Here is a 57,479-nt window from a genome sequence, read left to right on the forward strand (position 1 = left end):
CGCCGAGCACTTCGAGTAGCAACACGGGTTTGGGTAATGTGGCGAGATTACGCATGCGATGGTTCCTTGATTGTTCTTTCAGCGTTAGCCGCATTTTACCCAATGTATAGGCGGTAAGTATTAGAGTAACAGGTATATTCTTCTTCCTTTAAGCAGGATGGGCGGGCATGATGTGACGCATTATTCACGCTGTGATGTGATTCTAGTCACAAAACAGCAGCGGAAGGAGAGAAGCAATGATTGCAGTGATTTTTGGCCGTTCTGGCTGCCCTTACTGCGTACGTGCGAAAGAGTTGGCGGCTAAGCTGACCAGCGAGCGCGACGATTTTAACTATCAGTACGTGGATATTCAGGCCACCGGCATTACTAAAGCCGATCTGGAAGCCCGTGCCGGCAAGCCGGTGACAACCGTGCCGCAGATTTTCCTCGACGATCAGCACATCGGTGGTTACACCGAATTCGCTGCCTGGACCAAAGAAAACCTGGGTATCGAAGCCTAAGAGAACGGGCCTGCGGGCCCGTTTTTGCAGGTACTATTCGGCTCGCATCGCCAGCATAATCCGCAGCAAGCGCACCAGCAGCGCACCACAGCCCGCCCAAAACAGCGCACTCAAACTCCAGGCCACAATCAACAAGCCGCTGTGCGTCATTGGCACCGCCAGCATTAACCACATCATACCCAGCAGCGTACCGCCTAGCGCGACCCACAAGGTGCTGATAAGCGGACTTTGCGGCTGCAGTAGCGCCATCAAACATCCCGGCAGTAAAAACAGCAGTAATTCTGGCTGTCCGCGTACGGCTTGTTCACTGGCAGCGGACCAGAAATGATGTGCATAAATAAACACCAGCGTATAAAGCATCACGCCCAGAATGGATGCTGGCCAGCGATTATTGCGCTGCAACATAATTATCCTCAACTTTGACGTTAACAATTATGAAACTTTTACTGCCCTGATGCGCACGACTGGAAATAAAAAGAAACAGCTGGAGGCGAAAGGAATGAAAACTGCCGATAGCTGAGGGTGTTAATTATGATTAGAATGACGCCGCTTTAGATTTCGGCTTGAACGCTTTTGTTGCAGGAACCTTAACGTTCGGCACAAGATAGCGAAAAAAGTCCCTCTCATCAACTGGTTACAGGTTAAGAAGAAGTTAAACCGTGAACATTAACGTCGCAGAATTGTTAAGCGGAAATGACGTTCTGTTATTATTTGTCGTTTTAGCCCTCGGACTCTGCTTAGGTAAATTACGCCTCGGTTCGGTCCAACTCGGTAATTCCATTGGAGTCCTGGTGGTTTCGTTGATTTTAGGTCAACAGCATTTCGCCATTAATACTGACGCATTAAGTCTTGGCTTTATGTTGTTTATTTTTTGTGTTGGCGTGGAAGCCGGGCCTAACTTTTTCTCGATATTTTTCCGCGACGGTAAAAACTACTTCTTTCTGGCGATTGTCATGGTGGTCAGCGCGCTGTTAATCGCCCTGACGCTCGGCAAAGTATTCGGCTGGGATATTGGTTTAACCGCGGGCATGTTGGCCGGTTCAATGACCTCAACGCCGGTGCTGGTAGGTGCTGGCGATACGTTGCGGCAAAGCATTAGCGACAGCCATCAGCTCACTTTGATGCAGGATAACCTCAGCCTCGGATATGCCCTCACCTATCTGGTAGGTTTAGTCAGCCTGATTTTTGGCGCCCGCTATCTGCCGCGCCTGCAGCATCAGGATCTGCCGACCTGCGCGCAGCAAATCGCGCGCGAGCGCGGCCTCGACGCCGATAGCCAGCGCAAAGTGTTTCTGCCGGTGATCCGCGCGTATCGCGTGGGTCCGGAACTGGTGGAGTGGAGCGGCGGTAAAAACCTGCGCGAGCTGGGTATTCATCGCCAGACCGGCTGCTACATCGAGCGTTTGCGCCGTAACGGTATTCTCGCTAGCCCGGACGGTGACGCGATGCTGCAGCTGGGCGACGATATCTCGCTGGTGGGCTATCCCGATGCGCACGCGCGTCTTGATCCCAGCTTCCGTAACGGCAAAGAGGTGTTCGACCGTGACCTGCTGGATATGCGCATCGTCACCGAAGAGATTGTGGTGAAAAATCACAACGCGGTGAACAAGCGCCTGAGTCATCTCAAACTGACCGATCACGGCTGCTTCCTCAACCGGGTGATTCGCAGCCAAATCGAAATGCCGATCGATGACAGCATTATGCTAAACAAAGGCGATGTGCTGCAGGTAAGCGGCGAAGCGCGTCGCGTGAAAAGCCTGGCTGATCGCATTGGCTTTATCGCCATTCACAGCCAAATCACCGATCTGCTGGCCTTCTGCGCCTTTTTTATCGTCGGCTTGATGGTCGGGATGATCACCTTCCAGTTCAGCAATTTCAGCTTCGGCATCGGTAACGCCGCTGGACTGTTGTTCGCAGGCATCATGCTGGGCTTTATGCGCGCTAACCATCCTACGTTTGGCTATATCCCGCAGGGTGCGCTAACGATGGTGAAAGAGTTTGGCCTGATGGTGTTTATGGCGGGCGTAGGTCTGAGCGCGGGCAGCGGCTTGCAGCACGGTTTCGGCAGCGCCGGCGCGTTGATGCTGCTGAGTGGCTTGCTGGTGAGTTTGCTGCCGGTGGTGATTTGCTATCTGTTCGGCGCTTACGTGCTGCGTATGAACCGCGCGCTGCTGTTTGGTGCCATCATGGGCGCGCGTACCTGTGCGCCAGCGATGGAGATCATCAGCGATACCGCGCGCAGCAGCATTCCAGCCTTGGGCTATGCAGGAACGTATGCGATCGCGAATGTTTTGCTGACGCTGGCCGGTACCCTGATCGTGATAATCTGGCCGCTTTTGCCTTTATAAAAATATTTTTGCGCTGTCCAGAACTTTCTTCTGGGGTCGCAGTCTGAATAAGTGCCACTGCTTTTCTTTGAAATCCCCAAATTGTGGAGCCCGCCGGTCACTGACTTGCGGGTTTTTTTATGGCTGCCATTCTGCCGCTTAAGGTTCTTCTCAGACAAAAATTCCATCCTGCCACTCTGACGTCGATTTTTTAAATCTTCATGCAACTTTCATCAAAGTTAAACACTCCAACAACCCGCGATAAGATTAAGAGCGCGACTATTTATTACTGGTTCGGACGCTTCTAGGCTATCAGCTTTATTTTGCAGGCAATTTTGCTCTGCTGTTTTTCGGGTAAACAAGACGAGGACAAGGAATCGTGATGGAAGCATTGAACCACACGCTCTTTTTATGGATCAACGCCACAGAGGATTCACCGCAGTGGCTGATCACTCTGGCGACCTTTATCGCCAAAGATGTGATAGCCATCGTACCGTTGCTGATTGTGGCGCTGTGGCTGTGGGGACCGCGCGATCAGGTGCAGTCTCAACGCGAGCTGGTGCTAAAAACCGGCATGGCGCTGTTGTATGCGCTGAGCATTTCGTGGTGCGTCGGGCAGCTGCTGCCGCATCCGCGTCCGTTCGCTATTGGTTTTGGCCATCAGTTACTGTCACACCGACCTGATGATTCCTATCCGAGCGATCACGGCACCACCATTTTCACCTTTGCGCTGGCATTTATCTTCTGGCATCGACTTTGGTCAGGTGTGGTGTTGCTGGTGATAGGCAGCGCCATCGCCTGGTCACGCGTCTATCTTGGCGTGCACTGGCCGCTGGATATGCTGGGCGGATTCCTGGTTGGCTTGCTGGGTTGTCTGGCGTCGCACATGGCGTGGCAGCTGTATGGCGAACGCATGCTGGCGTTTACGCATCAGGTGTATCGCGCGCTGTTCGCCATGCCGATTAAGAAAGGGTGGATTCGTGAGTAAGAGATGGGGTCGCCATTAATGACGAGCCTGTAAAAAACGGTGCGCATCAAGCGCACCGTTTTTGTCTCAACTAAACCACTTCCCGAACCAGCCGTGGAATTTCATCATGATGAAATCCCAAATGCGGCCAACAAAGCCACCTTCCGGCACCGCTTCCATCGTCACCAGCGGACGTTGCTCAATGGTTTTGCCATCCAGCTGGAAATCGATAGTGCCCACCACCTGATTCTTCTCCAGCGGCGCTTCCAGCTGCGGTGAATTCAGGGTAAAGCTGGCCTTGAGGTTTTTCATCTGCCCTTTTGGCACGGTGATCGCGGCGTCTTTTGCGACGCCAAGATTGACCTGGCTGCGATCGCCAAACCAAACGCGCTGCTGCGCAAACGGTTTATCGGCCTTAATCGGCGTCACGGTTTCATAGAAGCGGAAGCCCCACGTCAGCAACTTCTCACTTTCGCGGAAACGCGTGGCATCGGTCGCCGCACCGAGCACCACGGAAATCAGCCGCATATCGCCTTCGGTTGCCGACGCCACCAGATTGTTACCCGCGCCGGAGGTATGACCGGTTTTAATGCCATCCACCTTGAGATTGGTGCTCCACAGCAGACGGTTGCGGTTCATCTGCTTAATCTTATTGAAGGTGAACTCTTTTTCACTGTTGATCGCATACTCTTCCGGCACATCGCTAATCAGGCGCTGGCCGATAATCGCCATATCACGCGCGGTGCTGTACTGCCCTTCGGCGTCCAGGCCGTGTACCGTCATAAAGTGGGTGTTTTGCAGGCCAAAGGCTTTGACGTAGTTGTTCATCAACCCGATAAACGAATCCTGGCTGCCCGCGACATAATCAGCCAGCGCGATACAGGCATCGTTGCCGGATTGAATCACCACACCTTTATTCAGCTCAGAGACCGGAATGCGATCGCCGGGTTTAAGGAACATCAGCGATGAGCCGCGCAGCTTGGGATTGCCGGTTGCCCACGCATCCTGGCCAATGGTAACCATGTCATCGTTGTGAATCTTGCCCGATTTCAGCGCCTGGCCGACCACATAGCTGGTCATCATTTTGGTCAAACTGGCGGGATCGAGGCGTTGATCGGCATTGGATTCCGCCAACACTTTGCCGCTGTTGTAGTCCATTAAAATCCAGGCTTTGGCGTCAATTTGCGGTGCCGCAGGTGCCTGTTCAGCCAGGGTAGCTGCGGGGATAAAGAGTAAAAGAAGTGAAGACGCAGCCAACGGCCGCCAGACAGAAGCGAAGGTGTTTTTTCTCATGAGCGTGACCAGATTGTCCTTGTTAAATCTCGGTTTTCTTGCAGGCAAGACATGTCTTGCCTCACGCTAACGGTTCAGGCCAGCGAAAAAAACCGTCCAATCGTAAAGTTTTATAGAGTTTATTAGAGTAACCCTGGCACCAAGCGTGCAGCGCCGCCACTTTTGCCCATCTGACTCCCGAAAAAATTTGCGTGTAATTCCGATTTTTCGCAGAACGGTTAAGCCAGTCACAAATTTCCGCTAACCTGAACTCAGTCAGCCTGAGGAGAGCCGCGATGGACTTAGCCATTTTCGATTTGGACGAAACCCTGATTTGTGAAGACAGCACCAGCCTTTGGCTGCACTGGTTGGTTTCACAGGGCTTTGCCCCCGAAGAGATCATCCAGCAGGAGAAAATCCTGATGGAGCAATATCACACCGGTACGTTATCCATTGAAGAGTATATGAACACCACGCTGGCGCCACTCGCCGGCATGGCTACGATGACCGTTGAAGGCTGGGTACGCCGCTTTATCCATCGCGACATCATGCCGCGCGTGTTCCCTGCCGCCCGCGAGCGTATTAAGTGGCACCAGCAGCGCGGCGACACGGTAATGATCATCACCGCCAGCGGCGATCATCTTGCGGTGCCCATCGCCGAACGCCTTGGTGTACACGGCGCGCTGGCGATAGGCGTGGAAGTGGTGGATGAACGCTACAGCGGACAAACCTACGGCACCATGACCTATCGCGAAGGTAAAGTGACACGCCTCAGTGACTGGAAAGCGTTACAGCAAGATCAACGCTTTGAACGCACCTGGGCTTACAGCGATTCGATGAATGATTTACCGCTGCTGGCACATGCCGATCATGCGTGGGTGGTCAATCCCAATCCGCTGCTGCTGCAGGAAGCACAACAGCGCGGATGGGAAGTGTGTAACTGGGCACGCTAATTTAACCGCGTGGGGCGCTGGCTGTGTCTGGCAGCCCCACTTTCAGCAGCTTGCCGTTGGATTCATCGGTTAGCACGTACAGATAACCATCCGGGCCTTGCCGCACATCTCGAATACGCTCACCACGATTTTCCAGCAATCTCTGCTCCTCCACCACTTTCTCGCCGTTAACCTGCAAGCGAATCAAACTCTTCTCTTTCAGCGCACCAATAAACAGTGAATTTTTCCACTGCGGGAAACGCGCGCTGTTATAGAACGCCATGCCGCTGATGGCCGGCGAGACTTTCCAGAAATGCAGCGGTTGCTCGGTGCCTTCGACTTCACTGCCCTTCGCTTCCGGCACTTTCTGCCCGCTGTAATCAATGCCGTGCGTCGCCAGCGGCCAGCCGTAATTTTTGCCCTTCTCGGGGATGTTGACCTCATCACCACCGCGCGGGCCGTGTTCGCTTTCCCACATTTGCTGCGTCCACGGATTGAGCGCCAGCCCTTGTGGATTGCGCATGCCGTAGGACCAGATTTCCGCGCGCGCGCCTTGACGATCGACAAACGGATTGTCCGGTGGAATTTCACCGTCTTTGGTCAGACGCACGATTTTTCCGGAGAGTTTATCCAGCTGTTGCGCGCTGCTGCTGGCGAAGTTGTCACCGAAGGCGATATAGAGAAAGCCCTGACGATCAAATGCCAGTCGCGTGCCGATATTGGCGCCGCCCGACAGCTTCGGCGTTTGCTCCAGCACCACTTTAAAGTCACTCAGCTGACGGTTGTCATTGCTCAGGCGACCATAACCCACCACGCCACCCGCCCGACCGCTGGCATCGGCGGTGGTGTAGCTGAGCCACACGCGGCGGCTTTCGGCGAAGTCCGGTGCCAGCACCACATCCAGCAAGCCACCCTGACGATTCGCCCACACCTTCGGCACCCCGCCGATCGGTGGCGACAAGCCTTTACCCGGCTGCCAACTGCGCAGCTGGCCGGATCGTTCAGTGATCAACAACGTTTGATTGTCGGGCAGAAAAGCCACGGACCACGGATGGTCGATCTTGTCCTGAAGCACCTGAACCTGCACATCGGCAGCGAATAACGGTAAGGACGTGCTTAAAGCGCCAAACAGCAGCGCGGCGGGCAGTAAACGCATGGCATTCTCCTTTATCACGGTCTGCCGTAAAGCGTAGTCAGCGCGTGACAAAGGATGTGCAGGATTTACAAAACATTAAGCCCGGCACGCGGCCGGGCACAGGTTCACGGCGCGGAGAACGCCACCGCATCGCGCACCATCTCATCAATCCCTGGGCGCAGATCGGTGAGGGTAATTGGCGTGCTGTTGTTCGGTAAGGTTTTACCAAAGGCTTTGCGCACCACTTTGATCAGCGGCTTGCCGGTTTGCGCATCCACCGCTTCCACTTCGAGGAACAGCGCGCTCTCTTGCGTACGATGTCCGGTCGCCGCCATGGTGCTGGCGACGACGGCGGCAATTGGCACCACTTCGTAGAACTGCACGCCTTCGTTTTCTGCGGAGACCGCGGTAATCGCCGCCTTCACCAGCAGCGTATGCGGGCCTTTGGTGGTCACCAGCGGTTTGCGTTCAGATATTGCCCGCTTCAGCTGGCTATCGGTGTAGCTGCGCACCTCATCCAGCGTTTGTTGCGTAATACGCGCGGTTGGATGCGCTGCCGGATAGTAGACCAGCGGCGTGTAAACCACGCTTCGATAATCGGCATCATGATAGTCAGGAGAAATCCAGCGCAGCGTTGGTTTGCCGCTGGGTGATTGGGCCGATTGCAGCTGGCTGTAATCACCGAGAAAACCGGAATATTGTTTTTTGTCGGCCACATGAGAGGTACAACCCGCGGCCAGCAGCGCCAGCGTTAACACGGGAACACAAAGGGGAAATCGCATGAGAGAGCCCTTATCAGAGGTAATTGCTTCTCAAGTGTAGAAGTTGGTTATCAGCGCGGAGAGAAATATTCGTGAAATGCGAGGAAAAACCACCTGCAATGCAGGTGGTTAGGCGGAATTACTCAAAGCAGGTTTCCGGGTTTTCCGACAGCGAAATAAAGGATTCACCGCCTTTGGTCAGGGCAATGATTCCGCCACTCTCAATATCATAAACCCATCCATGCAGGCGAATTTTGCCTTTACGCAGCGCTACCGCTACGGAAGGGTGTGTTTTGATATTGTTCAGCTGCGCAATCACGTTCTCTTTCACCATTTCGTTGAGACGCTTCTCAACGGAATCGTAGTTACGCTCTTCCACCACCGCTTTCGCCGCGTTGGCGTAGTGCAACCAGTGATCGACCGCGGGCATGGTTTCGAGATCGGCATTGGAAGCAATGGCGTTCATGGCACCGCAGTTAGAGTGACCACAAATAATAATTTCGGTCACGCCCAAAGCGACAACCGCGTACTCAATGGTTGCGGACACGCCGCCCGGCTCTGGACCAAACGGTGGCACGATATTACCGGCGTTTCGGATCACGAACAGCTGACCCGGCTCCGACTGCGTCACCAGCTCTGGCACCAGACGGCTGTCTGAGCAGGAGATAAACAGGGCTTTGGGATTTTGGTTGGATGCCAAACTTTTGAAAAGATCCTTCCTTTCAGGGAACACATTCTGTTGAAAATTCAGAAAACCTTTGACGATCTCTTGCATATGTCTGCTCTCACATTATCCACTTCTGCCCTGGCAGTGAGGATTCACTATCAGTGCGATTTGAAATTTTCAGCGAAGATAACAACTTACCTTCACCGACCCAACATTTAAGCAAAAGGCGCCAGCTTACACAACTCGGATCGCCACAGAGGGCCATTGCGCCAGCGAGTGAGCCGCACCGCCAACAGAGTTAAGCACAATCATCATGCATTAGTTACCCCATAAGGAGATTCTTACACAGCCTATACATTTTCCCCGGCAACCTCTGTACAATCGCCCCCCTATCCACACTAATTATGATGAATTTTTATCCTTATGAGCCATGTCAAAAATCCACCGCGCGTGGGGTTCGTCTCCCTCGGCTGTCCGAAAAACCTCGTCGACTCTGAACGCATCCTGACGGAGCTGCGTACTGAAGGCTATGACGTGGTGCCACGCTACGATGATGCGGAGATCGTCATCGTTAACACCTGTGGATTTATTGACAGCGCCGTACAGGAATCTCTGGAAGCGATTGGTGAAGCGCTGAATGAAAACGGCAAAGTGATTGTCACCGGTTGCCTCGGTGCCAAAGTGGATCAGATCCGCGAAGTGCATCCGAAAGTGCTGGAGATCACTGGCCCGCACAGCTACGAGCAGGTGCTGTCGCACGTGCACACTTATGTGCCTAAGCCAGAACACAATCCGTTCCTGAGTTTAGTGCCAGAGCAAGGCGTCAAACTGACGCCGCGCCATTACGCTTACCTGAAAATTTCCGAAGGCTGCAACCATCGCTGCACCTTCTGCATCATTCCATCGATGCGTGGCGATCTTGATAGCCGCCCAATCGGTTCGGTGCTCGACGAAGCTAAACGTCTGGTCGAAGCGGGCGTGAAAGAGCTGCTGGTAATCTCACAAGACACCTCCGCTTACGGCGTGGATGTTAAACATCGCACCGGTTTCTGGAACGGATCGCCGGTGAAAACCAGCATGGTGAGCCTGTGCGAGCAGTTAGCCAAACTCGGTGTGTGGGTGCGTCTGCACTACGTTTATCCTTATCCGCATGTGGATGATGTGATCCCGCTGATGGCCGAAGGCAAGATTCTGCCGTACCTCGATATTCCGCTGCAGCACGCCAGCCCGCGCATCCTCAAGCTGATGAAGCGTCCCGGCGCGGTAGAGCGTACGCTGGAGCGCATTAAGCGCTGGCGTGAAATCTGTCCCGAGCTGACGCTGCGTTCAACCTTTATCGTCGGTTTCCCCGGTGAAACCGAAGAAGATTTCCAGATGCTGCTCGACTTCCTGCGGGAAGCGCGCCTCGATCGCGTTGGCTGCTTCCAGTACAGCCCGGTAGATGGCGCAACTGCTAACCAGCTGCCGGATCAGGTACCGGACGACGTGAAGCAGGATCGGTTTGATCGCTTCATGCAGCTGCAGCAGAAGATCTCCAGCGAACGTCTGCAGGAGAAAATCGGCCGCGAAGTGCTGGTGCTGATTGATGAAGTGGACGAAGAAGGCGCGGTGGGACGCAGCATGGCTGACGCCCCGGAAATCGATGGCGCGGTTTATCTGAACGGCGATCGTCAGGTGAAAGTCGGCGACGTGGTCCGCGTTAAAGTGGAACACGCCGATGAATACGATCTGTGGGGCACGCGCGTTTAACCATACTTCTGCTGGTGCGCACGCTTGCGCGCCAGATAGTCAGTATCCGCGCGCAGTTTATCCCAGCACGCTTTGAAAACGGCCGCCGCAGCGGCCTTTTCTTTTTCTGTGGTACGCGGCAGTTCGTTGCCTGCCTCGTCATATTTACGCCCGCCCTGATGATTACTGTAGCGGCGTGCACGCGTATAACCCATCTGAATATATTTGCGCGCCATATCCATACCGACAAAATCGTCCTGCGCGCGATATGCCTCAAACAGCTGCATAATCTGCTGTGAAGATTCTTTTGCCAGCTCGACGGTGCGAAAACGCCAGTGCGGCAGAATCTCACTTTTATAGGGCTCGACCATCAGCACGCCCTGCTCGCCGCGCCCCACCTGATACAGCTCAGGCTGCTGGCGAAAATTGATGTGCTTGAAATCCTGCTCGTAGTTAAACGCTTTCATCTGTTTTTCCCGCCTCTCATCGTCCCGTGACGTAATTATTTCCTGCTGGCACTTAAGCGATTTGCTTTTATACCGATAACCTGGATATCAGCCTACTTCCTCAGAGACGCACCTATGTTTAAACGAATGAAAATTGTGACAGCCATCATGATGATATTGGTGGTTTTCACCGCGATGCAGGCGATTTCCGGCTCGCTGTTTTTATCATCACTGATTACCGGACAGCATAATTTCACCACCAGTAATCAGCTTTCACATCAGCAGCGTGAGCTGGCCGACGGTTGGCAAACGCTGGTGAAAACGCGCGTAATCATTAACCGCGTCGCCATTCGTATCCTGAAAAAACAAACGGATGAAGCGTCCGTCGCCGCCATCAACAAACTGCTGATCAGCGCGGGTGCGTCACTGGATGAAGCAAAGCAACATTATGACCTCTACCAGAGCATGCCGCGCATTGCCGGACAAAGCGCTGATTCAGCCAGTGTAGTCGACGCTAAATTTGCTGCCTTCGCAGAATTACTGAAACAGTCGGCAGCGTTCCTGAAAGCCAATGATTACGCCGCCTATGGCAACCTTGACGCCCAGCAGGCGCAGGACGATCTGGAAGTCGCGTACAAGCAATGGCGCGAGCACAACGTGCAGCTGCTGGCCGAGCGCAATGCGGAATATGATAATAACTATCAGCACATGCTGGTGTTGGTCGCCGTGATGGCGATAGTTGTGGTGCTGTTGCTGGTTGCGGTGTGGATTCTGGTGCGTCGCATCCTGCTGGCACCGATGAAGCAGGTGCAGCAGCAGATGGAGCGCTTCGCCGACGGCGATCTCTCCGCCCGTTTGCAGGTGGAAGGCCGCAGTGAAATGGCATCGATTGCCGCCAGCCTCAACCATATGCAGCAGTCGCTGCTCAGCACCATCAACAATGTGCGTGATAGTGCGGATGCGATTTTTGGTAGCGCCAGCGAGATTGCCAGCGGCAATAACGATCTCTCTTCACGCACCGAGCAGCAAGCGGCATCGCTGGAAGAGACCGCCGCCAGTATGGAACAGCTGACCGCCACGGTGAAACAGAACGCCGATAACGCGCGTCAGGCCACGCAGCTGGCGAAAACCGCTTCGGAAACCGCTGATAAAGGCGGCAATGTGGTGGATGGTGTGGTGAAAACCATGCGCGATATCGCCGACAGCTCGAAGAAAATCGCCGATATCACCAGCGTGATTGATGGCATCGCCTTCCAGACCAACATCCTCGCGCTCAACGCGGCAGTTGAAGCGGCGCGCGCCGGTGAACAAGGACGCGGTTTTGCCGTGGTAGCGGGTGAAGTGCGCAATCTGGCACAGCGCAGCGCTCAGGCGGCGAAAGAGATCAAACTGCTGATTGAGAATTCCGTGCAGCGTGTCAACACCGGTTCGCAGCAGGTGAGCAGCGCCGGTGAAACCATGCAGGAAATCGTCAGCGCTGTTACCCGCGTCACCGATATCATGGGCGAGATTGCTTCAGCGTCCGATGAGCAGAGCCGCGGCATCGACCAGATTGGTCAGGCGGTGAACGAGATGGATCGCGTCACGCAGCAGAACGCCACGCTGGTGCAGGAATCGGCTAACGCCTCAGCGTCGCTGGAGCAGCAGGCCAGCAGCCTCTCTTCTGCGGTAGCCCGCTTCAAAACCGGCACGCGCCAGGCCGCTGCGCCGGTGGCGAAAGTGGTGAAACCGGTGATGAGGCCAACCCGCGCGCAGCCTGCCGCCGCGCACAGTAATGACAATTGGGAAACGTTTTAAGGGCGGGATGGTGCGGTTATTGGAAAGGTCGCCATGAATGGCGACCCTACGAATGATCGAGAGCGCGTTTTTGTAGGGTCGCCATTTATGGCGACCGGACCAGCATCAGGTCTTCAATTTCGGATCAAGCGCATCACGCAAACCATCACCCAGCAGGTTAAACGCCAGCACGGTGAGGAAAATCGCCAGGCTAGGGAAGATGGCGACATGCGGCGCAATTACCATATCGGCGCGCGCTTCATTGAGCATCGCGCCCCACTCCGGCGTTGGCGGCTGCGCGCCCAGGCCAAGAAAGGACAAACTCGCCGCCGTGATAATCGAGGTACCAATACGCATGGTGAAATAGACCACAATCGACGACACCGTGCCGGGCAGGATGTGACGCATAATAATGGTCCAGTCCGACGCACCAATACTGCGTGCCGACTCAATATAGGTTTGATGTTTCAGCACCAGCGTATTGCCACGCACCAAACGGGCAAACGCTGGAATGCTAAAGATCGCCACCGCGACAATCACGTTGCTCATACCGCTGCCCATGATCGCCACCACCGCAATCGCCAGCAGAATGCCGGGGAACGCGAACAGCACATCGCAGATACGCATGGTGATGCGATCCCACCAGCCTTCGTAATAGCCCGCGAGCAGACCTAAAACCGTGCCGATCAGTGCGCCAATCGCCACCGAGAAGAAACCCGCAATCAGCGAGATGCGCGTGCCCACCAGCACACGGCTGAAGATATCGCGCCCCAGCGAGTCAACGCCAAACCAGTGCATCAGCGACGGCCCTTCGTTTAGCCGGTCGTAATCGAAATAGTTTTCCGCATCAAATGGCGCAATCAGCGGCGCGATAAACGCCACCACAATCAGCAGCAGCACAAACAGTCCGGCCAGCAGCGCCACATGCTGACGGCGAAAGCGCCGCCAGAATTCGCGCCACGGCGTGCGTACCCGGTTTTCCGTGATAGTCGGCAGGGTTTTCAATGCCGTGGCTCGTCGCCAGTTCTTCAATTGCAACTCCTTACTTGTAGCGAATTGCCGGGTTGATTGCCGCGTACAGCACATCAACAATCAGGTTAATCAGGATGAATTCCAGCGAGAACAGCAGCACTTCGGCCTGAATCACCGGGTAATCGCGCATCTCCACCGAATCCACCAGCAAGCGGCCTAAGCCTGGCCAGTTGAACACCACTTCCACCACAATCGAGCCGCCGAGCAGGAAACCAAACTGCAATCCCATCATGGTGACCACCGGGATCATCGCGTTACGCAGACCGTGTTTCACCACCACCAGCGATTCGCGCACCCCTTTGGCGCGCGCGGTGCGCATGTAATCTTCCTGCATCACCTCCACGAACGACGCGCGGGTGAAGCGCGCCATCACCGCCGCCACCGCCGCACCCAAGGTGATCGATGGCAAAATGTAGTGTTTCCAGCTATCCGCGCCAACGGTCGGCAACCAGCCGAGCTCGACAGAAAACACCTGCATCAGCAACATGCCAAGCGCAAACGCCGGGAACGAGATGCCCGACACCGCCAGCGTCATGCCGATGCGATCCGGCCAGCGATTGCGCCACACCGCTGAGGTGATGCCAATCGCCATACCGAAAATCACCGCCCACACCATGCTGCTGAGTGTCAGCCACAGCGTCGGGAAAAAGCGCGCGGCAATTTCATCAATCACCGGACGTTTCGAGACCAGCGAATGGCCGAAATCGCCCTGCACCGCATTAATCATAAAGTGCCAGAACTGCTTGATCAGCGGCTGATCCAGGCCGAGATCCTGACGCACCAGCGCCACCACCGAGGCATCCGCTTCCGGGCCGGCAATCAGGCGCGCCGGATCGCCTGGCAGCAAATGGACGAAGAGGAACACCAGCACCGCCACAATCAGCAGCGTGGGAATCAGTCCCAGTAATCGTTTGAGAAAATAGTTGAGCATGCGAAGTCCTGCGCAGCATCGGCCAGCCCGCTAAGGCTGGCCGCGTCTGTTACTTCAGATCGGCCTCATCAAAATTGAATGAGGTATCGGGCATGACATAAAAACCGCTGAGGTTTTTATTGTTGGCTGACAGCAGTTGTTCCACCACCAGCGGGATCCACGGATGGTCGTTCCAGATGCGATCCTGCGCGTCTTTGTACAGTTTGGCTTTCTGGTCGCGATCGGTGGTTTTCAGCGCATCGGCGAGATCTTTATCCACCTGCGGATTGCTGTAGAACGCGGTGTTGAAGATTGCAGGCGGCCATGAAGTGGTGGCGAACAGCGGCGTCAGCGCCCAATCAGCTTCACCGGTCGAGGCGGACCAGCCGGTGTAGAACATGCGTACACCGCTCTCTTTCTGCCCTTTGCTCTCTACTTCAGCCGCACGCTGACCGGCATCCATCGCCGTCACTTTCACCTTCACGCCCACCTGCGCCAGCTGCTGCTGGGTGAACTGCAGCACTTTCTGCGCGGTGCTGTGGTTGTGCGAAGACCACAACGTGGTTTCGAAACCGTTCGGTAAGCCCGCTTCTTTCAGCAGTTCGCGCGCTTTGGCCGGATCATATTTGATTGCCGGATAGCTCTGCGCAAAGTCGATGCTTGGCGGCACGATGCCGGTGGCTGGCGTGGCATAACCGGCAAAGGCGACTTTCGCCAGTGCCTGACGGTTGATGGCGTATTCCAGCGCTTCACGCACCTTCGGGTTATCAAACGGCTTTTGCGTCACGTTGAGGCTGATGTAGCGCTGCATGATTGACGGCGTGGTGACCACATCGAGCTTGCTGTTGCCTTCCAGCAGTTTGGCCTGCTCGAACGGCACCGGGAACGCAAAGCTCGCTTCGCCCGTTTGCAGCATCGCCGCGCGGGTGTTGTTGTCCACCACCGGACGCCAGGTAATGCTATCCAGCTTCGGATAGCCTTTTTTCCAGTAGCCATCCCACTTCTTCACTTTCACAAAGTCGGTCTGGTTCCAGGTATCAAAGGCAAACGGGCCGGTTCCCACCGGATGGAAGCCGATATCCTTGCCATATTTCTTCAGCGCGGTCGGCGAGATCATCACCGCCGCCGGATGCGCGAGGTTGTTGATGAAGGCCGAGAACGGCTGCTTCAGGGTGATTTTCACTGTGCTCGGATCGACCACTTCGGTGGTGGCGATATATTTGAACAGGTTATAGCGTTTGAGATGGTTATCCGGATTGCTGGCACGATCAAGGTTCACCTTCACCGCTTCGGCATTGAAGTCGGTGCCATCCTGGAATTTCACGCCGGCGCGCAGCTTGATGGTGTACGTCAGGCCGTCGCTGCTCGCCTGATAACTTTCCGCCAGCACGTTGGTCAGCTTCATGTCTTTATCGAAGCCGAACAAGCCCTGATAGAAGGACTTCGCCACCGCCTGCGACAGCGTATCGTTAGCGTCATACGGATCGAGTGTAGTAAAAGTCGAGGCCACCGCAATCACCGCATCTTTCGCCGCCCACGCGGGCAGCGCCAGCGCCGAACTCAACAAACCGGCAGTGATAACCCCTTTTCGCATAATATGGTGCATCGTTATCGTTCTCCTGTAATCCCTGTCATGCGCGACATCCAAAGATGTGCGGTTGTTTGCTGCTCAGGCGCCGCTAATTGCGTGCCGGGCGACAAAATGGCCCGGTGCCACTTCCAGTAAAGGCGCCACTTCTGGCTCATCGCCCAGCGGGCGAATCGGGCTGGGGATCTCATCCACCATCAGCGCCCGCTCACGATGCCGATGGGCCGGATCGGCCACCGGCACCGCGGCCATCAGTTTTTTGGTGTAGGGATGGCGCGGCTGCTCAAATACCGCCTGACGCGGCCCCATTTCCACAATTTGTCCGAGATACATCACCGCCACGCGATGGCTGATGCGTTCCACCACCGCCATATCGTGCGAGATAAATAAGAAAGCGATACCAAATTCACGCTGCAAATCGAGCATCAGGTTGATGATTTGCGCCTGAATCGACACATCCAGCGCCGACACCGATTCATCGGCGATCACCACTTTGGGATTGAGCGCCAGCGCGCGCGCAATGCAGATGCGCTGGCGCTGGCCGCCGGAAAATTCGTGCGGATAACGCTGCGCATGTTCCGGTAGCAGGCCGACGCGCTCAAGCAGCCAGGCAACGCGCTTCTCCGCCTGACGGCGATCCAGCGTTTTGTGCACCAGCAGCGGTTCCATGATCGAAAAACCCACGGTCAAACGCGGATCGAGCGAGGCGTAGGGATCCTGGAAGATAAACTGGATATCGCGACGCAGCGACGCCAGCGCATTGCCCTGCAGCGCATCGATGCGTTGGCCGTCAAAAGTAATGGTGCCGCCCTGGCTGGCTACCAGCCGCAGCAGCGAACGCCCGGTAGTGGATTTTCCGCAGCCGGATTCCCCCACAAGCGCCAGCGTTTCACCGGCATGGAGATCGAAACTGACTTTCTCGACCGCGTGCACGCGGCGTTTAACGCGATTGAGCAAACCGCCGCGAATATCAAAGCGCGTGACTAAATCGCGCACCTGCAAAATCGGCGGTCGATCGTGACGTACCGTGTCCTGCGGTGCGGCCAGTTCTTCACGTCCGTTGCTATGCAATAAGGGAAATTTAGCCGGTAGCGGCTGGCCGTGCATCGCCCCCAGTTTGGGCACCGCCGCCAGCAACGCGCGGGTATAGGGCTGCTGCGGGTCGGCAAACAGCTGCTGCACCGACGCGCGCTCTACCACATCGCCGCGATACATCACCTGCACGCGATCGGCCATCTCCGCCACTACGCCCATATCATGGGTGATGAAAATCACCCCCATCTGCATCTCTTTTTGCAGCACGCGGATCAACTGCAGAATTTGCGCCTGAATAGTGACGTCGAGTGCGGTGGTAGGTTCGTCGGCAATCAGCAGCGCCGGTTTGCACGACAGCGCCATGGCAATCATTACGCGCTGTCGCATGCCGCCCGAGAGTTGATGCGGATAGCGTGATAACACATTTTGCGCTTCGGGAATGCGCACCAGATCGAGCATGCGCCGCGCTTCCGCCAGCGCCTGTTGGTGACTTTTGCCCTGATGCAGACGGATGGATTCCGCAATCTGCTCGCCGACGGTGAACACCGGGTTGAGCGAGGTCATCGGCTCCTGAAAGATCATCGCCATATCGGCGCCGCGCACTTTGCGCATCTGACCGTTCGACGCGCGCATCACATCCAGCACCTCGCCATTGCGACGCCGCAGCTGGATATCTCCGCTCACTTCGCCGCCGGCCTGCTGAATCAAGCGCATCAGCGCCAGCGAGGTGACGGATTTGCCCGAGCCCGATTCGCCCACCAGCGCCAGGGTTTCACCGCGATGCAGGTCGAGCGACAGGTTGCGTACCGCTTCGGTAATGCGACCTTCATGCTCAAAGCGCACGTTAAGATCGCGCACCGCCAGAACCTGCTCCGGCGCAAACTGCAGCTGTTGGTCCGTCATGCCTGCTCCTTAGCTGTCGCGGTAAATCGCTACCTCAACATCGCCATTCACATAGGCGAATCCGCGATACATGCCTTCGCTGTTAAACGGCAGCGCCACATTGCCTGCGGCGTCAATGGCAATCAGCCCGCCGCTGCCTTCCAGCTCCTGCACTTTGTCATGAATGACGTTGGCGGTGGCCTGTTGCAGCGAGCGTCCGGCGTAATGCATCTGTGCCGCCACGTCGTAAGCGGCGAGCGTACGGATAAACACTTCGCCGGTACCGGTACAGGAGACCGCTACGGTGTCGTTGCTGGCGTAGCAGCCTGCGCCGACCAAAGGCGAATCGCCCACGCGACCGGCCTGTTTGTTGGTCATGCCGCCGGTTGAGGTGGCGGCCGCCAGATTACCCTGAAGATCGAGCGCGACCGCACCGACGGTGCCGAATTTGCGATCCGGGTCCAGCGGATCGTCGCTGTGACTGTTTGCTTCGCCGTCGTGATCCAGCACCATCTGCTGGCTGTGCAGCGCGCGCTGCAGCTGCTCCCAGCGCTCCGGCGTGGAGAAGAAATCGGCGTCGACTGGCGCTAAACCTTGCTCAGCGGCGAAAGCTTCTGCGCCCGCACCGATAAACAGTACGTGCGGGCTGTTCTCCAGCACCTTACGCGCCGCCAGAATCGGATTGCGGATGTGGCTGACGCCCGCGACCGCGCCGACGTCCAGCGTGCGACCATCCATAATGCTGGCATCGAGTTCATGCGTGCCCTGATGGGTGAACACCGCGCCCTTGCCCGCGTTAAACAGCGGACACTCTTCCAGCAGGCGTACGGCTTCGGTAACGGCATCTAACGCGCTGCCGCCCGCCGCAAGAATTTGCTGGCCTGCGGTAACGATTGCGGTGAGTTGCTGACGATAGTGCTGCTCTTTTTCGGCGCTCATTGCAGCACGCGTAATCGCGCCTGCACCGCCGTGAATTGCGATAACTGCTTTAGCCATAACCGGTACCCTGTTAAGGAATCAGAACCAAAAACACTGATTTAGAATGGTTTTCATCTTTTTTTGGCAATTTTCGACTATAGAAAGGCACCCTCATCTTGTAAAGCAGAAACTGCCTGCGCGGTCATAACCTTTTATTGTGGATTATGCTTTTTTGGTTGTGAGCGGTTTTCCTGGTCGCCATAAATGGCGACCCTACAAAAAGCCATTCATGGTGACCAACTCTCGCTTAACGGCCACGCATTACCCATAATAGACCGCATCTGAAATTAACCAGACAGAGATGGACATGGAACCTTTTACCGCAGGATTAATCTCCCTCGAAGACGCGCAGCAAAAGATGCTGCAACAACTGACGCCGATTAGCGATTCGATCAACGTCTCGCTGTTTGAGGCCGCCGGACGCATCACCGCCAGGCCGATCAACTCGCCGCTCGATGTCCCCTCGTTTGATAACTCGGCGATGGATGGTTACGCGCTGCGTCTGGCCGACATCGCACCCGATCGCGTGTTCCCGGTGGCCGGTAAAGCCTTCGCCGGTGCGCCGTTTAACGGTGCGTGGCCCGCGGGCAGCGTGATCCGCATCATGACCGGCGCGCCGATTCCCGCCGGTTGTGATGCCGTGGTGATGCAGGAGCAAACGGAGCAACGCGACGGCGGCATTGTCATTACCGCGCCGGTGCAGGCTGCGCAAAATATTCGTCGCATCGGTGAAGACATTCAGGCGGGCAAACAGGTGCTGGACGCCGGAGTGCGCCTTGGTGCGGCCGAACTGCCGCTGCTGGCGTCGCTGGGGATTGCTGAAGTCAGCGTGCTGCGCAAACTGCGCGTGGCAATCTTCTCCACCGGCGATGAACTGCAGGCGGTCGGCCAGCCGCTGGCGGAAGGTCAGATTTACGATACCAACCGATTTACCGTGGCGTTAATGCTTAACAAGCTGGGCTGCGAAGTGATCGATCTCGGCGTGATTGCCGACGATCAGGCGGCGTTGCGTACCGCCTTTACCGAAGCCGATCGCCAGGCCGATGTGGTGATCAGCACCGGCGGCGTGTCAGTTGGCGAAGCCGATTTCACCCGTGCGATACTGGAAGAGCTCGGCGCTATCACCTTCTGGAAACTGGCGATCAAACCGGGCAAACCCTTTGCTTTTGGTCGCCTGGCCAACAGCTGGTTCTGCGGTTTACCGGGCAATCCGGTTTCTGCGGCGGTAACCTTCTATCAATTAGTTCAGCCGCTGCTGGCCACCTTAACCGGCCAAACCACGCGCATCATGCCGTTACGCCAACGTGCGCGCGCCACCCAGCGTTTGAAGAAATCGCCGGGTCGTCTCGACTTCCAACGTGCGATTCTTAGCCGCGGTGACGATGGCGTGCTGGAAGTGCGCAGCACCGGTGCGCAAGGTTCGCATGTGTTCAGCTCGTTCGCGCTGGCCAACTGCTTTGTGGTACTGGAGCGCGAGCGCGGCGATGTGGAACCGGGCGAATGGGTGGAGATCGAAGCCTTTAATAGCCTGCTGGAGGGCTAATGAGCGTTGAGTTGAGCGATGAAGAGATGCTGCGCTATAACCGTCAGATTGTCCTGCGCGGTTTTGATTTTGATGGCCAGGAGAAGTTAAAGGCGGCACAGGTGTTGGTGATCGGCCTCGGCGGACTCGGCTGTGCGGCGGCGCCCTATCTGGCATCGGCGGGTGTGGGACATCTCACGTTGCTCGATTTCGACAGCGTTAGCCTCAGTAATCTCCAGCGTCAGATCCTGCACAGTGATGCGAAAATTGGCGTAGCGAAAGTCGCCTCGGCGCAGCAGCAGTTGGCGGCAATTAATCCGCATTGCCAGCTGGAGCCGATTGATGCGCAGCTGGATGACGCGCAGCTCAGCACGTTAATTGCGCGCCATGATGCGGTGGTGGATTGCACCGATAACGTCGATACCCGCGAGCAGATCAACCGCCTCTGTTTTCAGCACAAGGTGCCGCTGATTTCCGGCGCAGCGATTCGCATGGAAGGCCAGCTCAGCGTGTTTACCTGGCAGCCCGGCGAGCCGTGTTATCGCTGCATCAGCCGCTTGTTTGGCGATCAGGTATTAAGTTGCGTGGAAGCCGGCGTGATGGCGCCGTTGGTGGGTGTGGTCGGTGCAATTCAGGCGATGGAAACCTTAAAAGTGCTGACGGCGTTCGGTCAACCCGCTAGCGCACGCTTATTGATGTACGACGCGATGAGCGCGGAGTTCCGCAGCATGAAGGTGGCGCAGGATGCGCATTGTGAAGTGTGTGGTTAATAAGGTCGCCATGAATGACGACCTTACGCGAGGTATAACGCTGGCAGCTGACGTGAATAAAGACGTGAATGCCGGGTCCGGAGTAAAGCCTCCGCCGCAGGGATGCGGCGGACGAGGTTACGGGGAAGTATTTACACCGTCGTTACGCAGCGACCCGGCATTTTCGCCTGATCGGCGCCGAAACCTCACAAACCTTAAACAATGCCCTGACTGCGCAGGTAATCTTCATAATTACCCGTGAAGTCGATAATACGATCGGCTTTCATCTCCATCACGCGGGTAGCCAGCGAGCTCACAAACTCACGGTCGTGCGAGACGAAAATCAGGGTGCCTTCGTACATCTCCAGCGCCATGTTGAGCGACTCGATCGATTCCATATCCAGGTGGTTAGTCGGTTCATCCATGATCAGGATGTTTGGCTTTTGCATCATCAGCTTGCCAAACAGCATGCGACCCTTCTCACCACCGGACAGCACCTTAGCGGGCTTGTTGATCTCGTCGTGACCAAACAGCAGACGACCAAGAATACTGCGCACCGCCTGTTCGTCATCGCCTTCCTGCTTCCACTGGCTCATCCAGTCGAATACCGTCAGATCGTCAGCGAAGTCTTCCGCGTGATCCTGGCCGTAATAACCAATGCGCGCATTCTCAGACCATTTCACTGTGCCGCTATCCGGCGTATGTTCACCGACCAGCGTTTTCAGCAACGTAGTTTTACCGATACCGTTGGCACCGAGAATCGCCAATTTCTCGCCGACTTCTAACATCAGGTTGAGTTTATTAAACAGCGGACCGTTATCAAAACCTTTGGTCAGCGCTTCAACTTCCAGCGCATTACGGAACAGCTTCTTATCCTGATCAAAACGGATAAACGGGTTTTGACGGCTGGAGGCTTTAACTTCTTCCAGCTTAATTTTATCAATCTGTTTGGCACGCGAAGTCGCCTGACGCGATTTAGAGGCGTTGGCGCTAAAACGGCTAACAAACGATTGCAGATCGGCAATTTGCGCTTTCTTCTTGGCGTTATCCGATAATAAACGTTCGCGTGACTGGGTAGCCGCGGTCATATATTCGTCATAATTACCCGGATAAACGCGCAGTTCACCGTAATCCAGATCCGCCATGTGCGTGCACACCATATTCAGGAAGTGACGGTCATGCGAAATGATGATCATGGTGCTGTTACGTTCGTTGAGCACTTGCTCCAACCAACGAATGGTATCGATATCCAGGTTGTTGGTCGGTTCATCGAGCAACAAAATATCAGGATTGGCAAATAATGCCTGCGCTAAAAGGACACGCAATTTCCAACCCGGCGCAATTTCGCTCATCGGGCCGTAATGCTGCTCCACAGGAATGCCAACGCCCAGTAATAATTCACCGGCACGTGATTCTGAACTGTAACCGTCCATCTCGCCGTATTCGACTTCAAGGTCGGCCACTTTATAGCCTTCCTCTTCGCTCATTTCTGGCAATGCATATATACGGTCACGCTCTTGCTTCACTGCCCACAATTCATTGTGGCCCATGATCACGGTGTCCAGCACACTATATTGCTCGAAGGCAAATTGGTCCTGACGTAACTTACCGATACGCTCATTTGGGTCGAGGGAAACATTTCCACCCGTTGGCGCCAAATCGCCGCCCAGTATTTTCATAAAGGTAGATTTACCGCTGCCGTTCGCACCGATTAAACCGTAACGATTACCGCCGCCAAATTTAACGGAGATATTTTCGAACAGCGGCTTACTGCCGAACTGCATGGTGATATTGCTGGAAACTAACACGGCATTGACCTTTGTTACGCAGTGGAGGAAAAAACAGCGGGCATTATGCCAGAAGCGGGCACCCGGACGCCACCTCTGCGCCAGAGGCAGACGTTACGTTGGGCTAAAGGTGTTGTTGCTCATAAAGAAATAAAAACAACAAAAAAGCCGGGGGCATTTGCCCCCGGCTCCCACTTACAAGGATTGTGCGGATTATTTGATCAGGAAAGTGTCGAGGCTTTTACCTGAATCCAGCGCTTTTTTAATCGCTGCTGGTGTACGGCCCTGACCGGTCCATGATTTTACTTCACCGTTTTCGTCGGTGTAGGAATATTTTGCCGGGCGTGGTGCACGCTTAGCGCGTTTTTTACCAACTTCCAGAGCGCCCAGTAATTCGTTCGGGTCAATACCATCAGCCAGCAGCATTTCGCGATATTTAGACAGCTTCTCTTCTTTTTCGCGGTTCTGCGCTTCTTCAGCGTTTACTTCGTCACGACGTTCAGTCACGACAACCGTTAATTTTTCCAGAATTTCTTCCAGATCGCTCAATGGCAGTTCACGAGCCTGTGCACGTAATGTGCGAATGTTGTTCAGAACTTTAAATGCGTCACTCATCACAATGTCCTTGCTTAAGGGGGTTAAATAAACTGTAGTGGCAAGATTACCTAATTCAAATAAAAAAATAAATTAATTTTATTGCCCGGATTAATCTGAAGTTGCTTACATATTTCTTACGTTAGGGTTTAAAACGCGGATAACCGCTTTAATTAACCCTGAATTAACAACCGTAATGTGTTCCATATGTAGCAACTGGAATCGATTTCAAAGCAATATTCCCAGGTAATAAACAATCATTTAGCGGCTATTACGCGCTGCAGCATTAGTGAGCATAATGGTAAGCAAGGATTAATGGTGTAACGTAAAACCTGTTTTCATCACGGATTATTATATTGCCCGGGATGAGAGAAGAATCTCATTTTTTCATATCATGCCGATAAAAAAAGCCGGTGTTTAACCGGCTGCTAAGGGAAATTAATGCACTTCCGTTGCGGGACCAAACACAGAATAGTCTGGCAAAGTGACGTTTTGATAAGGTTCCCAGCCACCGCCCAGCGCTTTATATAACGCCACTAAATCAAGTGCACTTTGCATGCGCGCCTGCGTCGATTGCGCTTTAGCTTGCGCCAGTTGTCGCTGCGCATCTAATACATCGAGGAAGGTGGAAATACCCTGACGATAACTGTCGCTGGCCAAATCAAATGCGCGTTGCAGTGCGCCGGTGGTTTCATCCAGCGCTATAACCTGCTGCTGATCGGCGCGATAGCTTACCAACGCGTTCTCCACATCCTGCAGCGCAGTTAATACCGTTTGCCGATAATCAAGCGCCGCGCTGGCTTGCTGCGCGCGCGCCAATTTTACGCTGGAGACTAAACGGCCGCCCTGAAAAATTGGAATCGACAGCGACGGACCAACGCTAAAGAAGTGGCTGCTCCAGTCATCCAGATAGCTGGCATCGGTATTTCGCACACCCAGTTGCCCGGTGAGCGACAAGCTGGGGAACAGCTCGGCAACGGATACGCCAATATTCGCGGTCTGCGCATGCAGCGTGGCTTCAGCCTGACGAATATCTGGACGTCGCCGCGCCAGCGTCGACGGAATGCCCACCGGCACCAATTTCGGCAAATCAGGCAGCGGTTTTTTGTTCATCAGTTCGTTATCCAGCGCGCCCGGTGTTTTACCCAGTAGCACCGCCAAACCGTTCATTGCCTGCAACTGCTGCGCCTGATATTGCGGCAGCTGCGCATTCAGCGAGGCTAATTGCGCGCGGGCATTTTCCACATCCGTGGTCGGCGCTAAGCCGTTTTGCTGCTGGCTCTTTGTCAGTTCCCAGGTTTGCTGCGCGACCTCAATTTGCTGCTGCAAGGTGGCCAACACCGCCTGCGAACCGCGCAGTTGCAGATAGGCGCGCGCCACTTCGGCTTCCAGCGAGACCAGCGCATCGTTGCGTTGCTCAATGGCCGCCTGCTGCTGAGCATCCGCGGCTTCCATCTGGCGGCGTACTTTGCCCCATAGATCCAGCTCCCAGCTGGCGTCAAAGCTGCCCTGATACAGGGTGACGGAATGGTCTAAACCGTTGAGCTGGCTGGCGACATCGCTATCAACCTGGTCATAAACGCCGTTGGATTTCAGCAAGCCTTTTAAACCGAGCTGCTGACGGGTCACTTTTGCCGAGCCGTTAAGCGAAGGGAATAACCCACCGCGCGCCTGCGCCAGCTGCTCACGCGCCCCGGCAATACGCAGCACCGATTGTTGCAGCGTTAAGTTGCCGGCAATAGCGCGCTCAATCAGGCTATCAAGCTGCGGATCGTTAAAGCTTTTCCACCACAGCGGATTGGTCGCTGCCGCCAGCGGCTTAGACGCTTGCTGTGAAGGCAAATCATGGTAACCGCCCGGCGTGTGCGCCTGCGGCGGCTGATAATCAGGTCCTACGGCGCATCCGGCCAGCAACAGTGACAGCGCCAGCAACGTCAGTGACGGCGTAGAGCGCGAAAACTTACTCATTTTAATGTGCTCCTGCACTGCCTTCGCTCTTGATCGGCGAAAGCAACCAACAAAATGGAATCAATAGCAACGCCACGATACTCAGGCCCGTAAATACGTCGATGTACGCCAGAATACGGGCCTGCGCGATCATCTCCTGGTAGAGCTGCCCGCTCGCCAGCACCAGCGGATCGCCCACTGCGGTGGTGAAATTACGGATCGAATCAGCCCAATGCTGCAGCGTGAGATTGTAAGGCTCATTGAGCGGCGACATGTTGTGCACCATGTTGGCCGATCGCGTCTGCATGCGTTCGGTAATGCCCGCCGTCGACAGCGAAATTCCGATCGAACCCGCGACGTTACGGAACATGGTGAACAGCGCCGACGCATCGGCGTTTAATCGCTGCGGCACGGTGATGAACGCAATGGTGGTCAGCGGCACAAACAGGAAGCCAAGGCCGATCGACTGCGCGCTGCGCATTAACACCAGCGTGGTGAAATCAACGTTGGGCGTAAGCCGAGTGGAATAGAAGAAGGCGCTGGCAAGGCAGGTGAAGCCGAACGCGATGATATAGCGCGTTTGCACAATCGGCATCAGCTTCAGCACGATGGGTATCGTCAGCACAATCAATATCGCGCCGGGCGACAGCACCAGCCCCGACCAGGTTGCGGTGTAACCGAGATCCTGTTGTGCCAGTTGGGGAAGTACCACCGAACTGCCGTACAAAATCATCGCCATGCCCGCCATCAGTAAGCCCGCCACCCAGAAGTTACGATCCTTCATAACGCTAAGATCGACCACCGGTTTGCGTGCATACAGCAGCCAATAAATGGCGCCGATAATGCCGATCACCGCCAACATGGCGAACAGGCGAATGAAGTGGGAGGCAAACCAATCTTCATCTTCGCCACGATCGAGGAACACCTGCAAACAGCCAAGTCCCAGCGTGATCAGGCTGATGCCAATGTAGTCGATCTTCAGGCGGCCTTTATCCCACTTGCGCTCCCACGGCGGATCTTCCAGCAGCTGGTAAATTGCCATTACCGTCAAAATACCGACTGGAATATTAATGAAGAACACCCAGCGCCAGCTGTAGTTGTCGGTGATCCAGCCGCCGAGCGTCGGACCAATCACCGGCGCGACGATAATCGCAATCGACGATAGACCAAAGGCTTTGCCGCGATCTTCCGCTTTGAAGTAATCGAGCAGCACCGATTGCTGTACCGGCTGCAATCCGCCGCCAAAAAAGCCCTGCAGGATGCGGAACAGAATGATCTGCCACAGCTCCGTTGCGATGCCGCACAGGAAGGAGCAGATGGTGAACATCACGATGCAAATCAGGAAGAACTGCTTGCGGCCAAAAAGGCGGCTGAAGAACGCCGAAATGGGCAACACGATGCCATTCGCCACCAGATAAGAGGTTAAAACCCAGGTCGATTCGTCGTAGCTGGAGGAGAGCGAACCGGCAATGTGCGGCAGCGCGACGTTGACGATGGTGGTGTCGAGGATCTCCATAAACACCGCCAGCGTCACCGTAATGGCGACCAGCCACGGATTGCTGGCCGGACGCCAGCTTTCGCTCGCACTCATTCCACTGTGACCTTCGGCTCAACCGACAAGCCCAGCGGCAGCGGATGATTGGGATCCAATCCTTTATCGATGACGATTTTCACCGGCACGCGCTGAACGATTTTCACGTAGTTGCCGGTGGCGTTTTCCGCCGGGAAGGTGGAGAAGCGGGAACCGGATCCCATCTGCACGCTATCAACATGCCCTTCCAGCTTCATATCCGGCCAGGCATCGACGCTGATTTCCACTTTATTACCCGGCTTCATGCGCGCCAGCTGCGATTCTTTGAAGTTGGCGTTAATCCAGATTTCAGGTGAAACCAGCGAAAACAGCGCGCTGCCAGCCTGCACCAGCGTGCCGAGTTGCACGTTACGCTTGGTGACGAAGCCATCGTAAGGCGCACGAACCTGGGTATAAGAGAGATTCAATTCGGCGGTGTTGAGCTGCGCCTGCGCCTGCTCGACCTGCTGCTCACGCGCTTCCACATTGGTTTCCTGCTGGCGGATTTGCAGCTTCACCTGAGAAGCCACTTCAACCTGCGCCTTAGCGCTTTGCAGTTGCGCTTCAGCCGAACGCAGCTGCGCGGCGGCGGTATCAATATTGCGCTGTGAGGTGGCACGCGGATCAACGCCGCGCTGGCGACGATAATCGGCCTGGGCGTTAAGCAAATTGGCCTGCGCTTTGGCCTGATCGGCGAGAGCTTGATCGCGCTGTGCCGGATACTGCACGCGGGACAAGGCTAACTGCGCCTGCGCCTGATGCAGCTGCGCCTGGGCCAGACCAAGCTGGGCTTTGGCCTGATCGCGCTGCGCTTCACTGTCGCGCGCATCGATCTCCACCAGCAAATCGCCCTGCTTCACGCGCTGGTTATCGCGTACCAGCAGCTTGACCACATATCCGGCCGCTTTCGGCGCGATGGTCACCGCATTGCCTTCGGTAAAGGCATCATCCGTGCTTTCGATATTGCGCGTGGTGAGCCAAAACCATAATCCCACCACGATCATAATCACCACCACAATGGCGAGAAAAATCAGAGGTTTCTTTCCGGGACGTTTACGTTCTGGTTCGTTGTTATCTTGATGGGTATTGGCGGTTTTTTGCGGATCCTGCTGATCGCGTTCAGACGGTTGATTCTGGTTTTCCATAATTTTTCATCGTAGGCAGTTGTCCCGATTCCCGGGCAAAAACGGTCAACATAACCTTAGATGGGAAATTGACAAATGCCAATGCAACTTTACACAAGCCGACATTGGCACGGTGCTAACGCATGAGGTGTAACAGCAGCCATCCGCCTAACATCGACCAGGCCAGCATCGGGATGGAAAACAAGTGGAAACGCCACCAAACGCGCGCGTCCTGCGCCATCCGCAAGGCAATCAGGTTGGCGAGCGAACCCGGCAATAAGCCAAATCCGCCGATATTCACCGCCCACGCCAGCACCTCCGACGGTGGCACTTTCTGCAAAAGCAGAATGGTGGCGGGAACGTTACTAATGAATTGCGACAAGCCAATCGCCAGCAAATAGATTCCGCCCTCGCCTAGCTGACCGATAGCGGCAAAGTGAGGCTGCAGCCAGGACAAATGCATCAACAGGAAGACATCGATAAACATCGCCACGAACACCAGCAGCAAACTCCAGTCGATGCTGATCAACACGCTGCGCGCCATGATCAGGAAACAGGCCGCCACCAGCAGCAGCGCCCAGCCGGTCATTTTTAGCTCGAGCGCGACGATAAATACGATATACAGCAGCACGCTAATCGTGAACAACGGTTTGCGCCACGCCTGAGTTTCACTCTGCTCATGCTTTTGGATCGCGCGCGCCGGGAAACTCCACCAGGTTAACGCCATCAGCGAAAGCAGTAAAAATGCCGCCAGCGGCGCCATCTGCGCAATGAAACCGGGCACGCTAAGCGTGCCGTGACTCCACAGCAGAATGTTTTGCGGGTTACCAACCGGCGTCAGTAAGGAACCCGCGTTCACTGCCAACGCTTCGAAAATGATCAGGCGCGAAATGGGCAGCCGCGAGAATTTACGCAGCGTCAGCGTGAGCGGCACCAGAATAAACAGCGCAACATCGTTGGTGAGAAAAGTTGAGAGCAACGCGGCGGCGCACACCATGAATAACGCCAATGCGCGTTCATGCTGGAAACGCTGAATCAGACGTGCGCCGAGCACATCAAAATAGCCGCTGTTTTCCAGCCCTTTGGTCAGCATCAGTAAGCCGGTGAGCGTCATGATGGTGTGCCAGTCCACAGCGGAAGGCAGTTGCGACCAGCGGAAATTCGCCAGCGGCAACATGATCACACCCAACAGCAACAACAAATGCAAAATACGATCGCGCATAAAGGAACGAAGCAGATTGGGCATGATGGCGGAAGGCCTTGTAGTTAGCGATTCTCGTAGAATTTCTGGAACACGGCCAGCGTTTCATCACTAACGTGATGCTCCAGGCCTTCTGAATCACGGCGCGCGGTTTCCGGGCTAACGCCCAGCGCCAACAGGAAAGTTTCAACAATATGATGGCGGACGCGGCTCGCTTCAGCCAGCTTCTCGCCTTCGGCGGTGAGGAATACACCGCGATACGGCACTTGCTCAACCAAACCGGTGGTGCCAAGACGCTTTAACATTTTCGCCACTGTCGGCTGGGAAACCCCCAAACGTGCAGCCATATCCACCTGACGCGCTTCGCCAAATTCACGAATCAAATCAGAGATTAATTCAACGTAGTCATCGATCAGCTCACGACGATGCGCCTCGCGCACCTGACGAAATCCTTCGACATGCTCCTCTATCTCTTTTAGCGGGCCCTGGGGCATGTTGGTGGCGATTTTTGCACGACGACTCATCTAACTTCCTCTTTATTATCTGCCGCACTTTACCTGCGGTGCGGGCTGGCTGCGCCCATTGTAAACCAGGCACAAATAAGCACAAATTTTTCCTAAATAGTGTTGGCTAAAGAGTATAGCCAGTGCTATCTTTGTTGATAATGTAAGCGAATAGCTTATAAAGGCTACAAAGAAATGTCGTCATTCACTCGGGAGGTGAACATGACTACCATGAAAAACTGCCTCGACTGTGGCAAATGTTTCCAGGCTGAACAGAGCAAACCGGCTTTTGAGCTGAAATCGCTGCTGTGCCTGTTGACCCGCTCGCCTTTTGCGCTGCGCTTGATGCTGATTGAAAAGCTCACCGGCAAACAACTGGTTGAACGTCCGTGCCCAAAACTTATCTGGCGCGGCTAACATTTTCGAAGCATACAAATTCCAATAAAGCCCGCTCACGAAGCGGGCTTTGTGTTTCTGGCGGCAGGTAAATCGTTAATCGCGCCCATAAAAAACGGCCCCGAAGGACCGTTTGTTGTGCAACTGGTCTAAGCAAGAACTTAGAAGCTGTAACCTACGCCAGCAATCCAGGTGCCAACGTCGACGTTGCGGATACGGCTCTGCTCGTAGCCTACGTCAACTGCGATGTTCTCGATTGGGTTGAACTGCATACCCGCACCGTAAGAGAAACCGTAGTCGCTTGAATCAGATTTAGAACGTACTGCGGTTTCGTTCTGCTGATATTTGCCGTAGCCCACACCAACAACACCGTAGATGCTTGCCCAGTCGTTCAGACGGTAAGCTGGACCACCGGTGATGCCGTAGTACTGGCCTTTGTTATAAACGCCAGCATCAGTACGATCTTTCTCGGTATAGGTGAAAGAACCGATCCAACCCAGTGGGTTAGAACCGTCTTCGTAACGATATTTCAGGTTGAAGCCGTTTGCTTTGTTAGCAACGCCTTGATAATCGCTCTGAGCGTAACCACCGGTAACGGTGCTTTGTGCCATGGCAGAACCTGCAGAAACTGCAAGTACACAAGCCAATGCTGAAAGACATGCAATTTTTTTCATAACCACCTCAAATGTGAATATACTTCTCTCCTGACAACGCTATAAATATAACAAAAAACAGCAAGAAACTCTGCCCGCATTTTGTTGTCTAACAGATTGTTTGGTGTAACAGAAAGTTAATGAAGTTTCCTATGTCATTCATTTTACTTATAAAAAGCATCATATTCCTGCAGCATAAATTTCGATCACAAAAAATGCCTTTAAGTAAATTCCTAAACTAACCTGACGTTTCTTTACGGAAATGGCACTAAAAATGGCCAAATTCTGACCTGTCAGCGCGTTTTATTTCCCCGATTCGCGTCTCCTTATTTGCCTGAGATTCCATTACACTGGGCGCTTGTTGCTCTACTGTTAATAAATAAAAGGAATGGATTACAGGATGTCTGCCCCTCTGACGACCAAAAATATGGCCCCGGTGTTGTTCCCTATTGCTGTGCTGCTGATTGCCATGCTCTCACTACAGGGCGGCGCTTCACTGGCAAAATCGATGTTTTCCACCGTTGGCGCCACCGGCATTACCGCGCTGCGTCTTGGTCTTGGCACCCTGATTCTCTGCATTATCTTTAAACCCTGGCGTTTGCGCTTCACGCGCGAGCAGCGCAAACCGCTGCTGATGTACGGTTTAGCGCTGGGCTGCATGAACTATCTCTTCTATTTAGCGATTCGCACCGTGCCGCTGGGCGTTGCCGTCGGATTGGAGTTTTTGGGTCCGCTGACTTTGGCGTTGATCGGCGCGCGTCGTCCGCTTGATTTTCTTTGGGTGTTGCTGGCGGTGGCGGGTTTGTGGTTCCTGTTGCCCATCGGTGAAGGGATGAGTCATATCGATCCGCTCGGTGCGTTGCTGGCGGTAGGCGCGGGTGCCTGCTGGGCGGTGTACATCCTTGCAGGACAGCGTGCCGGCGCGGAGCATGGTCCGGCGACGGTGGCGATGGGTTCGCTAATTGCCTCGGTGATTTTTGTGCCGCTCGGCCTGACCTTTGCCGCGCCGGGCATCTGGCATTGGGAAGTGTTGCCGCTGGCGCTGCTGATCGCCCTGCTCTCCAGCGCCATTCCCTATTCTTTAGAGATGATGGCGCTGACACGACTGCCGGCACGCATTTTTGGTACCTTAATGAGTCTGGAACCGGCGATGGCGGCGTTATCAGGCATGTTATTCCTGGGCGAGCTATTGACGCTGAAGCAGTGGATTGCGCTGCTGGCGATCATCATCGCCTCGGCCGGTTCAACGCTCACCATGAAACAAAAAAGCGCAAAAATAAGCGAAGTCGACATTACGCATCCGCAATAAATATTCAATAATTCAGCCTGCTGCGCGGCAGGCTAAATATAGAAGCATTCTCATTATCATTTTTAACGCGGTATTAAGATTTTTCCGTTATTATTTTGCAACACGTTTAATAAATAATTAACATGCCTCACAAGCATATGTTTTAAATGAAATAATCATCAAGATGCACAATCCCTGAGCAATATTAAGGTTTATCTATTCCTGTCATTGATTTAATCAACCCTGCAAGTTAAAAAACTGCTGCTATACTTATTTCCGTGCTTGATTAGGACAACCATCAATAAGAGGACATTAATGATGAGTACCGCAAAACTGGTTAAAACTAAATCGTCTGATCTGATTTACACCCGTAATGACGTCGCTGACAGCGATAAAAAAGCGACCATCGAGGTGCTCAACCGTCTGGTAGTGGAGTTTATTGACCTGTCGCTGATCACCAAGCAGGCGCACTGGAACATGCGTGGCGCCAACTTTATTGGCGTACATGAGATGCTGGATGGTTTCCGTACCGCCATTACCGATCATCAGGACACTATCGCTGAACGTGTAGTTCAGTTAGGCGGCGTGGCGCTGGGTACCACTCAGATCGTCAACGATAAAACACCACTGAAAAGCTATCCGTTGAACATTCATAGCGTGCAGGATCACCTGAAAGCGCTGGCCGATCGCTATGCGATTGTGGCGAATGACACGCGTAAAGCTATCACTGAAGTCAGCGATGAAGATACCGCTGACATCTTCACTGCGGCATCGCGCGATCTGGATAAATTCCTATGGTTTATCGAATCGAATATTGAATAAATTTCAGTGTTATAACGAAGGCGGGTTATCCCGCCTTTTTTTACGTCTGTAACATTGTGGTGCTTTTTTTGACGTTGTTAACATTTCCTTAATCCCTTCTTTCGCTCTCCCCGCCCTTGGTGCAAACTGTGCCTGCACCACAACAGCACCACGCACCTAAATGAAGCACCAATACGGTGCAAAACTTTTCCTCTGCGCAAAATCGTGTCAGCAAGTGCTTAAAACTACTGATTTCGAGCAAAATGAAAAGTTGGCATAATTTTTTCATATGATAGGCCGTACATCGGGCCACCAGGCCTGAGGGGTAATAAGGAAAAAAATGATGAAGTCATTGATTAAAGTCTCCGTGGCCGCGCTGGCGCTGGCCTTCTCGCTTTCCTCCACCGCAGCAGACAAAAAACTGATCGTCGCAACCGACACCGCATTCGTTCCCTTTGAGTTCAAACAAGGCGATAAATACGTCGGTTTTGACATCGATCTGTGGGATGCCATCGCGAAAGAACTGAAACTCGATTACGCCTTCAAGCCAATGGATTTCAGCGGCATTATTCCTGCGCTGCAAACCAAAAACATTGACCTGGCGCTGGCGGGTATCACCATCACCGAAGAACGTAAAAAAGCCATCGAGTTCTCTGACGGCTACTACAAAAGCGGCCTGCTGGTGATGGTGCGCGAGAATGAAAAAGACGTTAAGAGCATTGACGATCTGAACGGCAAAGTGGTGGCGGTGAAGAGCGGCACCGGTTCGGTGGATTACGCCAAAGCGCACATCAAATCGAAAGACCTGCGCCAGTTCCCTAACATCGACAACGCGTACATGGAGTTAGGCACTAACCGTGCTGACGCCGTACTGCACGATACGCCGAACATCCTGTACTTTATCAACACCGCCGGTAAAGGCCGCTTCAAAGCGGTAGGCGAGTCAATTGAAGCGCAGCAGTATGGCATCGCGTTCCCGAAAGGCAGCGACGACCTGCGTGAAAAAGTGAACGGCGCCCTGAAAACTCTGCGCGATAACGGCACTTACAACACCATCTATAAAAAATGGTTCGGTACTGAACCAAAATAATTGCGGCCTGAGCCGATTTTTCCAGCAGGGAGCCTGACACTCCCTGCTTTTTACATTTCCACGCAACAGATTTTGGAGTCACACCATGGAGTTTGACTGGAGCGTCATTTGGCCTGCCCTGCCGATTTTAATCGAAGGCGCCAAAATGACCCTGCTGATCTCGGTCCTCGGCCTGGTCGGCGGTTTAATTATCGGTTTAGTTGCCGGTTTTGCCCGCGCCTACGGCGGCTGGATCACCAACAACATCGCCTTAGTCTTCATCGAACTGATTCGCGGTACGCCAATCGTGGTTCAGGTGATGTTTATCTACTTCGCCCTGCCGATGGCTTTCCCGGATCTGCGTATCGATCCGTTCAGCGCGGCGGTGGTCACCATCATGATCAACTCCGGCGCTTATATCGCGGAAATCACGCGCGGTGCGGTACTGTCGATTAATAAAGGCTTCCGTGAAGCGGGTCTGGCGCTGGGTCTGTCGCGCCGCGAGACCCTGCGTTATGTGATCATGCCGCTGGCCCTGCGCCGTATGCTGCCACCGCTGGGTAATCAGTGGATTGTCAGCATCAAAGATACGTCGCTGTTTATCGTGATTGGCGTGGCCGAACTGACGCGTCAGGGTCAGGAGATCATTGCCGGTAACTTCCGCGCGCTGGAGATCTGGAGCGCCGTTGCCATTATCTATTTGGTTATTACGTTGGTGTTGAGCTTTGTGCTGCGCCGTATTGAGAAAAGGATGAAAATTCTGTGATTGAATTTAAAAACGTCTCGAAGAATTTCGGCCAGACTCAGGTTCTGCACAACATCAACCTGAAGATTAATCAAGGTGAAGTCGTGGTGATTATCGGGCCTTCCGGTTCCGGTAAATCCACGCTGCTGCGCTGCATCAACAAGCTGGAAGAGATCACCACCGGCGAGCTGGTTGTCGATGGCATGAAGGTGAATGATCCGAAAGTGGACGAGCGTCTGATTCGTCAGGAAGCGGGCATGGTGTTCCAGCAGTTCCATCTGTTCCCACAGATGAGCGCGCTGGATAACGTCGCCTTTGGCCCGATTCGCGTCCGTGGCACGAAGAAAGAGGAAGCGCATAAGCTGGCGCGTGAGCTGCTGGGTAAAGTTGGCCTCGCCGAGCGCGCGCACCACTTCCCGTCTGAGCTTTCCGGTGGTCAGCAACAGCGTGTGGCGATTGCCCGTGCGCTGGCGGTGAAGCCGAAGATGATGCTGTTTGATGAGCCAACCTCAGCGCTGGATCCCGAGCTGCGTCACGAAGTACTGAAAGTGATGCAGGATTTGGCGGAAGAAGGCATGACGATGGTCATCGTCACGCATGAAGTCGGTTTCGCCCAGAAAGTGGCTTCGCGCCTGATCTTTATCGACAAAGGCACCATTGCAGAAGATGGCAACCCGGACGATCTGATCACCAACCCGCCAAGCGATCGTCTGCGCGAGTTCCTGCAGCACGTTTCCTAATCCGTAGGGTCGCCATTCATGGCGACCTTCTTCTTATCCGCATCCAACACAATTTTCCTTTCAGAATCTTAACCTTCCATCACTGACTATACTTCTCTCTTGTGCCGCTGCGCGAAGCTAAAGGAGAAAAGCGATGTCGTCTGCCAGCCCACCATGGCGTTTAGCCGTGTGGTTACTCTTCAGTTTGTTCACTCTGTTTCTCATTCCCCCGGCGCAGGCCGTTAATCTGCCGCAGGCGGCCGTCGCAGCACAGCAGTCGCAAACTCCATCAGCAGATAACAAAGCCGAAGGCGAACCCAGCCTGGACGAGAAAAAAGCCGCCTATGCCGCGCTGGCGAATATTCTGGATAACAACGCCTCGCGTCAGGAACTGATCGATCAGTTACGTCAGGCTGCCAACAGCCAATCCACCAGCGACCAACCGGTGCTGGCGCCGCCGCAGGCCAATCAGGACGATCTCACGGTACTGGAGAGCGTCACCAGCGTAACGCGTGAATACGGCGGCGCGGTGGCCGCACAGTTTGTGCAACTGCATGACAACATCACCAATGCGCCACACAAATCCTTTAACCAGCAAACCTTTTTCAACGCGCTGAAATACTTTGCTGCGCTCTCCGCCGCGGTGTTTGCATTTTACTGGCTGACACGCCGCCTGATGTGGCCGGTGTGGCGCCGCATGGGCCGCTGGGGACGCGATCAAAACCTTGAGCGCACCAAGTGGCTGCACTTGCCCGCCACTATCTTGATGGCCTTTGTGCTCGATATTGTGCTGCTAGCGCTGACGCTGTTTGTCGGTCAGATCATCAGCGACAACTATCACAACAACAACCGCACCATCGCCTATCAGCAAGGCCTTTTCCTTAACGCCTTCGCGCTGATTGAGTTCTTTAAAGCGGTGCTGCGGCTGATATTCTGCCCGCGTTTCCCTACGCTGCGCTTCTTCCACTTAACCGATGCGCGCGCCAGCTACTGGAACACACGTTTGAGCTGGCTAAGCGGCATCATCGGTTACGGTTTACTGGTGGTGGTGCCGATTGTCTCCAATCAGGTGAATATTCAGGTGGCGGCGCTGGTCAACATGCTGATTATGGGGATCATGACCGGCTGGGCGCTGTGGCTGATTTTCCGCAACAAAAGCAACATCCATCATGAACTGTCGCGTCTTGCCGATCGCAGCTTGAGCTTCTTTGCGCTGTTCATCCGCGCCTTTGGCATGGTGTGGCACTGGCTGGCCAGCGCCTACTTTATCGCGCTGTTCCTGTTCTCGATCTTCAATCCCGGCGACAGCCTGAAGTTTATGATGTCCGCCACGGTGCGCAGCCTGGCGATCGTGGTTATCGCCGCGCTGATTTCCGGCATGCTGACGCGCTGGATTGGCAAAACCGTCACGTTGTCGCCCGACATGCGCCGCAACTATCCCGAGCTGCAAAAGCGCGTGAACGATTGGGTGAAAGCGCTGCTGAAACTGGCGCGCGTGGTCACGGTGTTTGCCACGCTGTTGCTGCTACTCAACGCATGGAATCTGTTTGATCTCTGGCACTGGCTCACACTTGGCGCCGGCCAAAAAATGGTGGATGTGCTGATTCGTATCGTGATCATTGTGCTGCTGTCGGCAGTCGGCTGGACGCTGCTGGCAAGCCTGATCGAAAGTCGCCTCGCCTCGGATTCGCACGGCCGCCCCATGCCGAGCGCACGCACCCGCACGCTGCTGACGCTGTTTCGTAACGCGCTGGCGGTCGTAATAAGCACCATCACCATTATGATTTTACTGTCGGAAGTAGGCGTGAATATTGCGCCGCTGCTAGCCGGTGCCGGTGCGCTCGGTCTGGCGGTATCATTCGGTTCGCAAACGCTGGTGAAGGACATCATCACCGGCATCTTTATCCAGTTTGAGAACGGCATGAACACCGGTGATTTAGTCACCATTGGCCCAATCACTGGCACGGTGGAGCGCATGTCGATTCGCTCGGTGGGCGTGCGTCAGGATACCGGCGCGTATCACATTATTCCGTGGTCATCGATCACCACCTTCGCCAACTTTGTGCGCGGCATCGGCTCGTTCGTGGCGAACTACGATGTGGATCGCAGTGAAGATACCGAACGCGTTAACCAAACGCTGCAGGGCGCGGTGAAAGAGCTGCTGGAGAACCCGGAAATTCGCGGCATGGTAATTGGCGAGCCGAGCTTTGCCGGATTAGTGGGATTAACCAACCAATCCTTTACCGTGCGCGTGTCATTCACCACCCAGCCGCTGAAGCAGTGGACGGTACGTTTTGCGCTGGATGATAAGGTGAAGAAGCATTTTGATGCGGCCGGCATTAAAGCGCCGCATCAAACGGTAGCAGTGATGCAAACCGGCAGCGATATTACCACCGCTGCCAGCTTACCGGCGTTGCCGCCGACGCAATGAGGTTAGCGTTTCAGCCGTTTGGCGCGCGTCGCCGGCGGCTGGAACGTCCAGGCGATAAAGCGGCTCTGCTTCTGACCTTGCGCCATTTCGATGATGCGCACTTCATAAGCATCAAGATCGCGCAGCTGGTCGCGCAGCGCCGGTAAATTCTCTTTGCGCGAGACCAGCGAGGTGAACCAAATAATGGCGTCTGAGTGCGTCACGCTTTCAGCGATCATTTGACCAACGAACTTGCGCTCTCCGCCGTCACACCACAATTCGTTGTGATGGCCACCAAAATTAAGCGGCGCATTTTTGCCTAAGCCAAGGTTGCGCGTTTTGCGCTGACCCACGCTGGCCGCCTCTTCCGCAGATGAATGGAAAGGCGGATTGCACAGCACCGCATGATAGCGTTCATTCTTATGCACCACGCCGGCGAAAATCGCCGAGGCCTCTTTTTGCCGACGCAGACGCACGCCGCGCTGCAAGCCCGGATTACTCGCCACAATCTGCCCGGCCACGGTAATCGCTTCGGCGGTGATATCGGTGCCGGTGAAGCGCCAGCCATATTCGGCGTTGCCAATCAGCGGATAGATGCAGTTCGCGCCGCAGCCGATGTCCATTACATCCAGATCGCGTGGAACCACGCCGCCGTTGTCGCTCGCCAGCAGATCGGCCAGCGCATGCACGTAATCGGCACGGCCCGGCACCGGCGGCGTCAGATAACCTGTAGGTAGCTGCCAATTGAGGTTGTAGAACAGCTTCAGCAGCGCCTGATTCAGCAGCATCACCGCTTCAGGATCGGCGAAATCCACCGACAACTCGCCGTAGCCGTTGGGACGCACTTTCACCGCCAGCGGCGGATGGGCTGCGGTCAGAGCAGCAAAATCATAACGGCCCTGGTGGCGGTTACGCGGATGGAAAGGTGACGTGGCGGCTGGCTTGTTCATAGTTTCTCCGGAAAATAGCGCGGGCGTAAGATACTCTGGCTAGCGGCATCGCACAATGCGCTTAATCGAATTCACCGTATTAGATGAGATTAGTGCACCACACTCAGGTTCTCTTATAAGGATGGTTATGACTCGTCAGCGTTACTCTTATCAGCCCCGCGCGGGACACGGTTTGCCGCACGATCCGTTGAACGCCATCGTCGGCCCTAGACCAATCGGCTGGGTCAGCTCGCAAAGCGCCAGCGGGGTTCGCAATTTAGCGCCCTACAGCTTCTTTAACTGCTTTAACTATCATCCGCCGATTATTGGTTTTGCCAGCAGCGGCTGGAAAGACAGCGTACAAAATATCTCAGAGACCAAAGAGTTTGTCTGGAATCTGGCCACGCGTCCGCTAGCCGAGGCGATGAATGAGAGCTCCGCATCGGTGCCGTCCGAACAGGATGAGTTTGCGCTGGCGGGATTAACGCCGCTTGCAGCGTCACACGTCAATGTCAGCATGGTGGCGGAAAGCCCGGTGAATTTTGAGTGCAAGTTGACGCAGTTGATTCAGTTGCAGGATGCCCAGGGCCAGCCGATTGATAGCTGGCTGGTGCTGGGCGAAGCGGTCGCCATTCATATTGATGAAGCCCTGCTGGAAGAGGGTATTTATCAAACGGCCAAAGCGCAGCCGATCCTGCGTGCCGGAGGCCCGTCGGCCTATTACGGCATCAGCGAAGAACTGCGTTTCGATTTGGTGCGGCCGGATGCCCGCCGCTGATTGTCGGCCAGGTCGCCATAAATGGCGACCCTACGACCGGATTTATACGGTCGCCATAAATGGCATCGGATTTTGTAGGGGCGCCATTTATGGCGACCGTCTGAAACACCACGCCTTACAAACCGCTCTTCAACACCTCTACCGCCCGCGCAATCTCCGGTGCCAGCCAGCGGTCTTCCTGCCAGTTGGCAACCACCGCGCGCAGGCGACGCAATGCCTGCGCCGTTCCCTGCGCCAGCTGATCTTCGCCGTGGAAATCCAGCGCCTGCGCCGCCAGCAGATACTCGATCGCCAGAATCTGCCACACGTTGCCCACCAGCTTCAGCAGCTTCAGCGCCGCGCCGGTGCCGAGGCTGAGATGATCCTCCTGCAAACCCGACGTCACATAGTTATCCAGCACCGCCGGCTGCGCCAGCTGGCGATTTTCCGCACAGAGTGACGCCGCCACATACTGCGCAATCATCATGCCGGAGTTAACGCCCGGCTGCGCCACCAGAAACGCCGGCAAGCCGCTCACCAGCGGATTGACTAACCGATCGAGCCGCCGCTCGGCGATGCTGCCAACTTCCGCCATGGCAATCGCCAGCAGATCCGCCGCCATCGCCACCGATTCGCCGTGCGGGTTAGCCTGCGACACCACGCGCCAGTTATCCGCCGTGCCGAGCACCAGCGGATTATCGGTGCAGGCATTGAGTTCGGTTTCAATCTGGCGCGCCGCGTGATCGAACTGATCGCGGCTGGCGCCATGTACCTGCGGCATGGATCGCAGGCTGAGCGCATCCTGAGTGCGAATGCCGACGCTGGCCGCCAGCAGCGGGCTATCACTCAGCAGTGCGCGTAAGCGCTGACCGCTTACCTGCATGCCCGGACTGGCTTTCAGCGCGATCACTTCGGCATCAAAGGCCACCCGCTGTCCACGCAGCGCCTCAAAACTCATCGCGCCGGTGACATCGGCCCAATCCAGCAAACGCGCCGCATCATCCAGCGCAAGGCAGGACAAGCCGGTCATGCACGGCGTGCCGTTGACCAGACTCAAACCCTCTTTGGCACCTGGACGATAAGGCTGTAATCCCGCCAGCGATAACGCCTGCGCGGCGGGCATAATCTGGTTTTGATACTCCACCTCGCCGACACCAATCAGCGCCAGCCCGATATGCGCCATATGGCTGAGGTAGCCGACCGACCCCTGCGACGGCACCTGCGGCGTAATCTGCTGATTGAGCAGCGCCAGCAGATGCTGCACCAGCGCCACCGACACGCCCGATTTGCCGTGGCTGTAATTGGCAATCGCCGCACACAGAATGGCGCGCGCCTGCTCACGCGTCAGCAGCGGACCCACGCCGCAGGCGTGACTCAGCAGCGTATTGCGCGACAGCTGGCTGAGCTGATCTTCCGGCAGCGTGATGTTGCACAGCGCGCCGAGGCCGGTATTGATGCCGTAAGCGATCTGGCCGCTGGCGACAATCTCATCGACAATCGCGCGCCCCTGCGCAATGCGCTGCCAGGCGCTGACGCTCAAACTGAGTTCCGCGTCGTGCCGCGCCACCTGCACCAACTCTTGCCAGGTTAATGGGCTGTCGCCCCATACGATGGTCATGCTGGCTGCTCCGCGCCGTGATGGCTGGAGATAAACTGCTTAAAGCGCTGCGATCCCTGCTCGCCAAACATCTCTTCCGGCGCGCCCTGACAATCAATGGTGCCCTGATGCATAAACACCACGCGGTTGGAGACGTTGCGCGCAAAGCCCATTTCGTGCGTCACCACCAGCATGGTGCGCCCCTCTTCCGCCAGGCTGCGCATCACTTTCAGCACTTCGCCCACCAGTTCCGGATCGAGCGCCGAAGTCGGTTCATCAAACAGCATCACTTCCGGATCCATCGCCAGCGCGCGGGCAATCGCCACGCGCTGCTGCTGGCCGCCCGAGAGTTGCGCCGGGTAGAAATCTTTGCGATTGAGTAAGCCAACGCGATCCAGCAGTTGCTCCGCCTGGGCGATGCAGCTTTTCTTGTCGCGCTTCAGCACATAGTGCGGCCCTTCAATGACGTTTTGCAGCACCGTCATGTGCGACCAAAGATTAAAGCTCTGGAACACCATGCCAAGGCGTGAACGCAAACGCTCAATCTGTTTCGGATTGGCCGCCAGCTGATGGCCGCGCGCATGGCGTTTCATCTCAATGGTTTCGCCGCCGACACTCACCACGCCAGCATCCGGCGTTTCCAGCAGGTTAATGCAGCGCAGCAAGGTACTTTTGCCCGAGCCGCTGGCGCCAAGAATCGAGATGACATCGCCTTGATGCGCCTGTAGCGAAATGCCTTTCAGAACTTCCATCGCGCCAAAGGATTTATGGATATCAGTGGCGGATAAGGTAACGGGTGATGTGGAATGCATATTACTCTCCGGCAAGCGGTTTAACGGCGGGCATCGGCTTTTTTGCGACACGATGCGCCGGGGTCAGACGGCGCTCTAACAGCGCGTACAGCTGGACGATAATAAAGTTGAGAATCAGGTAGATCGCCGCCGCACAGACAAACACTTCCATGGTGCGATAGGTACGCTGAATGATCTGCTGCGCCACGCCAGTCACGTCCCACACGGTGACGAGGCTGGCGAGCGCGGTGGATTTCACCAGCAAAATCGCTTCGGTGGAGTACGCCGGCAACGCATAGCGCAGCATGATCGGCGCGATAATGCGGCGCAGCAGCAGCCAGCGTGACATGCCGCAGGCGAGACCGGCTTCCACTTGTCCAGCCGGCACGGCGAGCAGCGCTCCACGCAAAATCTCAGCGGTGTAAGCTGCCGTACAGAGTGACAGCGCCAGTACCGCGCAGATAAATGGCTCGCGCAGGAACGGCCAGACGAAGCTGTGGCGGATAACGCCAAACTGGCCAAGACCGTAATAGATGAGAAACAGCTGAATCATCAGCGGCGAGCCGCGAAACACCAGAATGTAGCCGCGTGCGAAGCCGCTCAGCACCCGCCAGCGGCTCATGCGCAGTGACAAAATGCCAATCGCCAATATGCCGCCGCAGAGAAAGGCGCTGATAAACAGGCCAAGCGTCACCGGCAGCGCAGCGCTCAGCTTGAGGAAGGTATCCGAGAGAAAAGCGAAGTCGATCATGCTGCTGCTCCTTAATGCTGCGCCGCAGTGCGACTTTGCCACGCGCGTCCGAGGCGCGACTCTGCCCGACGAAACGCATGATTAGACACCAGCGTCAGCACCAGATAACAGGCAGCGCCAACCAGATAAAACGTGAAGTAATCGCGCGTGGATCCCGCCGCAACCTGGCTGGCGCGCATCAGCTCGACGATGCCGGTGACCGACACCAGCGCCGAGTCTTTCAGGCTCATCTGCCACACGTTCGACATGCCCGGCAGCGCGTAACGCACCACCTGCGGCAGCAAAATGCGTTGCGCAATGCGCCAGCGTGGCATGCCAATCGCCGCCGCCGCTTCCACTTCGCCTTTGGCCAGCGCCAGACGCGCCGCGCGATACACTTCACCCTGATACGAACCCGAGATGAGCCCGATGGCCAGCGCCCCAATCAGGAACGGCGGCGCTTCGATAAAGCCATCTGCGCCGAACATCTGCCCAACCAGCGTAATCAGGCCGGATCCACCAAAATAGAACAGGTAGATCACCAGCAGTTCCGGGATGCCGCGAAACACCACCGAATAGCCTTCACCCAACCAGCGCAGCCAGCGCTGAGGCGATAATTTGGCGGCCGCCACACCGGAACCGACCACCGCACCAATCATCAGCGCCACCAGCGACAGCAGCAGCGTGGTGCAGGCGGCGCTCAGGATCAGGCGGCCCCAACCATCAGCACCAAAACTCAGCAGGCTCATCATCTTTCACCTCACTTACGGAGTTACGTCAGTTTTAAACCACTTCTCACTGAGCTTTTTCACCGTGCCGTCAGCCAGCGCGGCATGGATCGCCTCATCCAGCCTGGCTTTCAGATCGTTATCCGCCATGCGTACGCCCATTGCTTCGCCCTCGCCCCAAATTGGACCGCCGAGCTGTGGGCCGCTGAAGACCAGATTGTTGTTTTCTTTGCGCGCCAGCATCGATTGCGCAAAGGTCACGTCATCGAACACCGCATCGATACGACCGGATTGCAGATCGAGCATCGCGTCCGCCGAAGAAGTGTATTCGCGTACCTCGGTATCGCCTTTGAAGTACTTGTCGATAAAGGGCGTGTAAACCGTGCCGGAAGCGATACCAATGGTTTTGCCCTTCAGCGCCGCTTTCAGTGGGGCAATTGCCGCGTTGATCGCTTTCTCATCGTCATGCAGCTTGATGATGTTGTGATCGGCCGGCAGCAGCGGATTGTCTTTAGTGGTGATAAAGGTGGCGGGCGTTGAAGCGTATGGCGTGGTGAAGTTAACCACTTTTTTGCGCTCTGGCGTGATGACAATCGCATCCATGATCACGTCATATTTTCCGGCGTTGAGGCCGGCGATCATGCCGTCCCAGTTCTGCACCACCAGCTTGCACTGAATGCCCATGCGCTTGCACAGGTCTTCCATCAGTTCCGGTTCGAAGCCGCCCAACTTGCCGCCCGGCAGCGTCAGGTTCCAGGGTTCATAGCTGCCTTCGGTAGCGATGGTGATCGATTTCCACTCTTTCGCCTGGACGGCAATGCCGCTGATCATCAGGCTGGCAAACAGGGTCGTGAGGCAAAAACGGCGAATCGAGGCGCGGTGCGTCATGCGGCATCTCCTGGCTATTAATCGAATTTGGCAGTCTCTGCTTGTGTAATATTTGCAGATGACCTTTCATGTATATACAAGTTAACGTGCGGCAGATCATTGTCGGCATAAGCTTTTTGTGAGCCAGCCAGTATAAAAATTGATAATCGCTGCGCGGTCTTTACTTGTACATACAACCTAGCAAACACTATGCCAAATCGGCAAAGCTGCAAATTCAGGGAGAGGGTCACGCGATGGACGTAATGTTGCACTGTGGTGTGGCACTCGATGCATTACGGTGGTGCAGTAGGGTCGCCGTTAATGGCGACCGCCTGGATGTACACACAGGGTAAATCGGTCGCCAAAAATGGCGACCCTACGGAGGTTGGGGGCGGGTTTAAACCGGTTTACCCGCTGCAATAAACGCCTGCATCAGCGGTTTCAGTACCTTCTGCAGCTGCGCTGCGCGATCCTGCTGCCAGGCAAACGGCGGGGTTTCATCCATATAATTGAGCTGCGCCAGCTCCAGCTGCACCGCCTGCACGCCTTGCTCCGGCTGGCCGTAGGCGCGGGTAATATAGCCGCCTTTAAAGCGTCCGTTCGCGATCCAGCTGTAATCATTTTGCGCATGACACACCTGTTTGATCGCGTTGATCACCGCCGTTGAACAGCTGGCGCCATCATTGGTACCGATGTTGAGATCCGGTAAACGCCCCTCAAACAGCCGCGGGATCACCGAGGCGATCGAGTGCGCATCAAACAGCAGCGCGTAACCATGTTCAGCTTTCAGGCGTGCCAGCTCCTGCTGCAGCTGCTGATGATAAGGCTGCCAAATCGTGTCCAGATAACCCTGGCGCACCTCGGCGCTCGGCGTTTTACCCGGTGCAAAGGTGGGGCTGCCGTCGAACAAGGTTTCCGGATACAAGCCGGTGGTCGCCGTGGTGTAGAGCGGCTGATTATCCGCCGGGCGATTAAGGTCAATAACAAAACGTGAATAGTGACCAATTAACACGCTGGCGCCGAGATCGCGCACAAAATCGTACAGCAGCGGCAAGTGCCAATCGGTATCCGGCAGGCCGCGCGCTGAGTCGCTCAGGCCGGCGTCCACTTCCGGCGTTAACTGCGTGCCGGCGTGAGGAATGCTGACCAGCAGCGGAATCTTACCGGCGGTGAAATGAAAAGGTGTCATTGCGCTTCTCCACGATAAATAACCTGGCACGGCAATTCGCCGCCCAGCCAGTAAACCAGCTCAGCCGGACGCGCCAGCGGCCAGTGAACAAAATTCGCCACCTTGCCCGCTTCCAGCGAACCGTGCGAGTGCTGTAATCCCAGCGCTTTGGCGCCCCACAAGGTCACGCCCGCTAACGCCTCTTCCGGCGTCAAACCAAACAGCGTGCAGCCCATGTTCAACATCAGTCGCAGCGAAAGCGCCGGTGAGGTGCCCGGATTGGCATCGCTGGCCAGCGCCATCGCTACGCCGTGTTCTCGGAACAGTGCTACCGGCGGACGCTGAGTTTCACGCAACAGATAAAACGCGCCTGGCAGCAACACCGCCACGGTGCCGTGCTGCGCCATCGCTTGCGCATCCGCTGCGGTGGCGTACTCCAGATGATCGGCGGAGAGCGCACCGTAACTGGCCGCCAGCGCCGCGCCGCCCAGCGCCGAAAGCTGCTCGGCGTGCAGTTTCACCGGCATGCCCAATGCTTTGGCGGCATCAAAGACCGTGCGAACTTGCTCAGGAGAAAAGGCCAAATGCTCGCAAAACGCATCCACCGCATCCGCCAACCCTTCTGCTTTCACCTGCGGTAACAGGCGCTGGCAGATGATATCGATCCAGCCTTGCGGATTGTCTTTAAACTCCGGCGGGAAACCGTGCGCGGCTAAGCAAGTGGCCTGCACATCGGCAGGCACCGTTTCCGCCAACTCACGAATGGCGCGCAGCATGGTCAGTTCGCTGGCTTCATCGAGACCGTAACCGGATTTGATCTCTACCGTGGTGACGCCTTCCGCCAGCAGGCGATCCAGCCGCCAGCGCGCACTTGCCACCAGCTCTTGCTGCGAGGCCGCGCGGGTGGCGCGCACCGTGGAGAGAATGCCGCCGCCCTGTGCAGCGATTTCTGCATAGCTCACACCATTAAGACGCTGCTCAAACTCCTGGCTGCGATCGCCGCCAAACACCAGATGCGTATGGCAATCCACCAGACCGGGCGTGATGATGCCGCCGGAAAATTGGTGCTGTTCGCGCGCGGCAAAAGCCGGGCATTCACTGCGTGGCCCCACCCAAATCAGTTTTCCCTGATCGACCGCCAGCACGCCGTCGGCAATCAGATTGTAGTGCCCGTCGCGCATCGTAACGATGTCGGCCCCCAGCCACAGGCTGTCGATCTGCTCTGTTTCTGCCATCCCACTCCCCTTCGCGTTCGGCGATTTACACTGCGCTTCAAAGTATGTATATGTATATACAACTTTCCGCCGTGCAGGATCAACCATGACAACCTATTTTGCCCCACGCGCACTGCTGGCCGACGGCTGGCATGAGCGCGTGCTGATTACTACCAACGCAGTCGGACAGATCACCCAACTCGCGCCCAACAGCGAGCCCGGCGATGCTACGCGTCTTGACGGACCGGTGATTCCGGCGATAGCGAATCTGCATTCACACGCCTTCCAGCGCGCGATGGCGGGATTGGCTGAAGTAGCGGGCGATCCGCAGGACAGCTTCTGGACATGGCGCGATCTGATGTATCGCATGGTGCAGCGCCTGTCGCCCGAGCAGGTTGGTGCTATTGCCACGCATCTCTACATCGACATGCTGAAAGGCGGCTACAGCCAGGTGGCGGAATTCCACTATTTGCACCACGATGCGCACGGCAAACCCTACGCCGATGATGCCATGCAGCTGGCACTGATGGCGGCAGCGGAGACCGCCGGCATCGGCCAAACCTTGCTGCCGGTGCTCTACAGCTACAGCGGTTTTGGTTCGCAACCGGCCAGCGACGGCCAGCGCCGTTTCATTCAGCAAACCGACGCCTATCTGCAACAGCAGCAGCGCGTGGCGAGCTGGAGCGCGGATAAGCCGCTGCTTAATCATGGCATCTGCTTCCATTCGCTGCGCGCGGTAAATGAAGCGCAGATGCACGAAGTATTAGCCGCCTGCCCGCAGGATGTGCCGGTGCACATTCACGTTGCCGAGCAGGAGAAAGAGGTTACCGACAGCCTGGCGTGGAGCGGTGAGCGTCCGGTGGCGTGGCTGCTCAATCGCTTCGCGGTCGATCAGCGCTGGTGCTTGATTCACGCCACTCATCTTGATGACGACGAAATTCAGCGCATGGCGGCAAGCGGCGCGGTAGCGGGATTGTGTCCGACCACGGAAGCCAACCTCGGCGACGGCATTTTCCCGGCAGTCGAGTACATCGCGCGCGGTGGCCGCTGGGGCATTGGCTCCGACAGCCACGTGTCGCTTAGCGCATTGGAAGAGCTGCGCTGGCTGGAGTACGGCCAGCGACTGCGCGATCGTCGTCGCAACCGCATCACCTTGCCGAATCAGCCTTCGGTGGGCGATCTGCTGTGGCAACAAGCGGCGCAAGGCGGCGCGCAGGCGTGTGGTTTGCCGGCAGGTGAACTGGCAATTGGCAAACGTGCTGACTGGCTGGTGCTGGCAGAAGACGCGTTCCTCAGCAGCGTTAGCAGCACAGCGCTGTTGAACCGCTGGCTGTTTGGCGGCCAGCGCGAACAGATCCGCGACGTGTTTGTGGCGGGCAAGCAGGTGATCAGCGAAGGCCATCATGCGGCAGAAGAGCGTGCAGCAGCGCACTTTGCCGGGGCGATGAGCGCGTTACAATGAGCACCCGTTTTACCTACGACCAGCTTCCGGTCAGCCGCTGGCGCAACGGCGGCGGTGAAACACGAGAAATCGTCAGCTATCCGCCGGGCGACGCGCAGTTTGCCTGGCGCGCCAGCATCGCTACCATCTCCGCCGACGGGCCGTTTTCACCTTTTCCCGGCATCGATCGCGTGATTACCCTGCTGCACGGCGACAGCGTTTTACTGCAGAGTGAACAGGCTCAGCAGCGCTTAACCTCGCTGCAGCCGTGGGCGTTTCCCGGTGAATGGGCGATTGAAGCCACCATTTCGGGTAGCTGTCAGGATTTCAATATCATGACGCGGCGCGACAGCTGGCGATCGGCGGTGAGCATCGCGCAAGAAACGGTCAGCAGTGAAAACGGCGTGGCGTGGGTGGTGGCGGGAATATGGCAAACTACGGCCGGAGAGACGCTAGAAGTGGATCAGGGGATCTGGTGGCTGGATGAAAAGCTTGAGCTGGCACCGCAAACGCCGGATGCCAGACTGTTATTTGTCACGCTTAGCCGTGTCCTCTAAAGCGCCCCAGCAACTTATAGCGCGATCCCGGATAAAGCAGGCGCGCGTAGGTCACAATCTTGTTGTCGCTCCACGTCTGACGACGAATCAGCAAGCACGGCTCATGTTCATCCAGCGCCAGATGCTTCCGCTGGCGCAGATCCGGCAGCACCGCTTCCACAATATGCTCACCGGCGGTCAGCGGGGCTACGCGCATCAAATAGGTATACGGCGTCAGCTGATGATAATCCTGACTGAGGTAATCCGGCGCCACCAGCGGATTGACTAAACGGTCTTCCAGCTGTACCGGCAGATCGTTTTCGTAATGCACAATCAGCGAATGGAACAGCGTTTGCCCGGTGGATAATCCCAGCACCGCCGCCTGTTCCGGATCGGCCTTCATCTGCCCAATCGACAAAATCTTGCAGCTGTGACGATGGCCGCGTTGCGCGATCTCATCGGCGATGTTGTGCACTTCCAGCATCGCGGTGTAGCCCTTCATCTCCGCGACAAAGGTGCCCACGCCCTGCATGCGCACCAGAAAACCTTCGCTGGTGAGTTCACGCAGCGCGCGGTTAATGGTCATACGACTGACGCCCAGCTCGTTCACCAGTTCACTTTCAGACGGCACGCGCTGGTTGGCTTTCCAGTGACCTTCGCGGATTTGGCTGACGATCGCCTGCTTCACCCGCTGGTAAATCGGCGCAGGCTCATCGCCCATCGCCGCAGCCAGCTGTGCTACTGCTGTTTGCTCCGCCATTTCCTGTTCCTATAAAGAATAATGCCCAAAGTTTACTGTCTCAGCCCGTAAATGTATATACATCTAATTGTGCAAGGTGCCCAGCATTGGTGCAGCTTTCGCCCTGCTCCGGTGCAATCCCGCGGCGTTTACACCGCATAACGCGCATTGCGTCGTATTTCACAGAACGTGAACAATCTGGCATAGCGCTTGCTACTTGTATAGACAAGATTAGACACTTATGCTTCACTCATCGCAATCCACGGCAAATCGGACAGCCACATCGCAAAATATCGGCGTCCCATTAATGCCAGAACACTTGTATAGACAGGAGTAGACTATGTCAGGTTCGGTTCAGGAAATTCGCCTCGTTCCCGGTGAAGTGGACCTCGCTACCTTGCGCACCATCTATCAAAGCAAGGTAACGCTCACGTTGGCCGATGAAGCGCGCGCAGCGATTGCGCGTGCCCATGAAACCGTCGATGCCATCGTCGCATCCGGCAAAGTGGTGTACGGCATCAACACCGGTTTCGGCAAGCTGGCGCAGACGCAGATCCCATCGGCGCGGCTGGCCGAGCTGCAGCGTAATCTGGTGCTGTCGCACAGCGTTGGCCTCGGCGATTTGCTGCCGGACAACGTGGCGCGTCTGGTGGTCGCGACCAAAATTATCAGCCTGGCGCGCGGTCACTCTGGCGTGCGTATCGAACTGATTGAAGCGCTGCTGGCGCTGTTCAACGCCGGCGTGATGCCGTGCATCCCGGAGAAAGGTTCGGTGGGCGCGTCAGGCGATCTGGCCCCGCTGGCACATCTTTCCCTGATGCTACTGGGCGAAGGTCAGGTACGCGTCGATGGCGAATTAATCCCCGCGACCGCAGGCTTAGCGCGCGTTGGCCTGCAGCCGATTGTGTTGGGTCCTAAAGAAGGTCTGGCGCTGCTCAACGGCACGCAGGTTTCGAATGCGTTGGCGCTGCGCGGGCTGTTCGAAGCGGAAAACCTGTTCGCAGCGGGCCTGATGGCCGGTGCGCTGTCGCTGGAAGCCATCAAAGGCTCGGTGAAACCTTACGATGCGCGTATTCACGAAGCACGCGGCCAGGTGGGACAGATCAACGTTGCTGCCGCCGTCTCCTCTTTATTATCCGGCAGTGAAATCCTCGGCTCGCACACCAACTGCGGCCGCGTGCAGGATCCCTACTCGATTCGCTGCGTGCCACAGGTGATGGGCGCCTGCCTTGATAACCTGACGCACGCCGCGCGCGTGTTGCAGATTGAAGCCAACGCCGCCTCCGATAATCCGCTGGTGTTCAGTGACAGCGGCGATGTGATTTCCGGCGGTAACTTCCACGCCGAGCCGGTGGCCTTCGCCGCCGATATTCTGGCGCTGGCGATTGCCGAAATCGGCGCGATCTCCGAGCGTCGCCTGGCGCTGCTGCTCGATACCGGCCTTTCCGGTTTACCGCCGTTCCTCGTCAATGATGGCGGCGTTAACTCCGGCTTTATGATTGCGCAGGTCACTGCTGCAGCGCTGGCGTCTGAGAACAAATCGCTGGCGCATCCGGGCAGCGTTGACAGCCTGCCAACCTCCGCTAACCAGGAAGATCACGTCTCGATGGCAACCTACGCGGCCCGCCGCCTCGGCAGCATGTGCTTCAACACCGCCGCCGTGGTTGGCATCGAAGCGATGGCCGCCGCACAAGGCATTGATTTCCATCGTCCGCTGCAGAGCTCGCCGACGCTGGAACAGGAGATGAGCCGCATCCGCGAGAACGTGGCCTTCCTCGATCACGACCGTTTACTGGCGCCGGATATCGAATCCATGCGTCTGTGGGCCAGCGCACCTGCATGGCCTGAATCCCTTACCGCGCTGCTGCCAAGCCAGCGTAAGACTGTTAATTAAGGAATCGATGATGAGCGAAACTTTGACTCAGGCTGTAGCCCGTGAAATCCGTGCGCCGCGCGGTAATGAATTGCACTGCGCCAACTGGTTGATTGAAGCGGCTTACCGCATGATCCAGAACAACCTCGATCCTGACGTGGCAGAGCGCCCGGAAGATCTGGTGGTGTACGGCGGCATCGGTAAAGCCGCGCGTAACTGGGAGTGCTTTGAGCAGATCCTGCGTTCGCTGCGCGCCCTGCAGCCGGAAGAGACGCTGCTCATCCAGTCCGGTAAACCGGTGGGCGTGTTCCGTACGCATGCCGATGCGCCGCGCGTGCTGCTGGCTAACTCGAATCTGGTGCCGCATTGGGCCAACTGGGATCACTTCCACGAGCTGGATCAAAAAGGCCTGATGATGTACGGCCAGATGACCGCCGGTTCGTGGATCTACATCGGTGCGCAGGGCATCGTGCAAGGTACCTTCGAAACCTTCGCTGAAGCGGGTCGTCAGCATTACGACAGCGATCTCAGCGGCCGCTGGATCCTCACCGCCGGTTTGGGCGGCATGGGCGGCGCACAACCGCTGGCGGGTGTGTTGGCCGGTGCCAGCGTACTGGCGATTGAGTGCCAGGAATCTCGTATCGATTTCCGTATCCGTACTCGCTACGTCGACCACAAAGCCTATACGCTGGACGAAGCACTGGCGCTGATTGATCAGGCCAACAAAGAGAAGCGTGCCATTTCTGTTGGTCTGCTGGGCAACGCCGCTGAAATCGTGCCGGAGCTGGTGAAACGTGCCAAAGCGGGCGGCATGAAGCCGGACATCGTCACCGATCAGACCTCAGCACATGATCCGATTAACGGTTATCTGCCGGTCGGCTGGGATCTGGCGCGCTGGGAAGCCGAGCGTGTCAGCAACCCGAAAGCGGTGGAGAAAGCCGCGCGCGCCTCAATGGCGGTACATGTGCAGGCGATGCTGGATTTCCATCACATGGGCGTGCCGACCGTGGATTACGGCAATAACATCCGTCAGGTGGCGCTGGATGAGGGCGTGAAAAATGCCTTCGATTTCCCGGGTTTTGTGCCGGCCTATATTCGTCCGCTGTTCTGCGAAGGCAAAGGTCCGTTCCGCTGGGTGGCGCTGTCAGGTGATGCGGAAGATATCTACAAAACCGATGCCAAGCTGAAAGAGCTGTTCCCGGATCACCAGAATCTGCATCGCTGGCTCGACATGGCGCAGGAGCGTATCGCCTTCCAGGGCTTACCGGCGCGTATCTGCTGGCTGGGTCTCGGCGAGCGCCACAAAGCGGCTCTGGCATTCAACGAAATGGTGCGTAACGGCGAGCTGAAAGCGCCGATCGTCATCGGTCGCGATCATCTGGATTGTGGTTCCGTGGCGTCACCGAACCGTGAAACCGAAGCGATGAAAGACGGCTCGGATGCGGTTTCCGATTGGCCGCTGCTGAATGCCCTGCTGAACACCGCAGGTGGCGCAACCTGGGTGAGTCTGCATCATGGCGGCGGCGTCGGCATGGGCTTCTCGCAGCACTCCGGCGTGGTGATTGTCTGTGACGGCAGCAAAGAAGCCGATGCGCGTCTGGGTCGCGTGCTGTGGAACGATCCGGCCACCGGCGTAATGCGTCACGCGGATGCGGGTTACGAATTAGCGCAAAGCTGCGCGCAGGAGCACGGTCTCAACCTGCCGATGCAGAAATAAACCAGGTGCGCGAAAACCGCGCACTATCGTTGTAGGGTCGCCATTCATGGCGACCTGTTTTTATTTAAATCTGCATATTCCATTCCGCTATACCCTATAGCCAAATTATTCCGTTCCGCGATAGACGCCGCCATACGCTTGCCACTACAGTAAATACATTATTTTGCAGCTCACGCTGCTAATGGAGAGCCTTACCTTATGAGCCTGCCTGCTGCACTGCTGGAAAACGCCCTCAACTGGCGTCGTCAGTTACACCAACATCCTGAGCTGGGTTACCAGGAGCAGCAGACCAGCGAGCTCGTCGCACAGGTCCTCACCGAGGCCGGATTACAGGTGTTTCGTGGCTTAGCGGGCACCGGCGTAATCGGCACCTTAGAGAACGGTCCCGGACCGGTTATTGGTCTGCGCGCCGATATGGATGCGCTGCCGATCACCGAAAAAGGCGCGCCGCAGTGGAAGTCGCAAACATCCGGCGTTATGCATGCCTGCGGTCACGATGGTCACACTTCGATTCTGCTGGCGGCGGCTTGTCAGCTGGCGATTACGCGCAACTTCAGCGGTACTATTCATTTCATCTTCCAGCCCGCCGAAGAGAATCTCGGTGGCGCGCGCAAAATGGTGGAAGAAGGCCTGTTCCAGCGCTTCCCGATGGATGCGGTTTACGCCATGCACAACTGGCCGGGCATGCCGGTGGGCACGCTGGCGGTGAATCCGGATGCGATGATGGCGTCACTCGACTCGTTCGAAATTACGCTGCACGGTAAAAGCTGCCATGCGGCGATGCCGGAAAGCGGGGCCGATCCCATGGTAGTTGCTGCCGAGCTGATTCTGGCGCTGCAAACCATTCCGTCGCGTCGTCTGTCGCCACTGGCTTCGGCGGTGGTGAGCGTGACGCAAATTCACGGCGGTGAAGCGATTAACGTTATTCCTGAGCAGATTGTGTTGCGCGGCACGGTGCGATGTTTGCAGACCGACGTGCGTAATCGCGTGCGCGGTCTGATTGAGGATTTTGTCACGACGTTGCCGCGCCCGTTTGGCGTCAGCGGCGAGATTCACTGGTATCCCGGTTATCCGGTCACCGCCAACCATGCGGAGCAAGCCGAACAGGTGCGTGCGGTCGCGGTTGATCTGCTCGGCGAGGCGCAGGTGCATTGGCAGGTGAACCCTTCAATGGCTTCGGAAGATTTTGCCTGCATGATGCAAGCCTGCCCCGGCGCCTATTTCTGGCTGGGTGCCGATGGCGCGACGCCATCCGCGCCGTTGCATAACGCCAATTACGATTTTAATGATGAGCTGCTGACGATCGGTATTACCTTCTGGCAGCAGTTGGTGGAGAGCGTGCTGGCGAAAGCGTGATGGCGCGTGATGGCGCGTGATGGCGGTCGCCATGAATGGCGACCCTACAAAACCCGTGAGATGCGTGTTAGTGCGCACCGGGCAGATCTCAGATTCCCGCCTGCTGTAACTTCACTTCTGCATCCGCCAGGTTAACGGATTCTCCGGTCGCAACCAAACAACACGCCAGCTGCAAACGCAGCGCCTGCGGCACCGCGCGTTCACCGGCTAACACCTGATTGATCCACGCGGCAGTGTCCTGCGCGCTTTTGCTTTCCGGTAGCTCCACACTCACTTCCGGCTGGCGTTCAACCCACACTTCCGCTTCTGCACCCGCGCCGCGAATGTAGTTAATCGCCGGGCAGCGCTGCGGATTGGCATACACCTCGCCTTCGGTGCCGTTGAGCAGAATCGCCGGTGCATCGATATCCTGGAAGAATTTCCCCACGCGCGGCACATATTCCGGATGCGAGACGCTGGCCAGGCGCAGCGCGGCGCGTTCGGCAAACGGCGTCGCCAGTTTCGCCAGCGTATGCGCGCTGTTACGTACGCCCATGCGCCAGCGCAGCGACAGCTGTTGCGCCATCGGCGCACACAGATGGTCGATGGTGATAAACGCCAGCTCGCCGTTATCCAGTTTCGCCTGCGCCTGTGCGGCGGAAGTCACAGGCGCGATGTCCAGCGCCGCCAGCACCGCTTCGGTGGTGATGCGCGTGGGATCGTCGCTAACGCCGTGCAGCAGCACCGGGAAGCCCAGCTTCACCAGCAGCAGCGCCAGCAGCGGCGTCAGATTGCCCTGACGACGCGCGCCGTTGTAGCTGGGAATGACAATCGGCATCGGACGGTTAGCGGGTGCCTGCAACTGCATCATCTGCTGCTGCATCGCGTGATAAAAACCGCGCATCTCCTCTTCGCCTTCGCCCTTGATGCGCAGCGCAATCAGCACGCCACCGAGCTCCAGCTCCGGCACGTCACCGGCCAGCATCGCGCTGTAGAGCGCCTGCGCGGTGGCGAAATCGATATCGCGCGCGTGATTTTTACCGCGCCCAATCTCTTTAATAATTTTATTCAGTTCCATCAGGCATTCCCGCTTCCAGGGCGCGCCGCCGTGCGGCTGCCAAAATTGATCGTTAGATTTTCTTACTGCGACGTTTTTTCGTCTTGTCACTGCTGGCTTCCGGCATCGGCGGTTGCTCAATCGGGAACACCGGTAGCGCGGCCAGCAGTCGGCTGCCATAGGCTTTGTTGAGCAGGCGGCGATCGTAAATCACGATTTCGCCAAAGCAGCTGTGGCTGCGAATCAAACGTCCTACCTGCTGAATCAAGGTAAAGGAGGCGCTCGGCAAGCTCTGCACTTCGAACGGATAGCGTTTCAGGCTCTTCAGCCATTCGCCCTCGGTCAAAATTACCGGACTGTCCACCGGTGGAAAAGCGATTTTATGGATATGCACCTGCGACAGCAGATCGCCTTTCAAATCCAGCCCTTCGGCGAACGATTGCAGCCCGACCAGAATACTGACTTTACCGGCTTCGACGCGTTCCCGATGCAGCGCCACCAGGCGCGAACGCGGCTGATCGCCCTGCACCAGCATCGACAGGCGCAGATCCGGAATATGTGCGACAAACTGCTGCATCGCGCGGCCGCTGGCGAACAGCACCAGCACCCCTTTGTGCTTCTCTTCGGCGATCTGCTGGCGGAAGAAGCGCGCCATCTCGGCGATGTGCTCCGCTTCCTGCGCCATCTGCGGCTCAAACTGCATCTGCGGAATCACCAGCTTGCCCTGGTCGATATGGTTAAACGGTGAATCCAGTGCCACAAAGCGGTCGCCGGCTTTCTCACTCAGGCCGGACATTTCCTGCAAACGGTTGAAGCTGTTGAGCGAGCGCAAAGTGGCCGAGGTCACCACCACATGCGGGATTTTGCGCCACAGGATTTTTTCCAGCTGATCGCTCACGCGTATGCCCGCGCAGTGGAACAGCAGATGCGCCTGGCCTTCACGGATCTCACGCGTAATCCACTTCGACACCGGCGCATTGGAAGCTTTCTCCATCGCCGCCAGCCGCCACAATTTGCTAATCGACTCGAACCAGCCGAAGTGGCGATTGAGCTGAATGATAGCTTTATGCAGCCGCATGATATCGGCTTTCCCGGTTTGCTCGCCCAACTCGTTGAGCAGGCCTTCGCTTAAGCCGCGCAGCGCGTCACTCAGCTTGAACAGCCGCGCGCACAGGCTCAGCAGCTCTTCCGGCAATTCACCCAGTACAAAGCGGAACTCGCCCGGCTGATTATGGCCCGGCAGCAGCGGGTTGAGGGCATCACAAAGAATCTGCAGCAGCTCACGCATTTCGTCGCAGTGACCTTTCAGGCGCTCCGGATTGGAGAGCGGCGGCGGCGATTTTGGGCGGAACTGCGCCATGATGGTTTCCACCAGCCGCACAAACAGATCGAGCTGCAAACTGCTCCAGCCGGGCGTGATCTCCGCGCTCATCTCCAGCGCATCGCGCGCCACTTCCGGCAGATGATGGCCTTCGTCCAGCACCAGCATCAGGTTTTTCGCCGGTGGCAGCACCGATTCATTCTCCATCGCCGCCATCACCAACGCATGGTTGGCGACCACCACATCCGCCTGCTCAATTTCGCGACGCGCGACAAAGAACGGGCATTCGCGATACCAGCGGCAGTGATGGCCGAGGCAGTTGGCTTTGTCGGTGGAGAGGCGTTGCCACAAGCTGTCCTCAATGTTGACATCGGTGTGATCGCGCAAGCCATCCCAGCGGTAGCTACTGAGCTGCTTCTCCAGCTTGGCGCAGAATTTCTGCTCCTCTTTCGAGCCGGTGACCGCCTCTTCATCCAGATAGAGCAGCAAATCGCCCTGCTGATCTTCGGTCGCCGCCAGCGCCGCAAGGTTGCGCGGACAAACATAGCGTCCACGGCCAAAGGCGGCGGTAAAGGTGAGATCGGGGATGATTTTCTTCAGCAGCGGCAGATCCTTGCTGAAGATCTGGTCCTGCAACGCCACGTTGGCGGTGCTGATCACCAGCC

Annotated in this window: 52 protein-coding genes (2 of these 52 only partly in view); 21 read left to right on the plus strand and 31 right to left on the minus strand. The window is 56.3% G+C overall.

Annotated features, from left to right (window positions below):
* A protein-coding gene (locus tag K5Y30_RS05720; protein ID WP_222210673.1) for a DUF1418 family protein crosses the window boundary here: on the minus strand, positions 1 to 55 show its 5' portion. Its footprint begins 197 nt before the window's first position; the window shows 55 of its 252 coding nt (coding positions 1–55); the start codon lies at positions 53 to 55; the stop codon falls past the left edge of the window.
* A gap of 181 nt (positions 56 to 236) precedes the next feature.
* On the opposite strand from K5Y30_RS05720, the gene K5Y30_RS05725 reads away from it, so the two are divergent.
* On the plus strand, positions 237 to 500 hold the full coding sequence (locus tag K5Y30_RS05725; RefSeq protein WP_222181713.1) for a GrxA family glutaredoxin: 264 nt from the start codon (positions 237 to 239) through the stop codon (positions 498 to 500).
* 33 nt (positions 501 to 533) lie between these two features.
* Here the strand turns inward: K5Y30_RS05725 and ybjM are convergent, their stop codons facing one another.
* Positions 534 to 905, minus strand: a complete 372-nt coding sequence (ybjM, locus tag K5Y30_RS05730) for an inner membrane protein YbjM (RefSeq protein WP_222210674.1) — start codon at positions 903 to 905, stop codon at positions 534 to 536.
* A gap of 254 nt (positions 906 to 1,159) precedes the next feature.
* Between ybjM and K5Y30_RS05735 the strand changes: the two genes are divergently transcribed.
* On the plus strand, positions 1,160 to 2,848 hold the full coding sequence (locus K5Y30_RS05735; protein WP_101760991.1) for an aspartate:alanine antiporter: 1,689 nt from the start codon (positions 1,160 to 1,162) through the stop codon (positions 2,846 to 2,848).
* Positions 2,849 to 3,209: 361 nt separating this feature from the next.
* Positions 3,210 to 3,815, plus strand: coding sequence for an undecaprenyl-diphosphate phosphatase (gene ybjG / locus K5Y30_RS05740; RefSeq protein ID WP_101760992.1), 606 nt, complete (start codon positions 3,210 to 3,212; stop codon positions 3,813 to 3,815).
* A gap of 66 nt (positions 3,816 to 3,881) precedes the next feature.
* On the opposite strand, the gene K5Y30_RS05745 is transcribed toward ybjG, so the two are convergent.
* The gene (locus tag K5Y30_RS05745) at positions 3,882 to 5,087 is read right to left on the minus strand and encodes a serine hydrolase (protein WP_101760993.1); all 1,206 of its coding nucleotides are present in this window, start codon (positions 5,085 to 5,087) and stop codon (positions 3,882 to 3,884) included.
* 275 nt (positions 5,088 to 5,362) lie between these two features.
* Between K5Y30_RS05745 and K5Y30_RS05750 the strand changes: the two genes are divergently transcribed.
* Positions 5,363 to 6,019 carry an HAD family phosphatase gene (locus K5Y30_RS05750; RefSeq protein ID WP_222210675.1) on the plus strand — a complete coding sequence of 219 codons (657 nt, stop codon included), beginning with the start codon at positions 5,363 to 5,365 and terminating at the stop codon, positions 6,017 to 6,019.
* A gap of 1 nt (position 6,020) precedes the next feature.
* Here the strand turns inward: K5Y30_RS05750 and K5Y30_RS05755 are convergent, their stop codons facing one another.
* The 3 genes from K5Y30_RS05755 to K5Y30_RS05765 all read right to left on the minus strand — a co-directional run bounded on the left by K5Y30_RS05755 (position 6,021) and on the right by K5Y30_RS05765 (position 8,669).
* Positions 6,021 to 7,154, minus strand: a complete 1,134-nt coding sequence (locus K5Y30_RS05755) for a PQQ-dependent sugar dehydrogenase (RefSeq protein WP_222210676.1) — start codon at positions 7,152 to 7,154, stop codon at positions 6,021 to 6,023.
* A gap of 104 nt (positions 7,155 to 7,258) precedes the next feature.
* On the minus strand, positions 7,259 to 7,915 hold the full coding sequence (locus K5Y30_RS05760; protein ID WP_222181710.1) for a DUF3313 domain-containing protein: 657 nt from the start codon (positions 7,913 to 7,915) through the stop codon (positions 7,259 to 7,261).
* 118 nt (positions 7,916 to 8,033) lie between these two features.
* Positions 8,034 to 8,669 carry a carbonic anhydrase gene (locus tag K5Y30_RS05765; RefSeq protein ID WP_101760997.1) on the minus strand — a complete coding sequence of 212 codons (636 nt, stop codon included), beginning with the start codon at positions 8,667 to 8,669 and terminating at the stop codon, positions 8,034 to 8,036.
* A 315-nt stretch (positions 8,670 to 8,984) separates the two neighbouring features.
* Here K5Y30_RS05765 and rimO point away from each other — a divergent pair, with 315 nt between their 5' ends.
* Complete coding sequence (gene rimO, locus K5Y30_RS05770) at positions 8,985 to 10,310, plus strand: 30S ribosomal protein S12 methylthiotransferase RimO (RefSeq protein ID WP_110865820.1); 1,326 nt, start codon at positions 8,985 to 8,987, stop codon at positions 10,308 to 10,310.
* Here rimO and K5Y30_RS05775 read toward each other — a convergent pair.
* On the minus strand, positions 10,307 to 10,756 hold the full coding sequence (locus tag K5Y30_RS05775) for a DUF4385 domain-containing protein (protein ID WP_101760999.1): 450 nt from the start codon (positions 10,754 to 10,756) through the stop codon (positions 10,307 to 10,309). The genes rimO and K5Y30_RS05775 overlap by 4 nt on opposite strands.
* Before the next feature lie 114 nt (positions 10,757 to 10,870).
* Here K5Y30_RS05775 and K5Y30_RS05780 point away from each other — a divergent pair, with 114 nt between their 5' ends.
* A complete protein-coding gene (locus K5Y30_RS05780) occupies positions 10,871 to 12,532 on the plus strand; it encodes a methyl-accepting chemotaxis protein (protein WP_222210677.1) in 1,662 nt (553 codons plus the stop codon).
* A gap of 105 nt (positions 12,533 to 12,637) precedes the next feature.
* Here K5Y30_RS05780 and gsiD read toward each other — a convergent pair whose 3' ends face one another.
* The 5 genes from gsiD to K5Y30_RS05805 form a co-directional block, all read right to left on the minus strand.
* A complete protein-coding gene (gene gsiD, locus K5Y30_RS05785; protein WP_222181707.1) occupies positions 12,638 to 13,543 on the minus strand; it encodes a glutathione ABC transporter permease GsiD in 906 nt (301 codons plus the stop codon).
* 10 nt (positions 13,544 to 13,553) lie between these two features.
* Positions 13,554 to 14,474: a glutathione ABC transporter permease GsiC gene (gene gsiC / locus K5Y30_RS05790; RefSeq protein WP_061717203.1), complete on the minus strand. Its 921-nt coding sequence runs from the start codon at positions 14,472 to 14,474 to the stop codon at positions 13,554 to 13,556.
* Positions 14,475 to 14,523: 49 nt separating this feature from the next.
* Positions 14,524 to 16,059, minus strand: coding sequence for a glutathione ABC transporter substrate-binding protein GsiB (gene gsiB / locus K5Y30_RS05795; RefSeq protein ID WP_222210678.1), 1,536 nt, complete (start codon positions 16,057 to 16,059; stop codon positions 14,524 to 14,526).
* A 63-nt stretch (positions 16,060 to 16,122) separates the two neighbouring features.
* Entirely contained in the window at positions 16,123 to 17,979 is a 1,857-nt protein-coding gene (gene gsiA, locus K5Y30_RS05800) for a glutathione ABC transporter ATP-binding protein GsiA (RefSeq protein WP_217547131.1), read from the minus strand.
* Between the two features lie 9 nt (positions 17,980 to 17,988).
* Positions 17,989 to 18,954, minus strand: coding sequence for an isoaspartyl peptidase/L-asparaginase family protein (locus tag K5Y30_RS05805; protein ID WP_101761004.1), 966 nt, complete (start codon positions 18,952 to 18,954; stop codon positions 17,989 to 17,991).
* A gap of 289 nt (positions 18,955 to 19,243) precedes the next feature.
* Here K5Y30_RS05805 and moeA point away from each other — a divergent pair, with 289 nt between their 5' ends.
* Positions 19,244 to 20,479: a molybdopterin molybdotransferase MoeA gene (moeA, locus tag K5Y30_RS05810; RefSeq protein ID WP_276308730.1), complete on the plus strand. Its 1,236-nt coding sequence runs from the start codon at positions 19,244 to 19,246 to the stop codon at positions 20,477 to 20,479.
* Entirely contained in the window at positions 20,479 to 21,228 is a 750-nt protein-coding gene (moeB, locus tag K5Y30_RS05815; RefSeq protein ID WP_222181702.1) for a molybdopterin-synthase adenylyltransferase MoeB, read from the plus strand. Before moeA ends, moeB begins: the two co-directional genes overlap by 1 nt.
* Before the next feature lie 194 nt (positions 21,229 to 21,422).
* Here the strand turns inward: moeB and K5Y30_RS05820 are convergent, their stop codons facing one another.
* The 7 genes from K5Y30_RS05820 to mntR all read right to left on the minus strand — a co-directional run bounded on the left by K5Y30_RS05820 (position 21,423) and on the right by mntR (position 29,954).
* Complete coding sequence (locus tag K5Y30_RS05820) at positions 21,423 to 23,015, minus strand: ABC-F family ATPase (RefSeq protein WP_064741202.1); 1,593 nt, start codon at positions 23,013 to 23,015, stop codon at positions 21,423 to 21,425.
* 192 nt (positions 23,016 to 23,207) lie between these two features.
* Positions 23,208 to 23,609 carry an H-NS family nucleoid-associated regulatory protein gene (locus K5Y30_RS05825; protein ID WP_101761007.1) on the minus strand — a complete coding sequence of 134 codons (402 nt, stop codon included), beginning with the start codon at positions 23,607 to 23,609 and terminating at the stop codon, positions 23,208 to 23,210.
* A gap of 417 nt (positions 23,610 to 24,026) precedes the next feature.
* Entirely contained in the window at positions 24,027 to 25,556 is a 1,530-nt protein-coding gene (locus tag K5Y30_RS05830; RefSeq protein WP_222181701.1) for an efflux transporter outer membrane subunit, read from the minus strand.
* 1 nt (position 25,557) lies between these two features.
* Positions 25,558 to 27,126 (minus strand): DHA2 family efflux MFS transporter permease subunit, encoded by a 1,569-nt coding sequence (locus tag K5Y30_RS05835; protein WP_101761009.1) that lies wholly within the window; start codon positions 27,124 to 27,126, stop codon positions 25,558 to 25,560.
* The gene (locus K5Y30_RS05840) at positions 27,123 to 28,250 is read right to left on the minus strand and encodes an HlyD family secretion protein (protein ID WP_176970930.1); all 1,128 of its coding nucleotides are present in this window, start codon (positions 28,248 to 28,250) and stop codon (positions 27,123 to 27,125) included. Before K5Y30_RS05840 ends, K5Y30_RS05835 begins: the two co-directional genes overlap by 4 nt.
* A 115-nt stretch (positions 28,251 to 28,365) precedes the next feature.
* Positions 28,366 to 29,475 carry an SLC13 family permease gene (locus tag K5Y30_RS05845; protein WP_137385455.1) on the minus strand — a complete coding sequence of 370 codons (1,110 nt, stop codon included), beginning with the start codon at positions 29,473 to 29,475 and terminating at the stop codon, positions 28,366 to 28,368.
* A gap of 20 nt (positions 29,476 to 29,495) precedes the next feature.
* On the minus strand, positions 29,496 to 29,954 hold the full coding sequence (mntR, locus tag K5Y30_RS05850) for a manganese-binding transcriptional regulator MntR (RefSeq protein WP_101761012.1): 459 nt from the start codon (positions 29,952 to 29,954) through the stop codon (positions 29,496 to 29,498).
* 201 nt (positions 29,955 to 30,155) lie between these two features.
* On the opposite strand from mntR, the gene K5Y30_RS05855 reads away from it, so the two are divergent.
* A complete protein-coding gene (locus K5Y30_RS05855) occupies positions 30,156 to 30,350 on the plus strand; it encodes a hypothetical protein (protein ID WP_101761013.1) in 195 nt (64 codons plus the stop codon).
* Between the two features lie 140 nt (positions 30,351 to 30,490).
* Here the strand turns inward: K5Y30_RS05855 and ompX are convergent, their stop codons facing one another.
* The gene (ompX, locus tag K5Y30_RS05860; protein ID WP_222181700.1) at positions 30,491 to 31,003 is read right to left on the minus strand and encodes an outer membrane protein OmpX; all 513 of its coding nucleotides are present in this window, start codon (positions 31,001 to 31,003) and stop codon (positions 30,491 to 30,493) included.
* A 379-nt stretch (positions 31,004 to 31,382) separates the two neighbouring features.
* Between ompX and rhtA the strand changes: the two genes are divergently transcribed.
* The 6 genes from rhtA to ybiO all read left to right on the plus strand — a co-directional run bounded on the left by rhtA (position 31,383) and on the right by ybiO (position 38,035).
* Positions 31,383 to 32,291 (plus strand): threonine/homoserine exporter RhtA, encoded by a 909-nt coding sequence (rhtA, locus tag K5Y30_RS05865; RefSeq protein WP_101761015.1) that lies wholly within the window; start codon positions 31,383 to 31,385, stop codon positions 32,289 to 32,291.
* Between the two features lie 297 nt (positions 32,292 to 32,588).
* Positions 32,589 to 33,092, plus strand: coding sequence for a DNA starvation/stationary phase protection protein Dps (gene dps / locus K5Y30_RS05870; protein ID WP_036620516.1), 504 nt, complete (start codon positions 32,589 to 32,591; stop codon positions 33,090 to 33,092).
* Positions 33,093 to 33,414: 322 nt separating this feature from the next.
* The gene (glnH, locus tag K5Y30_RS05875) at positions 33,415 to 34,161 is read left to right on the plus strand and encodes a glutamine ABC transporter substrate-binding protein GlnH (RefSeq protein WP_036647919.1); all 747 of its coding nucleotides are present in this window, start codon (positions 33,415 to 33,417) and stop codon (positions 34,159 to 34,161) included.
* A gap of 85 nt (positions 34,162 to 34,246) precedes the next feature.
* On the plus strand, positions 34,247 to 34,906 hold the full coding sequence (gene glnP / locus K5Y30_RS05880; protein ID WP_007887744.1) for a glutamine ABC transporter permease GlnP: 660 nt from the start codon (positions 34,247 to 34,249) through the stop codon (positions 34,904 to 34,906).
* A complete protein-coding gene (gene glnQ / locus K5Y30_RS05885) occupies positions 34,903 to 35,625 on the plus strand; it encodes a glutamine ABC transporter ATP-binding protein GlnQ (RefSeq protein WP_110865810.1) in 723 nt (240 codons plus the stop codon). Before glnP ends, glnQ begins: the two co-directional genes overlap by 4 nt.
* A 133-nt stretch (positions 35,626 to 35,758) precedes the next feature.
* On the plus strand, positions 35,759 to 38,035 hold the full coding sequence (gene ybiO / locus K5Y30_RS05890) for a mechanosensitive channel protein (RefSeq protein ID WP_222181699.1): 2,277 nt from the start codon (positions 35,759 to 35,761) through the stop codon (positions 38,033 to 38,035).
* Between the two features lie 2 nt (positions 38,036 to 38,037).
* On the opposite strand, the gene rlmF is transcribed toward ybiO, so the two are convergent.
* Positions 38,038 to 38,964 carry a 23S rRNA (adenine(1618)-N(6))-methyltransferase RlmF gene (rlmF, locus tag K5Y30_RS05895; RefSeq protein ID WP_210080601.1) on the minus strand — a complete coding sequence of 309 codons (927 nt, stop codon included), beginning with the start codon at positions 38,962 to 38,964 and terminating at the stop codon, positions 38,038 to 38,040.
* A gap of 127 nt (positions 38,965 to 39,091) precedes the next feature.
* Here rlmF and K5Y30_RS05900 point away from each other — a divergent pair, with 127 nt between their 5' ends.
* On the plus strand, positions 39,092 to 39,721 hold the full coding sequence (locus tag K5Y30_RS05900; RefSeq protein WP_137385452.1) for a flavin reductase family protein: 630 nt from the start codon (positions 39,092 to 39,094) through the stop codon (positions 39,719 to 39,721).
* Between the two features lie 115 nt (positions 39,722 to 39,836).
* Here K5Y30_RS05900 and hutH (K5Y30_RS05905) read toward each other — a convergent pair whose 3' ends face one another.
* The 7 genes from hutH (K5Y30_RS05905) to hutI all read right to left on the minus strand — a co-directional run bounded on the left by hutH (K5Y30_RS05905) (position 39,837) and on the right by hutI (position 46,816).
* Positions 39,837 to 41,318 (minus strand): histidine ammonia-lyase, encoded by a 1,482-nt coding sequence (gene hutH / locus K5Y30_RS05905; protein WP_222210679.1) that lies wholly within the window; start codon positions 41,316 to 41,318, stop codon positions 39,837 to 39,839.
* The gene (locus K5Y30_RS05910) at positions 41,315 to 42,109 is read right to left on the minus strand and encodes an ABC transporter ATP-binding protein (protein WP_192236563.1); all 795 of its coding nucleotides are present in this window, start codon (positions 42,107 to 42,109) and stop codon (positions 41,315 to 41,317) included. Before K5Y30_RS05910 ends, hutH (K5Y30_RS05905) begins: the two co-directional genes overlap by 4 nt.
* Before the next feature lies 1 nt (position 42,110).
* Positions 42,111 to 42,839, minus strand: a complete 729-nt coding sequence (locus K5Y30_RS05915; protein ID WP_101761022.1) for an ABC transporter permease — start codon at positions 42,837 to 42,839, stop codon at positions 42,111 to 42,113.
* Positions 42,840 to 42,850: 11 nt separating this feature from the next.
* The gene (locus K5Y30_RS05920; RefSeq protein WP_222210680.1) at positions 42,851 to 43,570 is read right to left on the minus strand and encodes an ABC transporter permease; all 720 of its coding nucleotides are present in this window, start codon (positions 43,568 to 43,570) and stop codon (positions 42,851 to 42,853) included.
* Positions 43,571 to 43,582: 12 nt separating this feature from the next.
* Positions 43,583 to 44,434 (minus strand): transporter substrate-binding domain-containing protein, encoded by an 852-nt coding sequence (locus K5Y30_RS05925; RefSeq protein WP_222210681.1) that lies wholly within the window; start codon positions 44,432 to 44,434, stop codon positions 43,583 to 43,585.
* A gap of 376 nt (positions 44,435 to 44,810) precedes the next feature.
* A complete protein-coding gene (gene hutG / locus K5Y30_RS05930) occupies positions 44,811 to 45,602 on the minus strand; it encodes an N-formylglutamate deformylase (protein ID WP_222210682.1) in 792 nt (263 codons plus the stop codon).
* On the minus strand, positions 45,599 to 46,816 hold the full coding sequence (gene hutI / locus K5Y30_RS05935; RefSeq protein ID WP_222210683.1) for an imidazolonepropionase: 1,218 nt from the start codon (positions 46,814 to 46,816) through the stop codon (positions 45,599 to 45,601). Before hutI ends, hutG begins: the two co-directional genes overlap by 4 nt.
* Positions 46,817 to 46,901: 85 nt before the next feature.
* On the opposite strand from hutI, the gene K5Y30_RS05940 reads away from it, so the two are divergent.
* Positions 46,902 to 48,257, plus strand: a complete 1,356-nt coding sequence (locus tag K5Y30_RS05940; RefSeq protein ID WP_222210684.1) for a formimidoylglutamate deiminase — start codon at positions 46,902 to 46,904, stop codon at positions 48,255 to 48,257.
* Entirely contained in the window at positions 48,254 to 48,793 is a 540-nt protein-coding gene (locus K5Y30_RS05945; protein WP_222210685.1) for a HutD family protein, read from the plus strand. The genes K5Y30_RS05940 and K5Y30_RS05945 overlap by 4 nt, the downstream gene beginning before the upstream one ends.
* On the opposite strand, the gene hutC is transcribed toward K5Y30_RS05945, so the two are convergent.
* On the minus strand, positions 48,777 to 49,532 hold the full coding sequence (gene hutC, locus K5Y30_RS05950) for a histidine utilization repressor (RefSeq protein ID WP_008102577.1): 756 nt from the start codon (positions 49,530 to 49,532) through the stop codon (positions 48,777 to 48,779). The two genes, K5Y30_RS05945 and hutC, sit on opposite strands and share 17 nt — an antisense overlap.
* 319 nt (positions 49,533 to 49,851) lie before the next feature.
* Here hutC and hutH (K5Y30_RS05955) point away from each other — a divergent pair, with 319 nt between their 5' ends.
* The 3 genes from hutH (K5Y30_RS05955) to K5Y30_RS05965 all read left to right on the plus strand — a co-directional run bounded on the left by hutH (K5Y30_RS05955) (position 49,852) and on the right by K5Y30_RS05965 (position 54,457).
* Positions 49,852 to 51,405: a histidine ammonia-lyase gene (gene hutH, locus K5Y30_RS05955; RefSeq protein ID WP_222210686.1), complete on the plus strand. Its 1,554-nt coding sequence runs from the start codon at positions 49,852 to 49,854 to the stop codon at positions 51,403 to 51,405.
* A gap of 10 nt (positions 51,406 to 51,415) precedes the next feature.
* Positions 51,416 to 53,101, plus strand: coding sequence for a urocanate hydratase (gene hutU / locus K5Y30_RS05960; RefSeq protein ID WP_110865798.1), 1,686 nt, complete (start codon positions 51,416 to 51,418; stop codon positions 53,099 to 53,101).
* Positions 53,102 to 53,299: 198 nt separating this feature from the next.
* Entirely contained in the window at positions 53,300 to 54,457 is a 1,158-nt protein-coding gene (locus K5Y30_RS05965) for a M20 aminoacylase family protein (RefSeq protein ID WP_222210687.1), read from the plus strand.
* An 88-nt stretch (positions 54,458 to 54,545) separates the two neighbouring features.
* Here K5Y30_RS05965 and ybiB read toward each other — a convergent pair whose 3' ends face one another.
* Both ybiB and dinG read right to left on the minus strand, forming a co-directional pair.
* Positions 54,546 to 55,514 carry a DNA-binding protein YbiB gene (gene ybiB, locus K5Y30_RS05970; RefSeq protein WP_222210688.1) on the minus strand — a complete coding sequence of 323 codons (969 nt, stop codon included), beginning with the start codon at positions 55,512 to 55,514 and terminating at the stop codon, positions 54,546 to 54,548.
* Positions 55,515 to 55,566: 52 nt separating this feature from the next.
* A protein-coding gene (gene dinG / locus K5Y30_RS05975; protein WP_222181690.1) for an ATP-dependent DNA helicase DinG crosses the window boundary here: on the minus strand, positions 55,567 to 57,479 show its 3' portion. 232 nt of this gene lie beyond the right edge of the window; only the last 1,913 of its 2,145 coding nucleotides appear in the window; its start codon lies beyond the right edge, outside the window; it ends in the stop codon at positions 55,567 to 55,569.

The organism is Pantoea sp. DY-5, from assembly GCF_019795955.1.
In the GTDB taxonomy this organism is placed as follows: Bacteria; Pseudomonadota; Gammaproteobacteria; order Enterobacterales; family Enterobacteriaceae; genus Pantoea; species Pantoea leporis.

Bases quoted from the DNA above. Each gene is read 5' to 3' on its own strand.
- K5Y30_RS05760 (WP_222181710.1), bottom strand. From the start codon at position 7,915: ATGCGATTTCCCCTTTGTGTTCCCGTGTTAACGCTGGCGCTGCTGGCC.
- moeB (WP_222181702.1), top strand. From the start codon at position 20,479: ATGAGCGTTGAGTTGAGCGATGAAGAGATGCTGCGCTATAACCGTCAG.
- K5Y30_RS05750 (WP_222210675.1), top strand. From the start codon at position 5,363: ATGGACTTAGCCATTTTCGATTTGGACGAAACCCTGATTTGTGAAGAC.
- gsiC (WP_061717203.1), bottom strand. From the start codon at position 14,474: ATGCTCAACTATTTTCTCAAACGATTACTGGGACTGATTCCCACGCTG.
- hutH (WP_222210679.1), bottom strand. From the start codon at position 41,318: ATGACCATCGTATGGGGCGACAGCCCATTAACCTGGCAAGAGTTGGTG.
- K5Y30_RS05805 (WP_101761004.1), bottom strand. From the start codon at position 18,954: ATGGCTAAAGCAGTTATCGCAATTCACGGCGGTGCAGGCGCGATTACG.
- K5Y30_RS05725 (WP_222181713.1), top strand. From the start codon at position 237: ATGATTGCAGTGATTTTTGGCCGTTCTGGCTGCCCTTACTGCGTACGT.
- K5Y30_RS05755 (WP_222210676.1), bottom strand. From the start codon at position 7,154: ATGCGTTTACTGCCCGCCGCGCTGCTGTTTGGCGCTTTAAGCACGTCC.
- K5Y30_RS05840 (WP_176970930.1), bottom strand. From the start codon at position 28,250: ATGGAAAACCAGAATCAACCGTCTGAACGCGATCAGCAGGATCCGCAA.
- rhtA (WP_101761015.1), top strand. From the start codon at position 31,383: ATGTCTGCCCCTCTGACGACCAAAAATATGGCCCCGGTGTTGTTCCCT.
- K5Y30_RS05910 (WP_192236563.1), bottom strand. From the start codon at position 42,109: ATGCATTCCACATCACCCGTTACCTTATCCGCCACTGATATCCATAAA.
- gsiB (WP_222210678.1), bottom strand. From the start codon at position 16,059: ATGCACCATATTATGCGAAAAGGGGTTATCACTGCCGGTTTGTTGAGT.
- K5Y30_RS05845 (WP_137385455.1), bottom strand. From the start codon at position 29,475: ATGCCCAATCTGCTTCGTTCCTTTATGCGCGATCGTATTTTGCATTTG.
- ybiO (WP_222181699.1), top strand. From the start codon at position 35,759: ATGTCGTCTGCCAGCCCACCATGGCGTTTAGCCGTGTGGTTACTCTTC.
- mntR (WP_101761012.1), bottom strand. From the start codon at position 29,954: ATGAGTCGTCGTGCAAAAATCGCCACCAACATGCCCCAGGGCCCGCTA.
- K5Y30_RS05780 (WP_222210677.1), top strand. From the start codon at position 10,871: ATGTTTAAACGAATGAAAATTGTGACAGCCATCATGATGATATTGGTG.
- K5Y30_RS05900 (WP_137385452.1), top strand. From the start codon at position 39,092: ATGACTCGTCAGCGTTACTCTTATCAGCCCCGCGCGGGACACGGTTTG.
- ybjG (WP_101760992.1), top strand. From the start codon at position 3,210: ATGGAAGCATTGAACCACACGCTCTTTTTATGGATCAACGCCACAGAG.
- hutG (WP_222210682.1), bottom strand. From the start codon at position 45,602: ATGACACCTTTTCATTTCACCGCCGGTAAGATTCCGCTGCTGGTCAGC.
- K5Y30_RS05925 (WP_222210681.1), bottom strand. From the start codon at position 44,434: ATGACGCACCGCGCCTCGATTCGCCGTTTTTGCCTCACGACCCTGTTT.
- ybjM (WP_222210674.1), bottom strand. From the start codon at position 905: ATGTTGCAGCGCAATAATCGCTGGCCAGCATCCATTCTGGGCGTGATG.
- hutH (WP_222210686.1), top strand. From the start codon at position 49,852: ATGTCAGGTTCGGTTCAGGAAATTCGCCTCGTTCCCGGTGAAGTGGAC.
- K5Y30_RS05940 (WP_222210684.1), top strand. From the start codon at position 46,902: ATGACAACCTATTTTGCCCCACGCGCACTGCTGGCCGACGGCTGGCAT.
- moeA (WP_276308730.1), top strand. From the start codon at position 19,244: ATGGAACCTTTTACCGCAGGATTAATCTCCCTCGAAGACGCGCAGCAA.
- K5Y30_RS05855 (WP_101761013.1), top strand. From the start codon at position 30,156: ATGACTACCATGAAAAACTGCCTCGACTGTGGCAAATGTTTCCAGGCT.
- K5Y30_RS05920 (WP_222210680.1), bottom strand. From the start codon at position 43,570: ATGATGAGCCTGCTGAGTTTTGGTGCTGATGGTTGGGGCCGCCTGATC.
- rimO (WP_110865820.1), top strand. From the start codon at position 8,985: ATGAGCCATGTCAAAAATCCACCGCGCGTGGGGTTCGTCTCCCTCGGC.
- gsiA (WP_217547131.1), bottom strand. From the start codon at position 17,979: ATGACGGACCAACAGCTGCAGTTTGCGCCGGAGCAGGTTCTGGCGGTG.
- K5Y30_RS05945 (WP_222210685.1), top strand. From the start codon at position 48,254: ATGAGCACCCGTTTTACCTACGACCAGCTTCCGGTCAGCCGCTGGCGC.
- K5Y30_RS05965 (WP_222210687.1), top strand. From the start codon at position 53,300: ATGAGCCTGCCTGCTGCACTGCTGGAAAACGCCCTCAACTGGCGTCGT.
- K5Y30_RS05830 (WP_222181701.1), bottom strand. From the start codon at position 25,556: ATGAGTAAGTTTTCGCGCTCTACGCCGTCACTGACGTTGCTGGCGCTG.
- K5Y30_RS05765 (WP_101760997.1), bottom strand. From the start codon at position 8,669: ATGCAAGAGATCGTCAAAGGTTTTCTGAATTTTCAACAGAATGTGTTC.
- K5Y30_RS05915 (WP_101761022.1), bottom strand. From the start codon at position 42,839: ATGATCGACTTCGCTTTTCTCTCGGATACCTTCCTCAAGCTGAGCGCT.
- hutU (WP_110865798.1), top strand. From the start codon at position 51,416: ATGAGCGAAACTTTGACTCAGGCTGTAGCCCGTGAAATCCGTGCGCCG.
- K5Y30_RS05775 (WP_101760999.1), bottom strand. From the start codon at position 10,756: ATGAAAGCGTTTAACTACGAGCAGGATTTCAAGCACATCAATTTTCGC.
- hutC (WP_008102577.1), bottom strand. From the start codon at position 49,532: ATGGCGGAGCAAACAGCAGTAGCACAGCTGGCTGCGGCGATGGGCGAT.
- glnP (WP_007887744.1), top strand. From the start codon at position 34,247: ATGGAGTTTGACTGGAGCGTCATTTGGCCTGCCCTGCCGATTTTAATC.
- hutI (WP_222210683.1), bottom strand. From the start codon at position 46,816: ATGGCAGAAACAGAGCAGATCGACAGCCTGTGGCTGGGGGCCGACATC.
- glnH (WP_036647919.1), top strand. From the start codon at position 33,415: ATGAAGTCATTGATTAAAGTCTCCGTGGCCGCGCTGGCGCTGGCCTTC.
- K5Y30_RS05825 (WP_101761007.1), bottom strand. From the start codon at position 23,609: ATGAGTGACGCATTTAAAGTTCTGAACAACATTCGCACATTACGTGCA.
- dps (WP_036620516.1), top strand. From the start codon at position 32,589: ATGAGTACCGCAAAACTGGTTAAAACTAAATCGTCTGATCTGATTTAC.
- ompX (WP_222181700.1), bottom strand. From the start codon at position 31,003: ATGAAAAAAATTGCATGTCTTTCAGCATTGGCTTGTGTACTTGCAGTT.
- K5Y30_RS05745 (WP_101760993.1), bottom strand. From the start codon at position 5,087: ATGAGAAAAAACACCTTCGCTTCTGTCTGGCGGCCGTTGGCTGCGTCT.
- rlmF (WP_210080601.1), bottom strand. From the start codon at position 38,964: ATGAACAAGCCAGCCGCCACGTCACCTTTCCATCCGCGTAACCGCCAC.
- ybiB (WP_222210688.1), bottom strand. From the start codon at position 55,514: ATGGAACTGAATAAAATTATTAAAGAGATTGGGCGCGGTAAAAATCAC.
- K5Y30_RS05835 (WP_101761009.1), bottom strand. From the start codon at position 27,126: ATGAGTGCGAGCGAAAGCTGGCGTCCGGCCAGCAATCCGTGGCTGGTC.